Genomic DNA, 55,078 nt, shown 5'->3' on the forward strand with positions numbered 1-55,078 from the left:
CAGGCCCGCACCTTCCAGGTCGCGGGCCATCACTACGCGCTGGTGGCGGTGACCGGGCTGACCCCCGGCACGACGACCGCGTACGAGGTGTTCCTGGACGGCACGCGCGTGTGGCCGCTGCCGGACTCCCGTTTCCCGCCCTCCGTGATCCGCACCGGCGTCCTCGACGACGGCGTCCGCGTCACCTTCGGCTCCTGCCGCTGGGCCGCGCCGCCGGCCGGCGGTCACGACCCCGTCGGACCCGACGCCCTGGACTCGCTCGCCACCCGCATGGCGGCCGACCCGGACGGCGAACGCCCGGACGTGCTCCTGCTGTTGGGCGACCAGGTGTACGCCGACGAGACCTCGGACGCGACCAAGCGATGGCTGGCGGCCCGGCGCGGCCTGAGCGACGCCCCGGGCAGCGAGGTCGCGGACTACGAGGAGTACACGCACCTCTACTACGAGTCCTGGCTCGACCCCGAGGTGCGCTGGCTGCTGTCCACCGTGCCCAGCTGCATGATCTTCGACGACCACGACGTGATCGACGACTGGAACACCTCCGCCGCCTGGCTTGAGGACATGCGGGCCACCGACTGGTGGCGGGAGCGGATCCTGAGCGGCCTGATGTCGTACTGGGTCCACCAGCACCTGGGCAACCTCTCCCCCGACGAGCTGGCCGCCGACCCCCTCTACGCGGCCGTCCGCGCCGTCCCGGACGCCACCGACGACCTGCGCGCCTTCGCCTCCAAGGCCGACGCCGACGCGACCTCGGTGCGCTGGAGCTACCGGCGCGACTTCGGCCGGGTCCGGCTGCTGATGGTGGACAGCCGCGCGGCCCGCGTCCTGGACGAGGAGTCCCGCTCGATGCTCGACCCGGGCGAGGCCCAGTGGCTGCGCGAACAAGCCCTGGCGGACCGGGAGTCGTACGACCATCTCCTGATCGGCACCTCACTGCCCTGGCTGCTGCCGCATCTGGTGCACGACGCCGAGCAGTGGGACGCGGCCCTGTGCCGGGGGGAGCGCGGGGCGCGCTGGGCGCGGTTCGGGGAGAACCTGCGGCGCACGGCGGACCTGGAGCACTGGGCGGCCTTCCCGACGTCCTTCACGGCTCTGGCCGACCTGATCGCCGAGGTCGGTTCCGGGCCCACCGCGCCGGCGAGCGTGCTCGTCCTCTCCGGAGACGTGCATCACGCGTACGTGGCCGAGGCGACCTGGGCCGAGGGCGCGCCGGACGCGCGAGTGCTGCAGCTGACCTGCTCGCCGGTCCACAACTCCGTACCGGCGTACATGCGCGTCGGCTTCCGCTTCGGCTGGAGCGCGGTGGCGCGTGCGCTGGGCCGGCGGTTCCTGCACCACGGCCGGTGCGCGCCGTTGCCGGTCAAGTGGCGCAGGAAGGGCGGGCCTTGGTTCGGCAACCAGCTCATGACACTGACGCTGCGCGGGCGTTCGGCGGGGCTGCGGCTGGAGCAGGCGCGAGTGCGGGCGGGAGCGGAGGCGGGGACGGTCGGCGATCTGAAGACGGTGACGGAGTCCGTCCTGACCTCCGAATGACCCCGCCCCCACCCTCATATGCGGGGCAATTGGGACAGGTGGGGCCCGCGTTGGCTTACGTGACTGCCGAGGGCATGATGATGCGGACCGTCTGCTTCCACCAGGCGGTTTGCTGCCAAGCGCCCCACACGCCCGGGAGTCCCCGTTTTGTCTGCACCGACCGCGGCACCGCCCTCCGTCTCCCTCGCCGTGGTCGGCGCCGGACCGCGCGGCACCAGCGTCCTGGAACGCCTCTGCGCCTCGGTGCCCGAACTCCTCCCGCCGGGCGTCCGGTTGACCGTGCACGTCGTCGACCCCGCCGCGCCGGGCGCGGGCAGCGTGTGGCGCACCGGGCAGTCGCCCGAGCTGCTGATGAACACCGTGGCCTGTCAGGTCACCCTCTTCACCGACGACAGCGTGGACTGCTCGGGGCCCGTGCGGCCCGGTCCGAGCCTGTACGAGTGGGCGGACGGGGAGCTGGGCGCGGACGAGTACCCGACCCGCGCGCACTACGGGCGCTACCTGGAGTGGGTCTTCGCGAAGACCGTGCGCGAGGCCCCGGCGGCGGTCCGCGTCGTCCCGCACCGGGCGCGCGCGGTACGCCTCGACGACTCCTCCGACGGCCGCCAGCTGCTGACCCTGGACAACGGCGGACTGCTCACCGGCCTGACCGCGGTCGTCCTGGCCCAGGGCCACCTGCCGACGGTCCCCGACAGCACACAGCAACGCCTCGCGGCCTACGCGGAGCGGCACGGCCTGCGCCATGTCCCGCCCGCCAATCCGGCCGACGTCGACCTGTCCGCCGTACCGCCCGGCGAGCCGGTGCTGTTGCGCGGCCTGGGCCTCAACTTCTTCGACCACACAGCCCTGTTGACCACCGGCCGCGGCGGCCGCTTCGTCTCCGCCCGTCGCGGTCTGCGCTACGTCCCCTCCGGCCGCGAACCCCGCCTGTACGCCGGCTCCCGACGCGGTGTCCCCTACCAGGCGCGCGGCGACAACGCGAAGGGCCCCTACGGCCGCCACACCCCGCGCGTCCTGACCCCGGACGTGATCGCCGGCTTCCGCAAGCGCGCGGAGAACGGCGAGGCGCCCGACTTCCTCGCCGAGATATGGCCGTTGGTGGCGAAGGAGGTCGAGACGGTCTACTACACGGCTCTGCTGCGACGCCCACGGCGCCCGGACTTCGCGGCACGCTTCCTGTCCGTACCGCACGGCGACCCCCAAGAGGCGGACGTACTCGACGAGTTCGGGATACCCGCCGCCCGGCGCTGGAGCTGGGACCGGGTCTCACGGCCGTACCGGGAAAGGGAGTTCGCGCATCCCGGACAGTGGCGGGAGTGGCTCCTCGCCCACCTGCGCGAGGACGCGGCGCAGGCGGCGCTGGGCACAGTGGACGGCCCGCTCAAGGCGGCCCTCGACGTCCTGCGCGACCTGCGCAACGAACTGCGGCAGGTCGTGGACCACGGCGGCCTGACCGGCACCTCCCGGCGCGACCACCTGGACCGCTGGTACACCCCGCTCAACGCCTTCCTCTCCATCGGCCCGCCCCGCCGCCGCATCGAGGAACTGGCCGCGCTGGTGGAGGCGGGCGTGGTGCAGGTCCTCGGCCCCCGCCTGGAGGTCACCGAGGCGGACGGCGCCTGGCTGGCCCGCTCCCCCGAAGTACCGGGCTCCGCGACCCGCGTGACCACCCTCATAGAGGCCCGCCTCCCGGAACCGGACCTGCGCCGCACCGCCGACCCCCTCCTCGCCCGGCTCCTGAAGACGGGCCGCTGCCGACCGCACACCGTCGACGGCTACGAGACCGGCGGCCTGGACGTCACGGAGCGGCCGTACCGCCTGATGGACCGTCAAGGACACGCCCACACACGGCGGTTCGCCTTCGGCGTGCCGACGGAGGGCGTGCACTGGGTGACGGCGGCGGGCGCCCGCCCCGGGGTGGACTCGGTGTCGCTCTCGGACGCGGACGCCGTGGCGAGAGCGGTACTGCGGGTGGCGGCGGACGAGGCGGGGGCCGGTGGGAGAGCCGCCGGGTCGGAGGCGGATCCGCGGCCGACGAACGCCGAACTCGCCCGCGTCGACTAGCCGGCCGCTCGCCGCCCCCCGCTCACGGGCTCACCCGGCGACCCAGCCGAACGGCACCGTGAAGCAGCCCACGCGGGCGCCGTGCGTGCCCGGCATGTCATGGATGACGACCGAGGACGCCTCGCCGCGCCGGAAACCCCAGTCGTGGCGGGCGCTGGCCTCACCCGAGCCGTCCTTGCCGGCGGTGAAGTCGAGCCAGACCTCGTTGTCCGCGTTCACATGGGCCGCGTCGGTGCCCACCTCGTGCTGGTAGTGCCCGCCCGCGGCGGCCGGGTCGGCGGTACAGGGCTTCCGGTGCACATGGACGGCGTACGCGTGCCCGGGCGCCAGCCCCTCGACCCGCAGCCGCACGGTCGTCGCACCGTTCTCCGCGGTCCGCTGGCCCACCTCGATCCACGCACCGGCCGGCACCAGCTTCGTGTCGTAGGTCATCGCCGCCGAGGGGACGAAGGCGGTGGGCGGCGCAAAGCGTGCGTCCGTGTGCATCGAGTAGCCGTGGGCACCGCCGGTGCCGGCCGCGAGCACGGCCGCCGCGACGGCGCCCGCGCATATACCTGCCACCATGATCTGTACCGTTCCTCACGTCGTACGGCCGCTGCGGCCGAAGGTCGCCCCCACTCCGTGCTACGGGACACCGGCGGCCCGCGCCCGCCGGGGGACGGCAGCCGGGTGAACGTCGTGTGCCGATCCCACGCGCCCCCGATGAATCTCCTGTCACACCCCAGGCGTACGCTGTATGGCTGTTGATGGCCGCCCCTGCCGCTCCCCCGCGACAATGCGGCACGGTCTGGCCACGGGGGAGTTCACGGGGAGTCGCGGTGCTGGAGAGTGTGGGGACGCTGACGGGCAGTCCATGGATCTACGCCATGGTCGCGCTGTCGGTCCTGCTGGACGTGTTCCTGCCGGTGCTGCCGAGCGGCGTGCTGGTGATCACGGCCGCGACCGCGGCTGCCGCGGGCTCGGCGACCGGGCAGGTGCCGAGCCAGGTCCCGACCCAGGTGCCCGACATCCTGGCGCTCATCTTCTGCGCGGCCACCGCCTCCGTCCTCGGCGACCTGGTGGCGTATCGGCTGGCCTGGCGGGGCGGCGAACGCCTGGACCGCGCCATCGCCCGCTCCCGCCGGCTGACCCTGGCGCAGGAACGTCTCGGCGTCGCGCTGGCCCGCGGCGGCGGCGCCCTGGTCATCCTCGCCCGCTTCGCCCCGGCCGGCCGCTCGGTCGTCTCCCTCGGCGCGGGCGCCGCCCACCGCCGGGTCCGCGAGTTCCTGCCCTGGTCGGCCCTGGCGGGCCTGGCCTGGGCGGCGTACAGCGTCGCCCTCGGCTACTACGGCGGCCGCTGGCTCGGTACGACATGGCTGGGCACCGGGGTGTCCGTGCTGGCGTTGTTCGCGGCGGGCGCGGGGGCGGCGTACGTGATGCGCCGCCCGGAGAAGGCGGCCGTCGTGGACAGCCCCTCGGCCCCCTGAGCCCGCTGAGCCCCTAGGCGCCGGCCTTCTGTCCCTGGCCCCGCACCTGCAGCCCCGCGAGCAGTTCCGCCGTGGCCTCGGCGACCGCGTCGACGGCCCGGTCGAAGACCTCCTGGTTGTGCGCGGCCGGGGCCCGGAAGCCGGACACCTTGCGTACGTACTGCAGGGCCGCGGCCCTTATCTCTTCCTCCGTCGCCTCCTCGGGCAACGCGGGCGGACGGAGTGTCTTGATGCTTCGGCACATGCGACCAGTCTCCACCGGTCTCCCCCGATCCGGCGAGGCCTGGGATGATCCCGTTCGAGGCGGCCACCATCACGGGGCCGACCGGCGAAGGGACGTACGACATCATGGCGAACGACGAACTCACGGTGGCGGTGCTCGGCCCCGGCGGTATCGGCGGCCTGCTGGCGGGGCTGCTGGCCCGCGCCGGACACCGGGTGATCTGCCTGGCCGGTGACACGACGGCCCAGACGCTGCGGACGGACGGGATCCGGGTCCGCAGCGGCCTGTACGGCGACTTCACGGCCCGCGTCGAGGCGGACGCGGTGCTGCGGGAACCCGTCGACGTCTGCCTGGTGGCGGTCAAGCACACAGCCCTGGACGCGGCCCTGGAGCGCGTACCGCCCGCCGCCCTGGGCGACGCGCTCCTCGTACCGTTCCTGAACGGCGTCGAACACCCGGCGGCCCTGCGCGCCCGCTACCGCCGCGAGCTGGTCGCCCCGGCCGTCATCCGCGCCGAGTCCACCCGGCCGGCGCCGGGCCTGATCGAGCTGGGCAGCCCGTTCGCGGAGATCGACCTGACCGGCGACCCGGTCCCCCGCGAGCGGCTCGACACCCTCGCGCGGACCCTCAACACAGCCGGTCCCACCACCCGCGTCCTCGACGACGAGACGGCGACGCTGTGGGCGAAGATGTCGTTCCTGGCCCCCTTCGCCCTGCTCACCACCCGCTACGCCCTCCCCCTGGGCGAGGTCCGCACCCGCCACCGCGCCGAACTGACCGCCCTGGTGGAGGAGACGGCCGCGGTCAGCCGAGCCTGCGGCGGCCCGTCGGACCCGGCCCAGTCCCTGGCCCGCTACGACGCCTTCCCACCCGGCACCAAGTCCTCGATGCAACGCGACGCGGAGGCCGGCCGCCCGCTCGAACTGGACGCCATCGGCGGCGCGTTGCTGCGCGCGGCGCAGCGGCACGGGGTGGGTGTGCCGGTCGCCGCGCGGCTGGTGCGGGAGTTGGGGGAAGCGGCGGCCTGAGAGGGAGTGGCCGGGGGCGACGGGGCAGCGAGGGATGTCGGGCGTCGGGCGTGTCGAATGCGCCGGTCCCCGATCGACGCGAGGGTGAAGGCAGTACTTCCATGACGCACAGGAGTCAGGAGCACCCGCCGTGACCGTCACCGCAGACATGGCCATCTCCCTCGACGGCTACATCGCCGGCACCGACGTGACCCTCGACAACCCCGGGGGCCACGGCGCCGAGCCGCTCTTCGACTGGATCCACAACCTGGCGAGCTGGCGGGAGCGCCAGGGCATGACGGGAGGGGAGGACAACCAGGACTCCGAGCTGATGCGCGAGTGGTTCGACGCCACGGGGGCGGTGGTGATGGGCCGGATGATGTACGACACCGGCGAGGAGTTCTGGGGCGACAACCCGCCCTTCCGAACTCCGGTCTTCGTCCTCACCCACCGCCCCCGGCCGACCCTGGTCAAGGAGGGCGGCACCACCTTCACCTTCGTCACCGAGGGCGTCCACAGCGCTCTCGACCGGGCGAAGGCAGCCGCCGGCGACCGGAACGTCGACATCGCGGGCGGTGCGAGCACGGTGCGGCAGTACCTCGCGGAGGGGCTCATCGACGAGCTCCAACTGCACGTGGTGCCCGCCCTGTTGGGAGACGGACTGCGGCTGTTCGAAGGGCTGGGCAGCGGGGCGCGACCGCGTCCCGTCGAGCCGGTCAGGGTCGTCCAGACGCCCCTCGCCGTCCATCTGAAGTATCGTCTCCCGAACGTACGAGAGACTTCTGCCCGGTGACGGAGTCGGCGTGGGGTGTGTGTCCCCGCTTCGCGCCACCACTGGACGGTTCCAGGCGATGACCACGGGTCGGTGAATGGGCACCGACGACCCAGGGTGGTCCGCCCCGCCGGGCAGCGAAGAGGAATCGCCGTGTCGTCGGCGCCCTATCCCCGTCTGCTGCGCACCCCCGGCGCCGCGGCCTTCTTCCTGACCGCGACCGTCGGCCGCGTCGGCATCGCGATGACCGGCCTCGGCATCGTCTGGCTGGTGCACGGCCGCACCGGCTCCTACACCTCGGCCGGTCTGGTGAGCGGCGGTTTCGCCGTCGCCGAGGCCCTGGTCGGGCCGCAACTCGCCCGCCTGATCGACCACTTCGGCCAGACCCGGGTACTGCCACCCCTCCTGCTCGCCCACGCCCTGGCGGTGGCCACGCTGCTGACCCTGGTCGCCGGTGACGGCCCGCCCGGACTCATGACGGTCGGCGGAGTGCTGGTCGGCGCCACCATCCCTCAGCTCGGCGCGCTGTCCGCGGCCCGCTGGGTGGCCCTGCTCCGCGAGCGGCGACCCGCCGAACTGCCCAGCGCCTTCTCCCTGGAGTCCCTCGGCAACGCCGTGGGCTACCTCGCCGGCCCGACCCTGGTCAGCGTCCTCGGCGCGAACGGGCATCCGGCGCTGGGCACCGTACTGGCAGCCGCCTTGGTGGTGACCGGCGGAGGCGCCCTCGCCGCCCAACACCGCACCGCGCCAAGGCCGTTGACATCACCGACCGGGGCATCGACATCGGCGCCGGTTCCCGGAGCCGCCGGACGCTCCCGCACAAGAGGCTCGCTCCTCCGCCCCGGATTCGCGGCGCTGATCGGCCTCAACCTCGCGATCGGCGTGTACTTCGGTGCCGTACAGGTCTCGGTGACGGCCTTCGCGGTCGAGCACCACGCGGCGACCGCGGCGGCACCGATCTTCGCGGCATCGAACTGCGGCGGCCTGCTGGCCGGTTGGCTGTACGGGACGCGTCGATGGCGCACGCCCCCGCAGACACAACTCGTCGTAGCGACATCCGGGTTGGCGCTGGCCTGCCTGCTCCTCCTCACGGCCGGCTCACCCCTGGCGCTGGGCTCCGTGATCGTCCTCACCGGCGCCACGATCCCGCCCGTCCTGGTGCTCCTCTCGGTCCTGGCCGAGTCCACCGTCCACCGAGCCGTCCTCACCCAGGCCTTCACCTGGCTGAACTCCGCGGGCGCGGCGGGCTCGGCGGGCGCGGCGGCACTCTCCGGCCGGGCGGTGGACGCCTTCGGCGCACGGGGCGGCTTCGCGCTCGCGGCGGCGGGGGCCGCGGGGATGGCGGTCCTGGCGGTGGGGTGTTGGGGGCGAGGCGTCTGGGGCGACTGACTCGGGGTGGGCGTAGCCACGGCCGTGTCCCGAAGAGCCCGGCGAACGCGGCCCGGACCACCGTGCCGCCACTCCGCCCGGCGAGCAGCGCCCCGGCGGAGGGCCACTCACTCTGCCCGACCGGGCGATTCACTCGTGCGGGACCCGGCGGGGGAAGCGTCCGAGGACGAAGTGGGTGGGGACGAGCACGATCCAGAACCACATGGCCGCGTTCGTGTTGACGTAGGCCAGGGGGATGGAGAGGCCGAAGATCAGCACGCTGGAACCGAGTTGGGCGGCGAGGCGGCGACGGGCCACGGCGTCGGGCGCGGTGGGCGTGGGGTGCACCTGGCGCTGCGTGAGGAGCAGCAGGGTGGTGTGCACCGCGTGGATCGCGGCCATGGCACCGGCGTAGAGGGCGACGGCGTCGGGCTGGGAGGCGTACTCGGCCAGGAGCCCGGTGGGGAAGGGCAACAGGGCGACCAGGCCCAGGCCGAGCAGGATCAGCTCGGTGATCACGAACGAATCGACGGGCAGCGTGGCGAGAATGCGGCGCTGGTCACGCCAGAACCCGGAGAGGAGGGTGAAGCTGAGGGCGAAGGCGCCGAGGCTGGGGAGTTCGTCGCTCAGGGCCCGGTGGAACGCGGCGTCGTTCAGGCCCGCGGGCACCGCGAGGTCGATGACGAGAAGGGTCATCGCGATGGCGTATATGCCGTCGGACAAAGCGATCAGGCGGGCCACGCCCGGGGCGTCCTCGTGTGTGCGCTGCTGCGGCTGCGGCTTCAGCTCCGTCATGGCGATGACAGTAGGGCGTCCGCCTTGGCCGTATCGCACCGGCCAAGGCGTGGTCGGCTCACATCGTCACGCCGTTACCGCCGGCCGTACGTCAACAGGTACGGCCCGTGTAGTGGGCGCCCTGGATCTTGCCGGCGGAACCCAACCAGCTCCTGCCGGGGCCGACACACCGTTCGTAGTCCGGTGCCAGGGCGGTCCTGACGTGGATGACGACGTTCGAGCCGTCGGAGGTGCAGTGGTTGTAGAAGGCGTCACTTGAGGTCTTGTAGAAGCCGCACGGGTCGGCGGCGGCCGGGCCGGCGGTGGCGGTCACCGCGCCCAGGGAGGCGAGCGCGAAGGCGGTGGCACCGAGGGCGCTGGTCACCATACGTCGGATAGGCAAGCGGAACTCCTTGATGTGCGGGCCGGCGACACGAACGGGCTTGTGCCTGCCGGTCAGTTGGCTGAATGCCCGAGTATCGCGACGCAACCGGGCGGGATTGCGGGGCCGCCGCGTGGTTCACCTGACGAATCGTTAACCCACTACGCCGAACGGATGGTCCGATGTCCGACCTCAACCACCAGGCCGCCTACTGGGACGCGGTCGCGGAGACGAAGCGATTCACGCATCCGCTCCACACTCCGTGGCTGGAGGGCCTCGACCGTGACGCGGTGATCCTCGACTACGGCTGCGGATACGGCCGGACCATGAGCACCCTCGAACAGCACGGCTTCGGCAACCTCTTCGGCGTCGACACCTCACCGGGGATGATCGCCCGCGCCCGCCGTCTGCATCCGGCGATGCGCTTCGAGGTGCTGACCACCGCGCCGACCCTGCCGTGCCCGGACGCGAGCATCGACCTGGTCGTCCTCTTCGCGGTGCTGACCTGCATCCCCGACGATCAGGCACAGCGACGGCTGATCGGCGAGCTGTGCCGCGTCCTCAAACCGGGGGGCCGGCTCTACCTCAGCGATCTGCTCCTCCAGCACGACCAGCGCCATCGCGACCGCTACACCGAGTTCGGCGCACGCCACGGCGGCAGCACCTACGGAGTCTTCCGCACCGCCGACGGCGCCGTCTGCCGCCACCACCACGACGACTGGTTCACCGACCTGCTCACCGACTTCACGCCCGTCGACACCCGCCCCGTCACGGTCGCCACGATGAACGGGCATGAGGCGGCCGGGGTGCAGATCCTGGCCGGCGCACCCACCTCCGCAGTCCCCCGCAAGGTCGAACGACCCGGTCCTACCAGCTGAGTTCGAGGCTCCCGCCCACCGACAGGGCGTGCCAGCGGTCCGCGTACGTGTCGAAGCGGGCCACGATGCGGTCGACGACCGGAGGGACGTGGTCGGCACGCACGTACGCCGGGAGCGTCTTCGTGTGGCCGCGGCGGATCTCCCAGACGGGGACCGCGATGGCCGCCAGTTCCTCCGAGCGTGCCATGTCCGCGCTGGCCTGCGGGGTCGGTGTCGTCGGCTTGGACTTGCGGCGGCGGGCCGCCTTGTTGCGCTCGGCGGGATCCGCGGGCCAGAACAGGCCGTTGTCGCCGGCGGCCAGGCGCCCGTACACCCCGAGCCTGATCCCCGCCTCCGCCTCGACGAGGAAGTGCACCAGGTCGTGCGGCAGGTACGGGTGTCCGCCGGGCCCGTTGCGCGGGGCCAGCGCCGCGCCGGTCTCGCGGTGCACCGCGATGTCGTAACTCGTGCCGGGGCCTTTGGTGAAGACGACGCGCATGCCGCTCACGCTAGGCGTGGGGACGCGCACCCGCATCCCGTTTTCCGCTCCGGGGACGCGCTGCCCAGGGCGTCACGGAGGGCCGCTGCGCGGACTGAAGTGCCTGCACGAGTACGGGCATCGGCCTGCCACCCGTGGGACGCGGAGGCTGAGCACGGGACTACGGGACCAGCGCGATCCTGCCGAACACCTCACCGGCGTCCATCTTCCGGTGCGCCTCCACCGCCTGGTCCAACGGCAGCACCTCGTGGACGACCGCCTCCAGTTCACCGCGGCCGGCGGCGGCGAACTGCTCGCTCCGCTCGGCCCGCAGGGCGGCCTCGTCCACCGTGTCGAGGCTGAAGGTGGCAAAGGTCAGCGACCTCTGGAAGGAGGCCATGAGCTTCGTACCGAAGTCCGCCGGCGGCTGCCCTCCGACCACGCCGACGGCGATGAGGCGGCCGTTTCGATGGAGCCGGTCGAAGAACGTGGGCAGGTCGGCGCCGGCGACGATGTCGATGATGACGTCGTAGCCGGCGGGCGCGTCCGCGCCGCCGTTGCCAGAGCGGTCCAGGACGTGGGTCGCCCCGAGCGCGCGCAGGCGTTCACCCCACTCGGCCGACGACGTCGTGACCGCCACCGCCGAGGCTCCACCGCGCGCCGCCAGCTGCACGGTCATGAGCCCGAGGCTGCCGGACCCGCCGCGCACCAGGACGGTCTCCCCCGGCGCGAAATGGGCGTGCGCGAGGGCGAAGTGCGCGACGGACCCGGCGCTGCCGAGGGCCACCGCGTCGACGGCGGACAGGTCGGCGGGGAGCGGAACGACCCGCTCCACCGAGGCGGCGACCTGTTCGGCGTAGCCGCCGCCCGCGCCGGAGGATCCCCACACCCGGCGGCCGATCCACGCCCCGTCGACACCGTCACCGACCGCGGTGACGGTCCCCGCCACCTCGCCGCCGGGGACGAACCCCTCCGTGAAGCCGTAGGAGGCCAGCGCACCACTCCGGATCAGGGTGTCCACGCCCCCGACGCCGGCCGCCGCCACGGAGATGAGGACCTCACCGGCGGCAGGCAGCGGCGCCGGAAGATCCACCACGGCCAGACCTTCCGGTGCTCCGAACGCCTTGATCTCGATGGCCTTCAACGTCGTCTCCGTTCAGTTCGGTTCAGTTCAGGGGTTGTACGAGACGGCCGCGGCGGCTGCGGGCACGGCCACGGTCACGCCTTCGGACCGTAACGGACGCCCCCGTCCGTTTGGCTAAAGTGAGAGCGTGACCGACGATTTGCCTCACCCCCTCCGCTCCGACGCGCAGGTCAACCGCGAACGCATCCTCGAAGCGGCCCGAGCGCTGTTCCGCGCCGAGGGCCTGAACGTGCCGATGCGGGAGATCGCCCGGCACGCCGAGGTCGGGCCCGCCACCCTGTACCGGCACTTCGCGACCAAGCAGGCGCTCGTGACCGCCGCCTTCGCGGACCAACTGCGCGCCTGCCGTGACATCGTCGACGCGGCCTGCGCCGATCCCGATCCGTGGCGTGGGTTCCGTACGGTCGTCGAGAAGGTCTGTGAACTGCACGCGCGTGACCGGGGGTTCACCGAGGCGTTCATGTCGACGCTCCCGGGAGCGGACGTGGCGGCGGTGACGGAGAGCAGTGCGTACCAGTTCAAAGCGGTCGACGCGCTGGCTCGACGAGCCAAGGACGCGGGGCGTCTGCGGCCCGACTTCACGCTCGACGACCTCGTCCTGATGCTCATGGCCAACAAAGGGATCCACGCCCCGTCGCCCACCCTCCAGGCCAACGCCTCCCGCCGCTTCGCGGGGTTCGTGATCCAGGCGTTCGAGGCCTGCCCGCACCGGACCGCACTGCCACCGGCGGTGACGTTCGAGCGATACGAGTCGCTCGGAGGTCCGCCCGGGCGTTAATCGCCTTTCCCGGCCGCCTGGTTGAGGTCTAGGGTCCGGGTCGTGGTCCGGCGAGCGACCCACGAGGAGTGAAGAGACATGCCCGGTCGTCCGAGCGCGCGTTGACGTCGTAGGCCGTGATCGGCCCGTCATCGCGTGCTGCCCTCGGTTCTGCGGCACAGCGAGCCTTCACCCCTGTCTGCGCGCAACCCGAGGACTCCCGTGCCGTCCGCTTCCTCCCCCTTCCCCTCCCCCTCGCCCTCCCCCGCCACGTCGAGCCTGTGGCGGGACCGCGACTTCCGCAGCCTCTGGTTCGGCCAAACGGCCTCCCAACTCGGCGAACACACAAGCCTGTTGGTGCTGCCGCTCTTCGCCGTCCTGACGCTCCACGCCGGCGCCGGCGAGTTGGGCGCCCTCCGTGCGGTGGGGCAGGCGCCGGTCCTGTTGCTGTCGCTCTTCGTCGGCGCGTGGGTGGACAGTTGGCGCACGCGCACGGTGATGGTGCTGTCGGACGCCGGCCGCGCCTTGGCACTGGCCGCCGCCGCGCTGGCCGGTCTCCTCGGTCTGCTCGGCCTGCCCGCGCTGTTCGCGGTCACCTTCACCGTCGGCGCGCTGTCCGTGTTCTTCGATGTGGCCTACCAGGCGTCCCTGGTAAGGCTGGTGACACATGATCAGCTGGTACGCGGCAACAGCGCCCTCGAAGGCAGCAGATCCGCGGCCCAGATAGGCGGCCCCGCGCTCGGCGGTACGTTGGTGACCCTGCTGTCGGCACCGGTCGCGGCCGCCTCCAGCGCCTTGTTCTTCGCGCTGTCGTTCCTCTCGATACGACGGATCCGGCACCGCGAACCGATCCCGGAGCGCACGCGACGTCCCCCGCGCATGGCGCGCAGGATCCACGAAGGTCTCCGCTTCGTGACCAGCGACACCTCACTGCGGACGGTCTGCCTCGCCTCGGCCGCCTTCCAGTTCTTCTTCGCGGCCACGATGACCGTCTACCTGCTCTACCTCCCGCGTGAGCTGCACCTCTCGGGCACGGCGGTCGGACTGGCGCTCGCGGCGACGGGACCGGGCGCCCTGCTGGGCTCGGTACTGGCCGCGCGCCTGCCGCGCCGGTTCGGCCACGGCCCGGTGCTCGTGTCCGCGGCGGCGCTCGGCGACGGCGCGTTCCTGTGCGTACCCGCGTTGCACGGCTCCTGCGCGCTGACGGTTCCGGCGCTCCTCGCGATCGGCTTCGTGTTCGGGACCGGCGGCCAGTTGGTGAACGTCACGGTCATGGCCGTACGACAGTCGGTCACTCCGGACGGGATGCAGGCGCGCGCGGCTGCCACGATCACGTTCGCCGGCATGGGAACGACCCCGCTCGGCTCCCTCCTGGGCGGCTTCCTCGCACAGGAATGGACCTTGCGGGCCGGCCTCCTGACGACGGCGGCGGGGATGCTGCTCTCTCCTGTGCTGATGGCGCTGTCCCCACTGGCACGCCTGGGCCGGACGCTTCCGACCCACGCGGAACGCCCCGCCGCCCCACACGCCCCCTGACCGCCGCTCCCCTCTTCTGGACTTGCCAGTCCATTTTTTCCGAAGCACAGTGGCACCCGCGTCCTGGCCGCCCACCACCCAGGACCCGGCTCGGACCCCCGGTGGGGAATCAAGCAACGGAGTGGAACATGTCGATGCGGCTCGCGGGCAAAACCGCCCTGGTGACCGGAGCGACCAGCAACATCGGGCGGGCGATCGCGGAGGCCTTCGCCGCCCAAGGAGCGCACGTCGCCGTGTCCGGCCGCAGCGCCGAGCGGGGCGAGGAGGTCGTCGCCGGCATCCGTGCCCGCGGCGGCCGTGCCGACTTCGTGCGGGCCGACCTGGACGGCAGCGCGGCGGCCTCGCAGGCGCTGGCCCAGGAGGCGACACGGGTTCTCGGCGGCCGTATCGACGTCCTGGTCAACAACGCCGGCATCTACCCCGGCGACAGCACGCCGGCCACCGACGAGAAGACCTTCGACCAGGTCTACGCCGTGAACGTGAAGGCCCCGTTCTTCCTGACCGCGGCCGTCGCCCCCGCCATGGTGGAGGCCGGCGGCGGGGCGATCATCAACCTGGGCTCCTGGATCGCCCGCCTGGGCATTCCGGTCGCCGCGCTCTACAGCTCCACCAAGGGAGCCGTGGAGACGCTGACCCGCGCCTGGGCGGCGGAGTTCGGACCACGGGGGGTACGGGTGAACGCGATCTCGCCGGGCGTGGTGCAGACGCCCGTACCGGGAGAGGTCCACCCCGCCGAGAACATGATGAAGGGCACGCCCGCGGGCGCCATGGGCTCCCCGGACGCCATCGCGAACGCCGCCGTGTACCTGGCCGGCGACGAGTCCTCCTTCGTGCACGGCATCGTGCTCGACGTCGACGGCGGTCGTACGACGGCTGCGGTCATCGCGGCCTGAGATACGACTGGAGTGCGTGATCCGGGGGCCGGGTCACGCCATGACACTGCCGACGTGCCGCAGGTCCGCGATCCCCTGATCGAGCGCGGCACGCAGGTGGGTGGACTCCCCCGTCGACAGCAGGATCGACACGCCCCCTTGGATCGCCGCGAGCAGCGCCGCGGCCCGCATGTCGACATCGACGTCGGCGGGGACCAGGCCACGCGCCTGCAACGCCCGGATGCCCCTGGCCAGACTCTCCTGCCACTGGCGCGTCAGCTCGATCACGATCACCCGCATCCCCGGAGTCGAACGCCCGACCTGATGAAACAGCGACCCGAGCGGACAATGATCCCCCTGCGCCTCATAGCGCTCGACCACGACGTCCCGCCACCGCCCCCAGGCCTCCCACGAGTCGAGACAGCCCAGATAGGGCTGCTGATCCGCCAGCACCTGATCCGCCTCGAACTGGGCCACCGCGACGAGGAGTTCGTCCTTCCCCGCCGGAAAGTAGTGGAACAGCTGACTCTTGCTGGTCCGGGTCCGCGCCATGACGTCGTCCAGCGTCGCCGAGGCAACACCCTTCTCGCGTAGTACGGCCGCGGCTCCCTCGACGATCCGGCTCCGGGTCGCCTTTCCCTTCGCCGTCAGCTCACGACGCATGCCGCACCTCCTGGAAACTGGACTGGACGGTCCACCGTATTGTCCTGGCGACGCGTGCGGCAACCCGCGCCGCCCAACGGCCGCGCCACCCTTCAGCCTCTCTGCCCACCAGGCGTGAACGGCCCGGTCGCGGGAGCTACGCATGTGTCGATGACGGTCCGCTCGCCGGCCGCCGAGCCCCGCAAGCAGAGACGTCCACCCGTCCGGCGCAGGTCGAGGAAGAACCGGGTGGTCGCTCCGGACCGCTTGAGGTCATGGATGCGTTCGTCGACATAGCCGAGGCCGTTGAGGACCTTCCTGACCTCGGCGGGGGTGGGGTCCGCCAGATTCCGGAGCGCCTGGGCGACGCGCTCTTCGTGGCGGGCGCTCGCACACCAGTCGCGAGCGTTCAACTCCACTTCCGGTCCGGCCGTGGGGGCGACGGGCTCGACGTCCGCTGCCACCGAACCGGACGGCGGCGTCGACGCAGGGCCGGTCGGCGGCGCCTCGGGAGGGGCGCTCGGAGGACACGACCGTGCGACTCGGTCCAGCATCGCCGTGAAGGCCGCGTCGGTCCGGCCTCCTGCGCCGACGGCGACCGCGGACTTGCTCCGCTCTCCGCCGGCGCCGGCCTTCTCGGTGCCGCAGGCGGCGAGCGACAGGACGGCAGCGGCTGTCATCACGAGGGGCAGTCGCCGCCCCCGCGAGGAGCGGGCGAACAGGCCGGCCGAGGCAGGGATTCGTCTCATGCGAGCAGTCTTCGATCAAGCCGCCCGGTGCACGTGAGTACGCGTACTCAGGCGGGTGGGACCAGTTGCTCAACCTCTCCGAAGTCGACTCCGGTCAGGTCGCGGCTCGCGGCCCACAGCCGCGCCGCGACGGAAGTGTCGGCGAGGTGGTTCCACACAGGTTCGCGGTGGGGCTTGCCGCGCAGGCCGAAGGCGCGCGGTCCCCACAGCTGTCCTCCGCGCACGGTCGGGTCGAGCACCGCGCGGACCGCGGGCCATGCGCCGGCGTGCTTGCCCTGGACGAGGAGGGCGGCCGGCGCCCCGCCGAGCCGCGCACCGGGGGTCCGCACATGCACCGGCGGCCGTGACGGGGTCAGGGAGTCCAGCGCGCCCCCGGGATGGACCACCACGCTCGCCACCGTGCTGTCGACGGCACGCAGGCGGCGGTCGAGTTCGAGGCCGAAGTACATCTGCGCCAGCTTGGAACGTCCGTAGGCGCGCTTCGCCCGATAGTCCCTCCGGGACTGGAGGTCGTCGAGGTCGAGTCGCTCGGACTTCGCCGCGAAGCTGCCCGTGGTCACGATGCGGGCCGCCGGTGCGGCCGACAACAGCGGCATCAGCCAGTGGGTCAGCGCGAAGTGCCCGAGGTGATTCGTGCCGAACATGAGCTCGTGGCCGTCCCTGGTCTCCCTGCGCGGCGGGTCGTCGAGCGCGACGCCGGCGTTGTGAACCACCGCGTCGAGACACTCGACATCCAGCGATTCCACCGTTGTTCCGAGCGAGGCGAGGTCGGCGAGGTCCAGCCGTACGGCCCGCACTCGCGCGCCGGGGACACGCGAGCGGATCGAGGCCGCGGCGACTTCGGCCTTCGAGGGATCACGGCTGCCCAGTACGACCGTGGCTCCGGTCGCGGACAACTGCTCCGCGACGAAGTACCCGATGCCGGCGTTGCCCCCGGTGACCAGGAAGACGCTGCCATCGGCACGCGGCAGCCGTTGAACGTCCCAGGGCGGGACGGAGGATACGGACGACATTGCGGCGGGGCTCCCTTGCTGTCGAAGGCGGCTGCGGCTGTAGCCGCGACTGCGGCCGCCCTGTGGGCCGGCTGGACGCCCACGGTTCCAGCGGCCCCCGACACATCGCCGACGGATCACCGAGAGCCCCACCCGCCGGCCGACATCCCGCCGACGCGGCACACCCGCGTTGCCTGAGCCTCTCCTGCCACTGACGCATCAGCTCGGCTCTATGTCTCCGGCCACCCACTGCGACTGAGCGGTCTTGACCTTGACGCGGGGTCAACCCTCCATCCTCCCCGTACGAGCCTCCTGGCTGTCGCCCGGAAGAGCTCCGCAAAGGAGGCAGATGACCATGACGACCCAATCGATCGCCGCTCCGGTGATACGCGTGCAGGGTCTGGAGAAGTCGTACGGGAAGCTCGACGTGCTGCGCGGTGTGGACTTCGAGGTGGCGCGAGGCGCCGTCTTCGCCCTGCTCGGCTCCAACGGTTCGGGCAAGACCACGACCGTACGGATCCTCGCCACGCTCCTGAAGGCCGACGCGGGGAGGGTCAGCGTCAACGGCTTCGACATCGCCGCCCAACCGGCGAATGCGCGGGCGTCCATCAGCCTCACCGGTCAGTTCGCGGCCGTCGACGAGATCCTCAGCGGTCGGGAGAACCTCGTACTGGTCGCCAGGCTGCGCCATCTCAAGGACCCGGGCGCGATCGCGGACGACCTGCTGAGGCGCTTCTCGCTGGCCGAGGCGGACGCACGCCGAGTGTCGACGTATTCGGGTGGGATGCGCCGCCGGCTGGACATCGCGATGAGCCTCATCGGGAATTCACCGGTGATCTTCCTGGACGAGCCGACGGCCGGGCTCGACCCCGAAGCGCGCGTCGAGGTGTGGCAAACGATCAGGGAACTCGCCCGCCACGGAACGACGGTGCTGCTCACCACCCAGTACCTGGACGAGGCCGAGCAGTTGGCCGACCGGATCGCGATCCTCCACCAGGGCCGGATCATCGTGAACGGCACTCTCACCGAACTCAAGCGGCTACACCCGCCGACCATGGTCGAGTACGTCGAGAAGCAGCCGACCCTGGAGGAGATCTTCCTCGCGATCATCGGCGGCGACGACAAGAGCGCCACCACCGGCACGACGACCAGGGAGCGACGATGACCGCGTCCTTCTTCGGCGACACCGCCGTCCTCACGGGGCGGACCCTGCGCCATGTCACACGCAGCCTGGACACGGTCATCACCACCGTCATCACGCCGGTCGCCATGATGCTGATGTTCGTCTACGTCTTCGGCGGCGCGATCGACACGGAATCGGCTTCGTACGTGAACTACATGCTGCCCGGCATCCTGCTCATCACCATCGCCTCGGGTGTCTCCTACACCGCGTACCGGCTCTTCACCGACCTGCAGAGCGGGATCTTCGAGCGATTCCAGTCCTTGCCGATCGCGCGGTCCGGTGTGCTGTGGGCACATGTCGTCACCTCCCTGGTCGCCAACCTGATCTCGCTCGTGATCGTCGTGGGCGTCGCCCTGCTCATGGGCTTCCGTACGGGAGCCGGAGTGCCGGCCTGGCTCGCGGTCGCCGGCATCCTGTTCCTGTTCACCCTGGCGTTGACCTGGATCGCCGTAATCCCCGGGCTCTCCGCGGCGTCGGTCGAGGGCGCGGGCGCGTTCGCCTACCCGCTCATCTTCCTGCCCTTCATCAGCTCGGCGTTCGTGCCCACGCAGACCATGCCCGGTCCGGTGCGCCGGTTCGCCGAGCATCAGCCGGCAACGTCGATCGTCGACACGATCCGGGACCTGTTCGCCCAGAGGCCGGTCGGCGACGACATCTGGGCCGCCCTCGCGTGGTGCGTCGGCATCCTCGTGGTGGCATACGTCCTCGCGATGGCCGCCTACCGCCGGAAGATCGCCTGAGGCAGGCTGAGACCCATGCTCACCATCAGCCGGCTCGCGGCGCACGCCGGGGTGACGGTACGGGCGGTACGTCAGTACCACCGGATCGGACTGCTGCCGGAGCCCGAACGCGACCGATCCGGGTACCGGAGCTACGACGCCACCGCGGTCGTACGACTGATCAGGATCCGCACCCTGGCAGAGGCCGGCGTACCGCTGGCCCGGGTGCAGGAGCTCCTCGACGCCGGTCCTGTCGACTTCGCCGACCGCGTCCAGGAGATCGACACGACTCTGCGGGCCGAGATCCGCCGACTGCAGGCCACCCGCGAACGACTCGCCCGGCTCGCCGCCGGAGAGCACCTGGCGCTCCCGCAGAGCGTCGTGGACTACCTCGACCGGCTGCGTGGACTCGGCGTCGAGGAGCGGTACATCGAGATGGAGCGCGACGCCTGGATCATGGTCGCCGCCCAGGTACCGCACCTGATCGAGGCCGTGATCGCCAGGAAGCACGAGCAGTTGGACGACCCTGACATGGCGAAGCTCTACAGCCTTCTCAACGGGGAGTTCGACCGACCGATCGACGATCCACGACCGGTGGACGACCAGCGGCCGATCGACGATCCACGGCCGATCGACGATCCACGGCTGATCGAGATCGCCGACATCGTGGAGCGCCTGATGATGCGCGCCGTGGAGGCCGGCGAGGTGAGTGCCGACGGCTTCGACGACCACTTCGTCGACCTCCTGGACTCGACCATGGTCGAGTCCTCACCGGGCGCCGAGCGCCTCATGGCGATCCTGGAGGAGCGCGGCTGGAGAGGCTGGACCCGCATCGAACGAGTGCCTGCCGACCGGCTCGACACTGAGCCGCCCCCACCGTGATTGGAGTCGCGAGGGCGCCAACTGGGCTGCTGGGAAGCGAAGATGCCACCACGCCACCGCCCCGGAGACCGTCCTCAGCATCCGGCACCTGCCACGGCGGACTCCTCGTCGCGACCGGCCAGTTGGACGCCTTTCTCCTGCTCGGGGCCGACCCCTGGGACATCGCCGCTCTGATCCCCATCGTTCAAGAAGCCGGAGGCACATTCAGCGCTGTCATGGCGTCGGACGCCTGAAAGCAGACCGTTGTGCGACTTCTGAGCGCGCCGACCGGACCGTCTCGGATGACCCACACCCAGGATCCCCACGCGACCTGTTTCGGGAGGTTGCGGTGACTCTCCCGCGCCCCGGACTGCCGCACCCGTCGTTGCGCGACTCAACGACAGCGCGCAGTAGGAACGGGCCCTCTCGGTGCGGTGGGACGAGCAACGTTCGGACGCGTACTCCGGGTTCGGACCGCACCCGTTCGCATGAACCCCGCGAAGGAACTCGCATCCCAAATTCGAACAGGCGTACCATTGCGCCGTGGCTACGACCTACGACTTTCCGAGTGACCTCCTCGCCGGTCAGGAGGAGCTGCATCAGGTCCGGGCCGAGCTGTCGGCCCTGCTCAAGCGGCTGCCCTGGTCGGTCGTACCCCTCGACGGGTTCAGCGACGAGGCAGGCTGGCGCAAGGTGGAGCGCCCCGCCTCCCCCGGCTGGACGCCCGACGAACAGGCCGAGGTGGAGAAGCTCCGCCAACGCGAGCACGAACTGGCCGTCTTCGTCACCACCCACCGCTTCTGGGTGGAGGTCACGCAAGGGGAACGGGTCCAGGCACGGATGCGGCTGAAGCACGCGCACGGGGACGAACGCGACGACACCTGACGCGTCCCGAACGCGGAAGGCCCCGGCCGATACGGCCGGGGCCTTCCGATGTCATTCCGACGTGGGCGCGGACGGTTTCGAACCGCCGACATCCTGCTTGTAAGGCAGGCGCTCTACCACTGAGCTACGCACCCGGGACAGGCCGACAGCCTACATTGCCCAAGGCGCTGCCCCGCAATCCGGTTTCACGGGCCGGGCAGGACTCGTAGCCATCTCTCAGGACCGAGCGGGAGCACGTCCTGTTGCCAGGTCGCGTGCTCGGCCGCGTGCCCCGTGCGGTGCGAGGCACGCTGGTCACCCGCTTTCGCTCCGCCTCCGGGCGGCACGGATCGTGTCCGTGGTCCGGGAGCGCGGGGGCGGGGTCCCTCACGCCTCCGGGCCTCCGGTCCGGTCTGGACGGTCCGATGCCCCGCACGATCACTCCGGTCGTGCGGGGGCGGTGCCGTCCGACGCCGGATCGGATGCCCCAGGGCGCGCCTTCCGATCGCCACGGCTGCCGCGTCGTGGCGAGTGGTCCTACGGGTGGGGGTGGTCAGTGGCCGCTGCCAGTGCTGGGCGCCCCACCGGGAGGTGTACGCCGGATCCACCGCGACGATCGCAATGTTCTGCTCGGCGGCCATCGACACCAGCCGGGCCTTGAGCCTGGCGGTGGGAAAGCGGGAGACGAGGCGGCGGAAGGCCTTGTTGCGGCCGTACCTCTCGCGGCTCGCGCCGTCGCCGAAATCGAGGTCTTCGACGGCGATCGCCCGGGCCCCGGCCCGTCGAGTGTGGTGCAGCAGACGGGTCAGCGCGTGTCGGATCTGGGCATCCCGATGCCGTGTGTTCCCTGACAGGTCGAAGCCGAAGCGCCGGGGTTCGCCGACCGGGTTGCCGTGCGTGTCCAGGTGCCAGGCGGCGAGGTGGTCGTCGTTCATGTCCACTGCTACGACGCCATGGGCCAAGGCCGCCGGAAGAGGCAGCAGTTGGGCCGCGGTGCGCTGCCAGGAAGCGGTCACGTACCAGCGGTCGCGTACGACGTCGAAGTGGATGCGGTAGGCCACCGCCCGGTTCGCGGCGATCCGGTCACGCCACTCCTCGGCCCGGTGGGAGAACGTCACGGACGCCGCCGACACATACCGTCCGTGCCGGGCATTGGCCAGGTGAGCCAGGGCGGCGGGGAGCCTGATCGAGAGCTCGCCGCCGTCGGTGACCCGGATGGTCTCGTTGCCGCAGGGTTTGCCGGACTCCCCGTCCGCGGCCAGGAACATCCGGGCGGCCTGCCACCGTTCCCGCCATGCTTCCCGGCCCAGCCCGGTCTCCTCCACATGGTGGCGCAGGTGGGCGAGCTTCTTGCCGCCGCGGACGATGTGCACCCGCCCGGCCACCAGGTCCGCTTCGAGCCCGGCCAGCCGCTCCCTCAAGGAGTGCAGACGGCGGGCCTTGGCATGCCACTCGGATCGACTCCCGTAGCCACGTACCAGACCGGCCCGCCTGTCCGCGCGGGCCCGCAGCGGCCGGGCCAGCCTCTCCTCGGTCTGCGCGATCTGTCTCCGCAGCCACGCCAGCTGGGCGCTCTGACCACGCCTGGCCAAGGCCCACTGGTCATGCGTGGCCTTGGTGATACTGCCCGCCCATCGTGCCGACGAGGACTCGGTCAGCTCCCGCTTCCGCCGCGCCCACGAGCCGGCGTCGTGGGTCGTGCCCTGCCGGGACCGCACCGCGAGATCCCGTGACGCCAGTGCGCCGAGGAAGCGACCCACCTCGGTCAGCACCGCCTCGTCCACCGACGAGACCCGCAGCCGCGCCCTGATCGCCACCGCGGCAGGACCGGGCACCACGAACGCGGGCGCCACCTTCCGCAGCCCGCTCACGCACACCCCCGCCGACGCCGAAAATCCGTTCGTCGTTTCCAACGACCATCACACGAGTAGGTCACCCCGGGGGTTATCCCCACCCCAGATCCGGGAGCCGCCCGGATCCCCCCGCGGCCCCCCGCTCCGTACGGTCGTAGAGCCTGCACAACCGCCTCAGGGGGAGATCATCATGGACCGCACGCCCACCGCCCGTAGCCGCACCGCCCGTACCCGTGCCGCCCGTACCGTCGTCGCCGTCGGAGCCGTCGCGCTGCTTGTCGGTGGTGTCGCCGCCTGTGGGGCGTCCGCCGGGGACGACAAGGATCCTGATCACCGGACGTTCGCGTTGGAGGGGAAGACGCTCACCGTGGATTCCGACGACTCGGCGTTGGAGATCGTCTCGGCGGATTCGAACGCGGCGGGGAAGGTCGAAGTGACCCGGTGGTTCCAGGGGAGCGTCGCCATCGGGTCGGACCCGAAGGTGACCTGGTCCATGAAGGGTGACCGGCTGGTGCTCAGGATGAAGTGCAGCGGCGTCGTCGCCGACTGCTCGGCCAAGCACCGGATCGAGGTGCCGCGCGGGGTCGCCGTGAAGGTGGAGGACGGGGACGGGAGCGTGCGGGCCCGTGGGTTCAAGGACGCGCTGAACATCCGTACGGGTGATGGGTCCGTGCATGTCACCGACTCCAGCGGGCAGCTCCAGGTGCGTACCGGCGACGGATCCGTGCACGCCGACGTCACCTCGCGGCAGGTGCGTACGCAGACCGGTGACGGCTCCGTGCACCTCGAACTGGGCGCCGTACCGGACCTGGTGGAGTCCCGTTCCGGCGACGGCTCCGTGACCATCGCCCTGCCGCGTGCCTCGTACCGGGTCACGACCCAGACCGGCGACGGGGGCGTGGACGTCTCGGTGCCCCGCGACAGCGGCAGCCCGCATGTCGTGACCGCTCGTACCGGTGATGGAAAAGTCACTCTGAAGACCGCGAACTAACCGGCCCGTGTGTTCGTCCTTAACCGGTGGGAGAATGAAACGAGACACCGGTAACGGGTAAGGACGGATGACAGCTCGGGAGAGGCACGTGACGGCGACACCTGGGAAGCCGTGCTCGCCGTCGGTGCGGGACACCGTCACCCTCCTCGCGCTGCCGCTGGTCGTCGCCCTCGCACTGCCCGTCGCGTTCGCCGGTGGCGGGACCCGGCGCTGGTTCGGCGGGCGGGCCGAGAGTCAGCGGGCCGAGGCGCAGGCCGCGAAGGACGCGGCGGCGGCCGCGTTCTACGAGCTGGACACCGCCCAGCGGGATCTGCGGATCTCGATAGAGACCATCACGGCCGTGGACGACTCGCCGGCCGCCCGGCGCGTGGTCGCCGACTTCGAGGCGCTGGGCCGTCGCATCGACGAGGCCAGTCAGCGGTACATCGAGGCGGTGGACGCGCACGATCTGGACCGGGACGAGCTGGAGGCCTCGGTCGCGGCCCACGCGCGCACCGAACTGACCAAGGCCAAGGACGAGCTGGCGAACGTCAAGCGCGAGCTGGACCGCTTCGGCGACAGCCTCGGCCCGCTGATCGGCAAGGCCGAGACCCAGCTGGCCCGCCTCGCCCCGGCGGTCGAACGGGCCCGGCAGGGTCTGCTCGCCGCGTCGAACGCCCTGGACGCGGTACGGGAGTCGGGACTGCGCGCGGACGATCTCGCGGCCCGGCTCGCCGCCCTCGCCCCCGAGCTGACCAAGCTCAACCAGGGCGCTGGGCAGCACGGCGTGCCGGAGACCCTGGAGCGGGCCGAGCGGGTGGCGCGGGAGGCCGAGGCGGTCCGGGTGGAGGCCGAGCGGCTGCCGGAGAAGGCCGCCGAGATCGACCACCGGCTGGTCTCGCTGCGCACGCGCGCGCAGGCGCTCACCACTCGTGCCGGGCAGGTCGATCCGGTGCTGAGCGAGCTGCGCCGCCGTTTCACCGCGGCCTGCTGGCAGGACCTCCAGCACGTGCCCGACCAGGCCGGGGAGAACGTACGGCAGGCGGAGGCGAAGCTGAAGGAGGCGCAGGCCGCGCGGGACGCCCAGCGCTGGCCGGACGCGACCGCGCTGCTGTCGACGGTCCGCGCGCTGCTGAACACGACGGACGAGTCGGTCTCGGCGGCCGGTGACCGGCTGCGCCGGCTCAACGCCGTGCAGAAGGATCCGCAGCAGGAGATCGACCGCACGCGTTTCGCCATCCGGGACGCCCAGCGGCTGGCCATGACCGGCCGCAGCACCCCCGACCCCCGCCAGGCCCGCCCGCTGGACGAGGCCGTGGCCCGCCTGGACCGGGCGATCAACGGTCTGGAGGGCCGCCACCCCGACTACTGGCACTTCCTGACGGAGACGGAAGCGGTCCGGCAGTCGGTGGCACGCGTGGTCGCGCAGATCCGGGAGGAGCGCGGCGGCGTCCACTGAAGGGTGGGGGCGTCCGCTGAAGGGTGTGGGGGCGTCCACTGACGGTGGTACGGCCGTCGTACGACGGTTTCCCCTGTCTGTACGTCGATCCCGTGCCGCCGGTTAACCTGTGCCCATGCCTCGCTACGAGTACCGCTGCCGTACCTGCGGCGACACGTTCGAACTGAACCGCCCGATGGCCGAGTCCGGCGCGCCCGCCGACTGTCCGGCCGGCCACGACGACACGGTGAAGCTGCTGTCGACGGTGGCCGTGGGGGGCGGCAGCAAGTCCGCCCCCGCGCCCCAGGCGGGCGGCGGGGGCGGCGGCGGTTGCTGCGGCGGGGGCTGCTGCTCCTGACCTGCGCTCAGCGGGCCGCGCCGGACGCCTTCAGGAACTCCCGGAGGATCCGTTCGCCGGCCAGCACGCCCCGTTCGGGCAGCGCGGTGATGCCCGGGGCCGCGAACTCCGTCTCGGCCAACTCCCCGTGCCCCGGCCGCCATCCGCGGTCCGCGGCCAGCAGCAGGTCGGCGTCGAGGAGCGAGTCCCCGGCGGCCAGGGTCAGTTCGGCTCCGGTGCGGCGGGCGACCTCGTGCATGGCGGCGCTCTTGGTGAGCGGCTTGGGGACGGCGTAGATCTTGCGGCCCTGCAAGGAGACCGTCCAGCCACGGTTCTCGGCCCAGGCGGCGAGCTCCTTCACCCACTCCTCGGGCAGCAGCTCGCGCTCGACTACGAGGTAGGCGAACAGGTCCTCGGCGTTGCGCTGCTTGCGCAGCCACAGGGGGTCGGCGGAGGACGCGAGGTAGTCCTCGATCTCTGCCAGCGGGGCGCACTCGTCGGCCAGCCGCTCCGTCACGCGCGCGTGCCAGTCCGGGTCGGAGGCTCCGTCGACGAGCAGGTGGCCGCCGTTGGCGCAGATCGCGAACTTCGGTTCGGGTCCTGGCAGGTTGATGCGCTGGTACTGCTTGCGGGTCCGGGTCGTCGTGGGTACGAAGACCGCCGCGTCGCCGAGTTCGGTGAGCAGCCCGGCCGCCGTCTCCGTCATGAAGGACAGCGGTCTGCTCTCGTGCACCTCGACGCAGAGCAGCCGGGGTGCCCGCGCGTCGGGCATGGTCAGCGCGAGGGCCGCCGCGGAGTAGATGAGCGTACGGTCGAGGTCGCTCGCCACCAGTACCGGCATCAGACCGCCACCGCCTTGCCGTCGGCGCCGGTCGCGCCGCGGGTGAAGCGGGGGTGGATCAACCCCACGCAGGTGTACGGGAGTTCGTCGACCTCCTCGACCGGTACGCCGCGTTGTTCGGCCAGCAGGCGTACGTGGTCGAGGTCGGCGCCGGCGCCTGCTCGGGCCAGGATCTTCCAGGGCACTCGGCGCAGCAGCACGCGGGTGGTCTCGCCGACGCCGGGCTTGACGAGGTTCACGTCGTGGATGCCGTACTCCTCGCTGATCCGCTCGACTGCCGCCCAGCCCTCCCAGGTTGGCGTGCGGTCGCCGGAGAGCAGCTCCTTGGCCTGGGCGTCGACCGCGTCCGTGACCTCGGGGAAGCGGGCCGCGACGGCGTCCAGGAAGTCCACCGAGACGTCCGCGCCGGCAAGTTCGCGGTAGAACTTGGCGCCGTGGAAGTCGTGCGGGCCGACCAGGTCGGAGCGCAGGACCGTGCGTGAAATGAGGCCCGATACGGTCGAGTTGAGGCAGGCGGAGGGGATGAGGAAGTCCGCGCGGGTGCCGTAGGTGCGTACGCACGAGCCCGGGTCGGCCAGTACCGCGATCTCCGGGTCGAAGCCGGTGACTCCCTCGGCGGCCTCGAACTCCCTTACCGCCTGGGTGAGTTCGCGGGTGATGGCGCCCTTGCCGGTCCAGCCGTCGACGAACACGACGTCGGCCGGGTCGTGGTGGGCGGCCAGCCAGCGCAGCGCGTTGACGTCGATGCCGCGGCCGCGCACGATCGAGACGGCGTAGTGCGGCAGTTCGACGCCGTGCCGGAACTGGGCCCAGCGGCGCATCAGGACGCCGACGGGGGTGCCGGCGCGGGCCAGCGAGACGAGGACCGGGCGGGGCGAGCGCTCGGCGAGCACGATCTCGGTGACGGCGCCGACCGCTTGCGCGATCCGGGTGGCGGACGTCTCGAGCGCCGCCTGGAAGAGCTCCTGGTACTGCTCGCTGGGCTGGTACTCCACGGGCAGCGACTCCGCGTAGTGCGCGCCGCCGCTCTGGATGGCCTCCTCGCGCTCCTCGGTCGGTGCCTCCAGGGTGACGTCCGAGAGGTCCTGGAGCAGCCAGCCGACCTCGTCGGGCGGGTACGAGGAGAACGCGGGGCCGCGGAGGGGCTCGGGCAGCATCGGGGGCCTTTCGGGGACGTACAGGGGCTCGGGTACGTAGGAGGGGACGACCGCGAGCAGGATCTGCGGGGCGTGTGCCGCGAGCTGGGCCAACAGGCCGTCCGGCGCGTGCAGTTCGGGGGTGTCCGCGGTGGAGTCGACGACGGCGACGACGGCGTCGAAGCCGGGGGCGCTGCCGCTGGCGGCAACGTTGTAGGCGTAGCGCTCACCGGGGCCGTCGGGCGGGGTGTCGTGGGCCGGGAAGACTATGCGGTTGCGTATCGCGTAGCCGGGGTCGTCGACGGCGAGGACGGGTGAGCGGGTGGTGGTGGAGTAGCGGACCTCGGCGTCGGCGACCTGTTCGAGTTCGCGGGCGAGTCTGAGGGGGGCGTACATCAGCTCTTCGAAGCCGAGTATCAGGACGCGGCGGGCTTCGGCCGGCAGCGATTCCGCGAGGCGGGCGGCCATGGCGGGGAGGGCGTTCTCGAGGCGGGCTCGGTGGGCGGGGGTGAAGCCGTGCCTTCCACCGTCGGGGAGGCCTCGCGGCCAGCAGAGGTCGACGCGGTCGATGCGGCCGGGGGTGGTGCCGGTAGTGGTCGGGTGCGGGCCGGTGGGGGCCGGTCGCGCAGTTCCCCGCGCCCCTGGGGGGTTGCGGGTCGGGTCGGCCTCGACGGTCAGGTCGGCTCCGGCGCTCAGATCGCCTTCGCCGTCAACGCCCCTGTCTTTTAGGGGCGCGGGGAACTGCGCGACCAGCCCAGACGGCGCGTCAGACGACCGACTACCTGCCGTCTCATACCGCGCCACCAACTCCTGCCCCTTCTCCAACACCCCCTCCGGGAGCCGCACGGTTCCAGAAGCAGCCGCGACCAGATCAACCCTCGCGCCTATCTCCCGCGCGAAATCCTCCAGCCGCCCCGAATCCGCCGCCGACCTCATGTCGACCAACGCCACTACGACATACCGCCCCCGGGGATAGCGATCATGCAGGTCCCGGATGGTGTTGAGTACCGTGTTCCCCGTGGAGAACTCGTCGTCCACCAGCACCAACGGCCCGTCGCCGACGAGGAGTTGGGGATCTTCCGGCAGCAGGAGGTGCGAGGTCGCGTGGGAGTGGGCCTCCTCGAAGCCGCCCGCCGTGGCGACCCCCGCGACCGCGCGGCGCGTGGAGTGGAGGTAGGGGGCGAGGCCGATGCCGTCGGCGACGGAGTGGCCGAGGCCCGTCGCCGTCTCCGCGTAACCGAGGACGACGGCGGCGCGGGACTCCTCGGTGCCCAGGAGCTCCCGTACCCGGCGGCCGAGGGCGAATCCGTAGCCGTAGACGACGGACGGTGCCTGCGGTACGTGCTTGCCGAGCACGTTGGAGACCAGGAGATGCGCGCGCTTGGGGTTGCGGCGCAGGGCGAGGCCCAGCAGGTCGGTCAGTTTGGTGTCGCCCACGAGTTCGAGCCCGAGTCGCTCGGCGACCCAGGTCCCGGACCAGACCCCGTTGTTCACTGCGTTGATGACGATTCCCTAGTTAGTGAGACTCAGCCGGGGATGCCCGCGGCGAGCAGGTCCACGAAGCTGACGTCCTCGTGCGCGACGCCGAAGACCTCGGCCCGCAGCATGGTGCGCTCGGCCCAGGCGCGGTGCGGCTTCACCTCGTTCATCTTGTTCGTGTAGGCCGACCGAAGCACTCCGCCGCCGTCCCGGCCGGGTCGGACGATGTCCGCGGCGTCGCTGAACTCCTCGTGGCTGACCACGGACAGCGCGTGGACGGGCAGGACGTGGGAGGGGTGGATGCAGGTCTTGCCCATCAGGCCGTTGGCCTGGTCCAGGGAGATCTCCCGCAGCAGCCCGTCCATGGCGTGTTCGATCAGTTTGATCCGCAGCTCGACCGCCTGTCCCTCCAGGAAGGGGCTGGTGCGCAGCATCGGCTTGAACATGCGCTCGGGGACGCGGAAGTACTCCCACACCGGTCCGGTCACCGTGAATCCGGTGCCGTCGGCCCGGCCCAGCATGTTCACCACGTCCGAGATCACGGAGGCGATGACATGGACGTCGTACGCCGTCATGTCGGGGGCGCGGCGCAGGCCGTAGGAGGAGCAGAAGTCGGTGACGCCGAGGCGCAGGGCGAGGACGCGGTCGCGGTACTTGTCGACGGCGCGGAAGATGCCCTCCAGGGTCTCCACGCGGGACTCGCGGTACAGCAGCTCGGGCGATTCGAGGACGGGCATGGCGAACAGCCGGCGTCCGCTGAAGGTCTCGGCGCTCGCCAGGGCCTCCAGGAACGGGATGCCGCGCTCCTCGGTGAACTTCGGGAAGACGAATCCGGACAGCAGCCGGACGGTCACGCCGAGGCGCTGGACGAGGTCGGGGATCTGCTCGGGCGTGCGCACTCTGATGAACAGCAGCGGGACGCCCACGCCCGCGTCCGCGCGTGCGTCGAGGTCGGCGAACTGCCGGACGAGGTTCTCCTCGCCGGCGGCGACGTCCGCGTCATCGATCGAGTCCTCCAGGCACAGCACCATCGAGACCACGCCGAGTGCCGCCTGCTTGACGATGTCGTCGGCGAGCCGCGGTCTGGTGGCAGGGCTGTAGAGCGTGGCGCCCAGGGCCGCGGAGAGCAGCCGGGCCGGGGAGTCGGCGGTGAACTCGCACGGCTCCTGATGGAAGAGACGCTGTCGCACCTCAGGGGCGATGTGCCCGAAATGACGCATAAAACTCCCCCGTGGCGCAAGGTGGGCCTGTGGATTCTGGGAACAGGTGGCCGGTAATAGTACGTATGGACCCATGTCAAGGGTTCCCGTCGGTCATGAATTTCTGGTAACGCCAACGGGCACAACGGTGGTGGGCAGTGGGCCCCCGCATTGTCGTGACCAGGACCGAGAGGGCAGGATGACCGCATGACGCACGCGATGCTGAAGGGATCGAACGTCCCGCTGGAAGCCACCACGGTGCGCGCCGTGCTGCGCTGGACGCCCGGGCAGGGGGTTCCGGACGTCGACGCCTCCGCGCTGCTCCTCGGCCCCGACGGTCGTGTGCGCTCCGACGAGGACTTCGTCTTCTACAACCAGCCCCGGCACCCTTCCGGGAAGGTCTGGTGGCTCGGCAAGAAGCGTGCCGCCGAGGGTCCCACCGACACGATCCAGACAGATCTGGCCGGTGTCGAGCCCGCCATCAGCCAGATTCTGGTGGTCGCTTCGGCGGAGGACGTCACCTTCGACCGGGTACAGGGGCTACGCATCCTGCTGTACGACGCGTCCGTCGCGGACGGCGAGCCGCTGCTCCACTTCGACATCAAGCCGGAGACCGGCAAGGAGACGGCGCTGATCTGCGGCGAGCTCTACCGCCGCGGGGAGGGCTGGAAGTTCCGCGCCCTGGGCGAGGGCTACTCGAACGGTCTGCGAGGGCTCGCGACCGTCTACGGCATCACGGTGGACGAGTCGGAGACCGCCCCGGAGCCCTCCCAGCAGGCCCCGGAGGTGTCGTCCCCGCTCCAGCCGGACGTCCCCGCCCAACCGCTGCCTCCGGAGCAGCCGGCCACGGTCCCGGCCCAGCCGGACTACGGCTATCCGCAGCAGCCGCCGGCCACCCAGCCCGCGTACGGCTACCCGCAGCCCACCAGCCAGCCGGCGTACGGCGGCTACGGCTATCCGCCTCCGGTGACAACGGCACCCGCCCCGGACGTCCGGCTGCCTCCTCAGGGGCCGCAGTTCATCCGGCCCTGAGGGGCGCCTGAGGGGCCGGAGCGGCACGGGTGAGGGCGCGCCCGGCCGGTGAGGCCGTCAGCGCTCCGCCTTCGCCTTGTAGCCCCGGCCCCACTGCAGTCCCCATCCGTACAGCCGGTCCAGTTCGGCCTGGAAGCCGTAGACGAACTTCACCTCGCGGCGCACGACCAGTTCGCCCTTGATGTTCTCGATCATCACGACCGCGCAGGAGCGGGCCTGGGGGTGGCGTTCGTCGAGGTGGATCTCGATGCGGGGGCCGTTGCTCGGGTAGAGCGTGACGCTCGCGTGGGTGCGGTCGAACGCCGGGGTCTGGTCGTAGATGTAGACGAAGACCAGCAGGCGCTTGATCTCGTCCCGGTGGTCGAGGTTGATGTACATCGTCTCGCCGGACGCCGAGCCGAACCGGTCGTCGCCGCTGAGCTTGACGTACGGCGGTCCGTTGGTGTCCCCGAGGTAGCCGCCGAGGGGTTGTACGACGCCCTTGGAGCCGTCCATCAGTTCGTAGAGGCAGCCGAGGTCGAGGTCGACGTTGACCATGCTCTGGCTGTGGCCCATGACCTCCGGCGGCTTCAGGGCCTTGAAGGGGTGCCGCAGCAGGGACTCGCGGGGCGAGCCGCCTATGTCGGAGGTCCGCATCCGCCAGTTCAGGTTGACGCGCAGGTGTCCGGTGGCCGCTCCCTGCTTGGTGAGGGAGACCTGATGGTGCCGTTTGGTCAGCTCGATGGCGTTCGTGGCCGCGCTGCCGGAGTCGAACTCGCCCTTCCGGCCACCCAGGATTCCGTCGAAGAAGCCCATTCCCGCCCGCCCCCAAGTCCACCGTGTTCACGGCGCTCACGTGGAAAAACCGGCGGGGCGGCCGGAGGCTTCCGGCCGCCCCGCTGAGAGCGTTCCCGCCCTCTGAGGGGTGTCACACCCCGGACGGGACCTCAGTCTTCTCGTCCGTGCCCGTCGCTTTTCCCTCTGCCGCTGCCAGGGCTCGGTTGCGGCGGACGGAGGACCAGAAGGACCAGCCGATCAGGACCACGCCGACGAGACCGGTGATGACCTCGTTGATCTGGTACTGGATGGTGACCATGAGGATCACGGCCAGCGCGCCGATCGCGTAGTGCGCGCCGTGCTCCAGGTAGACGTAGTCGTCCAGCGTGCCCTGGCGGACCAGGTAGACGGTGAGCGATCGGACGTACATCGCGCCGATGCCCAGGCCCAGCGCCATCAGGACGATGTCGTTCGTGATGGCGAACGCGCCGATCACGCCGTCGAAGGAGAAGGACGCGTCCAGGACTTCGAGGTAGAGGAACATGAAGAAGGCGGCCTGTCCGGCCAGGACGACCGGCGGGCGCTTCTTGCCGGTGCGTTCCGCCTCTTCCTCCTCCTCGTGCTCGCGTTCCTCCGCTTCTTCGAGGCGGTCCTCGAAGAAGCCGGAGAGCCCGCCGACGACCATGTACGTGATCAGGCCGGCGATGCCGGAGATCAGCACCGTCTGTGCCTTGTCGGCGTGGCCGCCGCCGTGCTGGTGGGCGTGCGTGGCGAAGGTGAACGCGGTGATCAGCAGGACGATCAGGGCGATGCAGACCGACAGCATGTCGACCTTGCCGAGCTTGGCGAGCGGGCGCTCGATCCAGCGCAGCCACTGGATGTCCCGGTCTTCGAAGATGAAGTCGAGGAAGATCATCAGCAGGAACATGCCACCGAACGCGGCGATCGCCGGGTGCGCGTCGGTGACCAGTTCCTGGTAGTGGTCCTTGTTGTTGAGTGCGAGGTCGACCGCGTCGATCGGGCCGATCTTCGCGGTGACGGCGACGATCACGACCGGGAAGACCAGCCGCATGCCGAAGACCGCGATGAGGACACCGACCGTGAGGAAGATCTTCTGCCAGAAGGCGGACATCTTCTTCAGGATTCCGGCGTTGACCACCGCGTTGTCGAACGACAGCGAGATCTCGAGAATGGAGAGGATCGCGACAATGCCGAAGGCCTCCCACCCCCCGTAGAAGACCGCCGCGACCAGGCCGATCGCGGTAATCGCGAACGACCAGCCGAAGGTTTTCAGAAGCACTGGCTACCCAATCCTGTATGTACGGGTCTCCCCCGCGCCGTACTCGGCTTTACTCACTGTTGACCACGAAGTCTAGGGCTTCGCTCACCGGCCGGAACAGTAGGGGCGTCCGGCCGAGGAAGGCGCAGGTCGGAGGGGGCGCCGGCAGGGATCGGGCCGTGGCCCGGCGGACCTTACGAAACGTTGACCCCGAAGTCGAGGGCGATGCCGCGCAGCCCTGACGCGTACCCCTGGCCCACGGCGCGGAACTTCCACTCGCCCTGGTAGCGGTAGAGCTCGCCGAAGATCATGGCCGTCTCGGTGGACGCGTCCTCGCTGAGGTCGTAGCGGGCGAGTTCCTGGCCGTCCGCCTGGTTGACGACGCGGATGAAGGCGTTGCTGACCTGGCCGAAGGTCTGGCCGCGGTTGTCGGCGTCGTGGATGGAGACCGGGAAGATGATCTTGTCGCAGGTGGCCGGCACCTTCGGGAGGTCGACGATGATCGACTCGTCGTCGCCCTCGCCCTCACCGGTGAGGTTGTCGCCGGTGTGCTCGACGGAGCCGTCCGGGCTCTTGAGCTGGTTGTAGAAGATGAACCACTCGTCCCCCATCACCCGCCCGCCGGTGCACAGCAGCGCACTGGCGTCCAGGTCGAAGTCGGCTCCGGTGGTGGAACGTGCGTCCCAGCCGAGCCCGACCAGAACCTGAGTGAGGTTGGGTGCGGCCTTGGACAGGGAGACATTGCCCCCCTTGGCGAGCGTGACGCCCATAGTGCTGGTCCTCCCCGAGGTGATGCTTCTTTGGTTGTCCTGCGCCTCCGGCGCCGCACCCAAACGGTGCGGCGCCGGACGATTGCCCTGAGGGCGTCACAGCTGCCGAGGCGGCGTCCGTCAGACGTTGACGCCGAAGTCCTGGGCGATACCGCGCAGGCCCGAGGCGTAGCCCTGGCCGATGGCGCGGAACTTCCACTCCGCGCCGTTGCGGTACAGCTCGCCGAAGACCATGGCCGTCTCCGTTGAGGCGTCCTCGGAGAGGTCGTAGCGGGCGATCTCGGCGCCGCCGGCCTGGTTCACCACGCGGATGAACGCGTTGCGGACCTGGCCGAAGGACTGCTGGCGGTTCTCGGCGTCGTAGATGGAGACCGGGAAGGTGATCTTGTCGACGTCGGCCGGGACCGCCGCAAGGTTTACCTTGATCGCCTCGTCGTCGCCCTCGCCCTCACCGGTGGTGTTGTCACCGGTGTGCTCGACGGAGCCGTCCGGGCTCTTGAGGTTGTTGAAGAAGACGAAGTTCGCGTCGCTGGCGACCTTGCCCGCGCTGTTCAGGAGCAGGGCGCTGGCGTCGAGGTCGAAGTCCGTGCCGGTCGTGGTGCGGACGTCCCACCCCAGACCGACGATGACCGCGGTCAGGCCCGGGGCCTCCTTGGTCAGTGAAACGTTGCCGCCCTTGCTGAGGCTGACTCCCACGAGTCCTCCATGTGGTTAGTAGGGGCGGGGAGCCCCGACGTGCGTTGCTATCGGATCAACGTCTCGATCCTAGTGACGGGTTCCCGTACCACGCAGGCCCTGGAACCGAACAATCACAGGGTGTCGAGCGCCTTGACGTACGAGTTCAGGTCGCGGGCGTCCGGGAGGGCGTTGACGACGGTCCAGCGGACCACGCCCTCCTTGTCGATGACGAAGGTGCCGCGCACCGCGCAGCCCTTGTCCTCGGCGAAGACGTCGTAGGCGCGGGAGACCTCGCCGTGCGGCCAGAAGTCGCTGAGCAGCGGGTACTCCAGACCCTCCTGCTCGGCGAAGACGCGCAGGGTGTGGATGGAGTCGTTGGAGACCGCGAGCACCTGGGTGTCGCGGTCGGTGAACTTCGGCAGGTTGTCGCGCACCTCGCACAGCTCGCCGGTGCACACGCCGGTGAAGGCGAAGGGGTAGAAGAGCAGGACGACGTTCTTCGCGCCACGGAAATCGGAGAGCCTCACGGTGGCGCCGTGGTTGTCCTTGAGCTCGAAGTCAGGGGCCTTGTCGCCGACCTGGATCGCCATTGTCGCGGTTGTCCCTTCGATGAGGCCGTTCGGGTGGCCTCCCACCCTACGCAGCGATCACCGGGAACCGGCGGACGGGCCGGGCGAACCGGCCCGTCCGGGGTCAATGGGTCACTTCTTGGACTTGGCTGCCTTCGGCGTCACCAGCCGGCTGCCGCTCCAGTCCTTCCCCACGCTGACGCTCTTGGAGGCCGACAGCCCCGCCGTCGTCGCGGCTTCGGAGATGTCGCTGGGCTCGACGTATCCGTCACGGCCGGTCTTCGGCGTGAGGAGCAGGATCGAGCCGCCTTCCTCGATGTACGTGGTGGCGTCCACCAGCACATCGGTCAGGTCGCCGTCCTCGTCGCGGAACCAGAGCACCACGGCATCGGCGACGTCGTCATAGTCCTCGTCCACAAGGTCGCTGCCGATGACTTCCTCAATGGCCTCGCGGAGCTCCTGGTCTACGTCGTCGTCGTAGCCGATCTCCTGGACCACCTGCTCGGGCTGGAACCCCAGCCTCACGGCAGGGCTCGTCTCCGCGTGGTCCGCGGTCGCGCTCACGGGTTGCCTCCTGATCATGTCTTGATGAGTGTCTCAGCGTCGCGCAGGCGCGAAGCATTGGCCGTAGTCCACACGGGCGGGGCGGATCGCGCAAGTACCCGGCCGTTCAGACCGCCGAAACGGTGACGTTCCTGGCCGTGTCACCCCAACTCCAGGCACGTCGACACGGCCGTAAGTGACCCACACCACACCGTTCTGCCCCCTTTGTGGCATTGAGAACCAGCCGGAGCGCACGTAGGTCTCGGTTACCTCTCAGTAGAGATGACGTTTGCTTTCCCGAGGTACACGATGGGGAACGGTGCAGACAGACCGAAAAGCAGCTCACAGCAGCCCTCTGACAGGTAAGGAACAGCGTGGCTTCCGGATCCGATCGCAACCCGATCATCATTGGCGGCCTTCCGAGTCAGGTTCCTGACTTCGACCCCGAGGAAACGCAGGAGTGGCTCGACTCCCTCGACGCCGCCGTCGACGAGCGCGGCCGCGAGCGGGCCCGCTACCTGATGCTCCGGCTGATCGAGCGGGCGCGCGAGCGGCGCGTGGCCGTGCCCGAGATGCGCAGCACGGACTACGTGAACACCATCGCGACCAAGGACGAGCCGTTCTTCCCCGGCAACGAGGAGATCGAGCGCAAGGTCCTCAACGCGACCCGCTGGAACGCGGCGGTGATGGTCTCGCGCGCGCAGCGGCCCGGTATCGGGGTCGGTGGCCACATCGCCACCTTCGCCTCCTCCGCGTCCCTCTACGACGTGGGCTTCAACCACTTCTTCCGCGGCAAGGACGAGGGCGACGGCGGCGACCAGGTCTTCTTCCAGGGCCACGCCTCCCCCGGCATCTACGCGCGCGCGTTCCTGCTCGACCGCCTCAGCGAGCAGAACATGGACGGCTTCCGCCAGGAGAAGTCCAAGGCGCCCAACGGACTGTCCTCGTATCCGCACCCGCGGCTGATGCCGGACTTCTGGGAGTTCCCGACCGTCTCGATGGGCCTCGGTCCGATCGGCGCGATCTACCAGGCGCGGATGAACCGCTACATGCACGCGCGCGGGATCGCCGACACCTCCAAGTCGCACGTGTGGGCCTTCCTCGGCGACGGCGAGATGGACGAGCCGGAGTCGCTCGGCCAGTTGACCATCGCGGCCCGCGAGAACCTGGACAACCTGACCTTCGTCGTCAACTGCAACCTCCAGCGCCTGGACGGCCCGGTGCGCGGCAACGGCAAGGTGATCCAGGAGCTGGAGTCGGTCTTCCGGGGTGCCGGCTGGAACGTCATCAAGCTGGTCTGGGACCGCTCCTGGGACCCGCTGCTGGCCCAGGACCGCGACGGCGTGCTGGTCAACCGGATGAACACGACTCCGGACGGCCAGTACCAGACGTACGCGACCGAGCCCGGCTCCTACATCCGCGAGCACTTCTTCGGCGACGACCAGCGGCTGCGCGCGATGGTCGAGGGCATGACCGACGACCAGATCCTGCACCTGGGGCGCGGCGGGCACGACCACAAGAAGATCTACGCGGCGTTCAAGGCGGCCACCGAGCACCGGGGCCAGCCGACGGTCATCCTCGCTAAGACCATCAAGGGCTGGACGCTGGGCCCCAACTTCGAGGGCCGCAACGCCACGCACCAGATGAAGAAGCTGACGGTCGCCGACCTCAAGGGCTTCCGCGACCGGCTGCACCTGCCGATCTCCGACAAGGAGCTGGAGTCCGGCCCGCCGCCGTACTACCACCCGGGTCGTGACTCGGAGGAGATCCAGTACATGCACGACCGGCGCAAGTCGCTGGGCGGGTACGTCCCCACGCGCGTCGTGCGGGCCAAGCCGCTCGCGCTGCCGGACGACAAGGTGTACGCGAGTGTGAAGAAGGGCTCGGGCCACCAGTCCATCGCGACGACCATGGCCTTCGTCCGGCTCCTCAAGGACCTCATGCGGGACAAGGAACTCGGCAAGCGCTTCGTACTGATCGCGCCGGACGAGTACCGCACCTTCGGCATGGACTCCTTCTTCCCGAGCGCGAAGATCTACAACCCGCTCGGCCAGCAGTACGAGTCGGTCGACCGTGATCTGCTGCTCGCCTACAAGGAGTCGCCGACCGGTCAGATGCTGCACGACGGCATCTCGGAGGCCGGCTGCACGGCGTCCCTGATCGCGGCGGGCTCGGCGTACGCCACGCACGGCGAGCCGCTCATCCCGGTCTACGTCTTCTACTCGATGTTCGGTTTCCAGCGCACCGGTGACCAGTTCTGGCAGATGGCCGACCAGTTGGCGCGCGGTTTCGTCCTGGGCGCGACCGCCGGACGGACGACGCTGACCGGTGAGGGGCTGCAGCACGCGGACGGCCACTCGCAGCTGCTCGCCTCGACCAACCCGGGCTGTGTCGCGTACGACCCGGCGTACTCGTACGAGATCGCGCACATCGTGCAGGACGGGCTGCGGCGGATGTACGGGCCGACCGCGGACGGGAAGCCGGGCGAGGACGTCTTCTACTACCTGACCGTCTACAACGAGCCCATCCTGCACCCGGCCGAGCCGGAGAACGTGGACGTCGAGGGCATCGTCAAGGGCATCCACCGCGTCGGCGAAGGGACTTCGGGCTCGATCCCGGCGCAGATCCTCGCCTCCGGTGTGGCGGTGCCGTGGGCGGTCGAGGCGCAGCGGATCCTCGCGGAGGACTGGAACGTGCGGGCCGATGTCTGGTCGGCGACCTCCTGGAACGAGCTGCGGCGCGAGGCGATCGACGTCGAGCGGCACAATCTGCTGCATCCCGAGGAGGAGCAGCGGGTTCCTTATGTGACGCGGAAGTTGGGCAACGCGCAGGGTCCGTTCGTGGCCGTGTCCGACTGGATGCGGTCGGTTCCGGACCAGATCGCGCGCTGGGTGCCGGGGACCTACCAGTCGCTGGGCGCGGACGGGTTCGGATTCGCGGACACCCGCGGCGCGGCTCGGCGGTTCTTCCACATCGACGCGCAGTCGATCGTGGTGGCCGTGCTGACGGAGCTGGCAAGGGAAGGGAAGGTCGACCGGTCGGCGCTGAAGCAGGCCATCGACCGGTACCAGTTGCTGGATGTCACGGCTGCGGATCCTGGAGCTGCCGGCGGCGACGCCTAGCCGGAACGACCGAGGGGTGGTGAGGCCGATGGCCTCACCACCCTTTGGTGTTTCTTTACGATGCGGGCATGAAGGAACTATCGGCGCAAGCCCGTTGGGAGCAGCGCACCCAACGGCCCCTGCTGGCGCTCGCGGTGGGGTTCGCCATCGCCTACGCCGTGCCGATCGTGGACAAGACCGCCGGGCATTCGCTGACGACGGTGTGCACGGCGGTCGAGTGGGTGGTGTGGGGCGCGTTCGCCGGGGACTACCTGGTGCGGCTGGCGATGAGCCGGCAGCGCACGCAGTTCGTCCGGACGCACTGGCTGGACCTGTGTGCCGTACTGCTGCCGCTGCTCCAGCCGTTGCGGCTGCTGCGCATGGTGTCCACGCTGATGCTGGTGGGGCGGCGGGCGCGGATGGCCTCGCAGATCCAGCTGACGACGTATGTCGTGGGCGCCGTCGTCGGGCTGCTGATGTTCGGGTCGCTGGCCGTGCTGTCGGTCGAGCGGGACTCGCCGAACGGGAACATCCGGACGTTGGGTGACGCCCTGTGGTGGTCGTTCACGACGATGACGACCGTGGGGTACGGGGACCACGCGCCGACCACCGGGCTCGGGCGGATGGTCGCCGTCGGGCTGATGCTGTCCGGGATCGCGCTGCTCGGTGTGGTGACCGCGAACATCGCCACGTGGTTCCTCGCGCGGTTCGAGAAGGACGACGTGGAGGAGCGGCGGCAGACCGAGGCCATCGAGGCGCTCACCGAGGAGGTACGGGCGCTGCGCGCCGAGGTCGCGGCGTTGCGCGAGCCGTCCGCGCCGTTGCGGGAGCCGTCGGCCAAGACATGACCGGAGTTGATGGCGGGTCCGGTCTAGAGGAACAGCCAGTAGATCGCCAGGAGCGTGTCGAGCGCGCCCAGGACCACGGCCACCAGGGCCGGGACCGGACGGGTCCTGGACCAGGACCAGGTGCGGCCCATGGCGAACCAACCGCAGACGACCGCGACCGGGCCGAGGATCAGGCCCAGTACGAAGAATCCCGCGATCGCGCAGACGACTCCGACGATTCCCAGCGTCGCGCGGTCCGGCCCGGTCCGTGACCTCATGCGGCCACGCGAGCGGGGGTACTTGCGCGTTTTGCTGCCGAAGCCCGCCATCATCAACTCCCTCGGCCCCGGAGTCCGTTCGGGGCTCAGAAGTGCGGGTACCCCCGATCCGGCCGCTCATCGCCCCGGGCCTGCGGCGCGCTGTCCCCCTCCGGCAGCGCGCCGCGGTCCCGAGTCACCCCCTGCGGAGGGCTTGACCCACTGTGACCTGCGGCGCGTGCCGAACAGAAGGAATCTTTAGCGTCTTCACCCTGATAGGCGAAGTCCGTTGAAAACCCGTCAGGGACTCGTGGAACCCGGCGGGGAAGCCCGACAGACCGTCCGCCGGACCCCGTCCCGTCAGATGTGGCCCACGCCCGCGCCCGCCTCCGCGTTCGCACCGCGTTTGGTGAGGAAGGCGACGAAGACCGCCACGACCGCCACCCCGCACGCGACGAGGGAGGCGAGGCTCATGCCGGAGATGAAGGTGTCGTGCGCGACGTCGGCGATCTTCGCGGCGATCGCCTCGGGCGTGCCCTTGGCGACGGGTGCCACGCCTACCTGGACGGCCTCGGAGGCCTGGTCAAGCTGGCTCGGGGTGAGCTCGGGGAGCCCGGCGCCCTTCCAGTTGGCCGCCAGGTCGCTGTCCACCTTGGACGCCATCACACCGCCGAGGACCGCGGTGCCGAGGCTGCCGCCGATCTGCATCGCGGCCTGCTGGAGACCGCCGGCGACACCGGAGAGCTCCATCGGCGCGTTGCCGACGATGACCTCGGTGGCGCCGACCATGACCGGCGCGAGGCCGAGGCCGAGCAGGGCGAACCAGATGGACATCACGGCGCTGCCGGTGTCCGTCTCCAGCGTCGACATGCCGTACATGGCGATCGCGACGGATGCCATGCCGCCGGCCAGCGGGATGCGCGGGCCGAGCTTGGTGATCAGGGCGCCCGCGAGCGGGGAGCCGACGATCATCATGCCGGTGAGGGGAAGGAGGTGCAGGCCCGCGTCGATGGGGCTCATCCCGTGCACGTTCTGCAGGTAGAACGTCACGAAGAACAGGCCGCCCATGAAGGCGATGGCCATCAGGACCATCAGCACCACACCCGCGGACAGCGCGACCGAGCGGAACAGGCCCAGCGGGATCAGCGGCTCCTTGACCTTCGTCTCCCAGAAGGCGAAGAGCGCGAAGCCGAGGACCGCCGCGGCCAGGAACGCCCAGGTCTTGCCGTCGCCCCAGCCCCACGCCGGGGCCTTGATGAGGGCCCAGACCAGGCAGAACATCGCGCCGGACAGCAGGCCGATGCCCAGGAGGTCGAAGGAGCGCGGCGCGTTCTCGGCGCGGTGGTCCAGCAGGATCACCAGGCCCAGGATCAGGGCGATGATGCCGACGGGCACGTTGATGAAGAACACCGACTGCCAGTTGACGTGCTCGACCAGGACACCGCCGAGGATCGGGCCGCCCGCGGTGGAGGCGCCGATGACCATGCCCCAGATGCCGATCGCCATGTTCAGCTTCTCGGCCGGGAAGGTGGCGCGCAGCAGGCCGAGCGCGGCCGGCATCAGCAGCGCGCCGAACAGACCCTGCAGCACGCGGAAGGTGACGACCGCGGCGATGCTGCTGGACAGGCCGATGGCGCCGGACGCGGCGGCGAAGCCGGTGACGCCGATCAGGAAGGTCTGGCGGTGCCCGAAGCGGTCGCCGAGCTTGCCGGCGGTGATCAGGGAGACCGCGAGGGCCAGGAAGTAGCCGTTGGTGATCCACTGGACGTCGGCGAAGCTCGCGCCCAGGTCCTTCTGGATGGCCGGGTTGGCGATGGCCACGATGGTGCCGTCCAGGGCCACCATCATGACCCCGACGGCGACCGTGATGAGGGTGAACCAGGGGTGGCCGCGCAGCCCGGCGCCCGGCGCCTTGTCCGACGGGACCGTTGGTGCCTTGTCCCCCGACCCCGCCGTCTCGATGGTGGTCTGACTAGTCATACCGCGAGGCTAATGACAGCCGCTGACAATTGACAAACCAATTCACAAGTCGGTAACTGACGCATATGGAAACACTGCGCGAACGCAAGAAACAGCGCACCCGGGACGAGCTGCTGCGCGCCGCCGTCGAGTTGTTCACCTCCCGCGGTTACGAGCGGACCACCGTCGACGACATCGCGGCCGCCGTCGACGTCTCCCAGCGCACCTTCTTCCGCTACTTCGCCGGCAAGGACGAGGCCGCCCTCGCGCTGCACGACCTGGTCACCGACCGCTTCATCGAGGCGGTGCGCGAGCGGCCCGCCCACGAGGCGCCGCTGGAAGCGCTGCGCCGGGCGGTGCTCGGGAACTGGGACGCCCTCAACGAGATCGTCGAGTCGGTCGTCCCGCTGGAGAGCTTCCTGCGCATGTACCGGGTGATCGAGTCGACGCCGGTGCTGCTGGCGGCGCATCTGCGGCACAGCGAGGAGACCGAGGAGACCATCGCGCGCGTGCTCGCCGAGCGCGAAGGCCTGGACGTGGACGCCGATCCGCGACCGCGGCTGGCCGTCGCCGTCTTCGGCGGGGTGATGCGGGTGGTGGAGCGGCAGTGGACCCGGCGCGAGGACCTCGGTCTGGCGGCGATGCGCGAGCTGACGAACACCTACCTCGAACAGGTGGGACCCGCACTCACGGACAGCTGGCGAACACACTGAGGAACCTTCGGAACCTTTGAGGTCAACGCCACGGTTATCGAAACGTGATCTCGGTCACTCGGCTCACGCGAGACCGTCCCGTTCTCCTAGTGTGTCCTCCCAGTGACTTCCTTCGACACCTCCCCGCAACTGAACGTCTGGCGCGCACTGCTCGCGCTGGCCGTCGTTTTCGTGATGCTGGCGACCACGGGCTGGACGGCCCTGCGCAGCCACCACGACAGGACCCCGCTCCAGGCCTCGCGCTCCTCCTGGGAGCACGGCCACCTGCACGGACACCGGCTGCCGGACCCGGACGCGGCCCCCGCCGCGCTCTCCCGGTTCTTCGCCTCGCTCACCGTGCAGCAGCGCACCGACCTGGCGCGCCGCTACCCCCTCGCGGTCGGCAACATGAACGGCGCCCCCGTCGCCCTGCGCTACCGCGCCAACCGCCTCGCGCTCGCCAAGCAGCGCAGGGTGGAGGCCAAGCGCATGCACGACAGCCGGCTCTCGCCCTCCGGGCAGCACGAGGCCGGCCGCCGGATGCACCGCTACGAGGCGCTCATGCACCCGGGCCGGCACATCCTCGCCTTCGACCCCGAGGGTGCCGGCCGGATCGCCGAGGTCTTCGGCAACCTCCAGCACGCCGAGCGCGTCTCGGTCGTCGTCCCCGGCGTCGACACCGACCTGCTCACCTTCCAGAAGACCAACAAGCCGTACTCGGCACCGGTCGGCATGGCCAAGTCGCTCTACAACGCGGAGCAGGCGGCCGACCCCTCGACGCGTACGGCCGTGATCGCCTGGGCCGACTACACCGCGCCCGCCGGACTCGGCATCGACTCGGCGACCGCGATGCGCGCCAAGGACGGCGCGGTCCGGCTGAACGCCCTGGTCCGCGCCCTGCCCGGCAAGGCGCCGATCTCACTGTTCTGCCACAGCTACGGCTCCGTGGTGTGCGGGGTCGCCGCGCACACGCTGCCGCGCCGGGTGGCCGACATAGCGGTGGCCGGCAGCCCCGGCATGCGCACCGAGAAGGCCTCCCATCTGCACACCTCCGCACAGGTGTGGTCGATGCGGGACGCCACCGACTGGATCCAGGACGTGCCCTATCTGGAGCTCGGCGGGCTCGGCCACGGCGCCGACCCGGTCTCCTCGGCCTTCGGGGCGCGGGTGCTGTCGGCACAGGGCGCGAAGGGCCACGGCGGCTATTTCGAGCCGGACACCGAGAGCCTGCTCAACTTCGCCGAGATCGGCGTCGGCGCGTACGGCTCTGTGCGGTGCGCGCGTGACAACGACGCCTGCCACGCCGGTTTGTCCGGCGCGGCGCCGACCGGACGCGCGTAGAGGCGCAGGAACTGCGGTCTGCGCGAGATGGCGACGAAGAAGCGCTCCGCGCATACGATGAGCCGCATGGGTGACGTACTGGCCGGATTTCACGCTGCCTGGGAGTTCGAGTCCGACTCCGTGCTCATCCGCTACGAGCGCGGAATTCGGACACCCAAGCTGTTTCAGGCGCTGGGGGAACGGCGTGTCCCGCTCGACGCGATCGCCGGGGTGACGCTGACTCCCGGCAAGCGCGGCACCGTGGTCCTGCGGATCGCTCCGCGGGTCGGGGCGGATCCACTGATGGAGGCGGCGGCGGGGCAGCTGAAGGAAGCGTGTGATCCCTACCGGCTGGTGCTGTCCGCCGAGCGCGAGACGCTCGCCGAGTACTACGCGGACGAGTTGCGGGCGCGGCTGAGCGGGGACGGTGAGCCCGCGGAGCGGTTCCTGGTGGAGGCTCCCGAAGCGCCCCGGGCGTTCAAGGCGTACGACGCGAAGGCGTCCTTCGACGGGAAGACCGTGCACTTCCGGTGGTTCTGGACCGGGGCGTCGTCGGCGAAGTGGAAGGCCGGGGACCAGAGTTTCCCGGTGACGGAGCTGAGTGGTGTCGAGTGGCGCTCGCCCGAGGTGTTCGAAGGGCATCTGCGGTTGCTGCGACGGGATGTGGGCGCGCAGCCGGCGCAGGCGGATCAGGATCCGGCGGCCGTGGTGTTCGGGCTGGGGTACGGGCCCGTGCACGAGTCGTTGCCGTTCGCTGCGGCGGTGTTGGCGGCGGTTCGGGATCGGGGGCCGGTGGCGGCGGTGTCGGCCGGTGCGCCGAGGCGCGATCCGGCCGACATCGCCGAGAGGATCCGTCACCTGGGAGAGCTGCATCAAGCAGGGCTCGTCACGGACGAGGAGTTCTCCGTGAAGAAGGCGGAGTTGCTGGCTGAGTTGTGAGGTGCTTCGTCGGGTGCGGGTTCGTGGGGGCTGGTCGCGCAGTTCCCCGCGCCCCTACCCGGCATTCACTCGCGGCCCGCTGAAGAGAACCGCATGTCCGCGTAGCGGTCTCCCGCCACCTTCGACGCGATCGGCTCCAGGGCCGCCAGTTCCTCGTCCGTCAGGACGATGGCCGTCGCGCCCGCGTTCTCCTCCACCCTGCTCGGCTTGCGCGTGCCCGGGATCGGGACGACCGGCAGGTTGTGGACCGTTGCCTGTTGCTGGGCCCAGGCCAGGGCGATCTGGCCGAGGGAGGCTTCGTGGGCCGCGGCGACGGTGCGGATGGGGTCCAGGAGGGCCGCGTTGGCCGCCGCGTTCTCGCCCGTGTAGCGGGGCTGCTGGCGGCGGAAGTCGTCGGAGGTGAGTTCCTTGTCGGCGTTGGTGAAGGAGCCGGTGAGGAAGCCCCGTCCGAGCGGGGAGTAGGGGACGAGGGCCACGCCCAGTTCGCGCGCGGCCGGGACCACGTTGGGCTCGATGTCCCGGCTGAACAGGGACCACTCGGACTGCACGGCCGCGATCGGGTGGATCGCGTGGGCCGCGCGGAGTTCCGCCGCCGTGACCTCGCTCAGGCCCAGGTGCTTGACCTTGCCCTGGCGGACCAGTTCGGCCATGGCGCCGACGGACTCCTCGATCGGTACGTTCACATCGCGCCGGTGCATGTAATAGAGGTCGATCTCGTCGACGTCCAGGCGCTTGAGGCTCGCCTCGACGGCCTGGCGGATGTACGGCGGGTCGTTGCGGATGACCCGGCGCGTGGGCTCGCCCGGCGGGATCGACAGGGCGAACTTGGTCGCGATGACGACCTGGTCGCGGTTGGCCTTGAAGAAGGGGGACAGGAAGCGCTCGTTCTCGCCCTGGCCGTACGCGTCCGCCGTGTCGTACAGCGTGATCCCCAGTTCGAGGGCGCGCTCCAGGGTGGCGCGGGACTCCTGCGCGTCCGAGGGGCCGTAGGCGAAGCTCATGCCCATGCAGCCCAGGCCCTGGACGCCGACCTCCGGACCGGTGGCGCCGAGTCGTACGGTCGGGATCCTGCCGTTCGTCATCGCACTTTCTCCGCCTCGTAGGCGCGGGCGCCGTCGGCGTCCGCGTAGAAACTGATCTTCCGGTCGAGCACCGCGAGCGTGTCCTGGAGCTCGGCGATCCGGGCCACGACGTCCCGGCGGGTCGCTTCGAGGAGCTCGAAACGGTCGCCGAAGGTGTGGTCGCCCTCGCGCACGAGTTCGGCGTACCGGACCATGTCGGCGACCGGCATGCCGGTGAGCCGCAGCTTGCCGACGAGGTCGAGCCAGTCGAGGTCGCGGTTGGTGTAGCGGCGCTGGCCGGTGTGGGAGCGGTCGACGTGCGGCATGAGCCCGATGCGCTCGTACCAGCGCAGGGTGTGCGCGGTCAGGCCGGTGAACGCGACGACCTCGCTGATCGTGTAGCTGTCCTCGCCCTCGGGGCGCCGGTGCGGGTGGGGCGGGGCGCCGCAGAGGTCGGTCCTGGTGGGGGTGGTCTCCATCACCGTCATGCGCTCAACGCTATGGCCTTGGAGTGCACTCCAAGCAAGCGGAACAGGTAATAAATCGGCAGGACGGGGTTGCCGGGCGGTCGCTAGCGTACGGGCATGAGTCTCGTACGTCGTGCGGTGCCGGAGGACGCGCCGGAAGTGCTGCGTCTGCGCCAGGTGATGATCGACGCCCTGCCGGGGTCGGACGGGTCCACGCAATGGCATGCCGAATCGCTGCCGACCCTGCGGGAGAAGCTGGGCGAGCGGGACGGGGACTTCGCCGCGTTCGTCGTGGACCATCCCGAGCGGCCCGAGGGGCTGGCCGCGCTGGTCGTGGGGACCGTCGACTACCGGATCGGGAAGTCCGGCGATCCGCGCGGGGTGGTCGGCTACGTCTTCAGCGTGGCGACCGATCCGGACGCGCGGCGGCGCGGGTACGCGCGCGCGTGCATGGAGGAGCTGCTGTCCTGGTTCCGCGAGCGGGGTGCCGCCCGGGTCCACCTGACCGCGTCGCCGCAGGCCGAGCCGCTGTACGTCTCCCTCGGCTTCCGGCCCAAGCCGGACCCCTTGCTGGAGCTGCACCTGTGAGCGCATAGGCTCGACGGCATGTCGCTGAAGAGCCTCGCGCTGATCGAGAACTGGGCGGTTCCCACCGCCGCGGCCGGCGCCGTGCGCGTGGACGGCACGCTCCTGGGCACGCACGGCCCGGCGGACCACCGTTTCCCGCTGGCCTCGGTCACCAAGCCGCTCGCGGCGTACGCCGCCCTCGTCGCGTACGAGGAGGGGGCGATCGACCTCGACGAACCGGCCGGGCCGCCCGGGGCGACGGTGCGGCACCTGCTCGCGCACACCTCGGGCCTGGCCTTCGACGAACACCGCGTGACGGCGCCGCCCGGTGAGCGGCGGCTGTACTCCAACGCCGGTTTCGAGCAGCTCGGCGAGCACATCGCCACGGCGACGGAGATCCCCTTCGCCGACTATCTGCACCAGGCGGTCCTCGAACCGCTGGGCATGAACGCCACCTCCCTCGACGGCTCTCCCGCCAAGGACGGTGTCTCGACGGTCCAGGACCTGCTCCGGTTCGCCGCCGAGGTCCAGGCCCCGCGTCTGCTCGACCCGCGCACGGTCGCCGAGGCGATGACGGTCCAGTACCCGGGCACCAAGGGCGTCCTACCGGGCTACGGCCACCAGAACCCCAACGACTGGGGCCTCGGCTTCGAGATCCGCGACTCCAAGTCCCCGCACTGGACGGGCGGTTCGTCCTCGCCGCGCACCTTCGGCCACTTCGGCCAGTCGGGTACGTTCCTGTGGCTCGACCCGGACGCGGGCGCGGCCTGCGTGGCCCTGACGGACCGGGCGTTCGGACCGTGGGCGGTCGAGGCGTGGCCGGCGTTCACGGATGCGGTGCTCGCCGAACTCCCTTAGTCCGGGCCCTAGTTCCGGCCCTGGCCCGCCATCTCCCACACCAGCAGCTCCACGGGCGTCACCCCCACCGCCTCGACCCCCTTGGCGTCGGTGATGCGGGCCGCGTCACCGGCCCCCAACTCCTCGCCGTCCAGCCCGACTTCACCGCGCACGACATGCACGTAGACAAAGGCCCCGTCCGGCACCGCCGTCCGCTCCCCCGCCCTCAACCGCCGCACATGCAGCATCGCGCCCGCCTCCGGGACGGCGTACGGCGTGGAGTCGGCGATGCCGTGGACGATCTCGTAGGCGGGTTCGCCACCGGGCTCCAGCGGGGCGAGCCACATCTGGACGAAGACAAGAGGCACCGGCCCGGCATTGCGCTCGACATGCCGTACCCCCGCCCCGGAACTGAGCCGCTGCACGTCCCCGGCCCTGACGACGGTCTCGTGGCCCGCCGAGTCCCGATGGGTCAGCTCCCCGTCGGCCACCCACGTCACGATCTCGGTGTGGCTGTGCGGGTGCTCGTCGAACCCGGCACCCGGAGCGAGCCGCTCCTCGTTGCAGGCGATCACCGCCCCGAACCGAAGGTTGTCGGGCTCGTAGTGCGGCCCGAAGGAGAAGGCGTGCCAGGACTCGATGCCGGCCGCCGGCTCCCCACCTGGATAGCGCTCAGCAGCGCGCCGCACATCCATCACGCCCCCACGGTAGCCCCGACTTCCCACGCCCCCGTCCCGATAAGGCAGTCTTGTCCCCGTGCCCGAACCCGAAGCCAGCAAGCCCGGCGCCCCGGTGCCCGTCCATTCGCACTCCGCGACCCTGAGGCGCCTCGAGAAGTCGTCCGGAAGTCTCGCCGCGCAGGCCATCGCGCGGATGGACGAGACGCTGCCGTGGTACCGGGCGATGCCCCCGGAGAACCGTTCCTGGATCGGGCTGGTCGCCCAGGCGGGTATCGCCGCGTTCACCGAGTGGTTCCGGCGGCCCGACGCCCCGCAGGCGATCTCGACGGACGTGTTCGGCACCGCGCCGCGTGAGCTGACCCGGGCGATCACGCTGCGGCAGACGGTCGAGATGGTGCGGACCACCATCGAGGTCATGGAGTCCGCGATCGACGAGGTCGCGGCCCCCGGCGACGAGAACGTGCTGCGCGAGGCGCTGCTGGTGTACGCCCGCGAGATCGCCTTCGCCACCGCCCAGGTGTACGCCCAGGCCGCCGAGGCACGCGGTGCCTGGGACGCGCGCCTGGAGTCCCTCGTGGTCAACGCGGTGCTCAGCGGGGAGGCCGACGAGGGCGCCGTCAGCCGGGCCGCCGCCCTCGGGTGGAACGCGCCCGAACATGTCTGCGTGGTCCTGGGGACCGCGCCCGACGGGGACTCCGAGCTGACGGTCGAGGCCATCCGGCGGGCCGCCCGCCACGCCAAGCTCCAGGTGCTCACCGGCGTGCTCGGCGACCGGCTCGTGGTGATCGCCGGCGGCAGCGACAACCCGATCGCCGTCGCCAAGTCGCTGATCGGGCCTTTCGCCGCCGGTCCCGTGGTGGCCGGACCCGTCGTGCCCGACCTGCTCGCCGGAACCCGGTCCGCGCAGGCCGCGGCCGCCGGGCTCAAGGCGTGTTCGGCCTGGCAGGACGCCCCGCGGCCGGTCCTCGCGGACGATCTGCTGCCGGAGCGCGCGATGGCCGGTGATCCCGGCGCGCGCGAGCAGTTGGTGGAGGAGATCTACAGACCGCTGGAGGAGGCCGGGTCGGCCCTCCTGGAAACCCTCTCGGTCTATCTCGAACAGGCGAGCAGTCTCGAAGGCGCCGCCCGGATGCTCTTCGTGCACCCGAACACCGTGCGCTACCGGCTTCGACGTGTGACTGACGTCACCGGCTGGTCGCCGTCGGATGTACGGTCGGCGTTCACGTTGCGCATCGCGCTGATCCTGGGGCGTCTGGCCGATGGAGATCCCCAGACCTAGCCTTTTGTCGGGGCTCCACAAAAGCGCCTCGTGTTCTTCGTCCCTGTCCCCACGGGCGGTCGTGGCCGTCCACAAGAGAGAGTGTGAGAGTGCTCGTACTCGTCGCTCCCGGCCAGGGCGCTCAGACGCCCGGCTTCCTGACTCCCTGGCTCGACCTCCCCGGTGCCGCCGACCGCGTCGCCGCGTGGTCGGACGCCATCGGCCTGGACCTCGCCCACTACGGCACACAGGCCGACGCGGACGCGATCCGTGACACCGCCGTCGCCCAGCCGCTGCTGGTCGCCGCCGGGCTCCTGTCCGCCACCGCCCTCGGCGACGTCACCCCGGGCGCGGTCGCGGGCCACTCCGTCGGCGAGATCACCGCGGCCGCCTTCGCGGGCGTCCTGGACGACTCCGCCGCCCTCACCCTCGTCCGCAAGCGGGGTCTGGCCATGGCCGACGCCGCCGCGATCACCGAGACCGGCATGTCGGCGCTGCTCGGCGGCGACCCCGAGGTCTCCGTCGCGCACCTGGAGAAGCTGGGCCTGACCCCGGCGAACGTGAACGGCGCGGGCCAGATCGTCGCGGCCGGCACGCTGGAGCAGCTCGCCGCGCTCGCCGAGGACAAGCCCGAGGGCGTCCGCAAGGTCGTCCCGCTCAAGGTCGCCGGCGCCTTCCACACCCACCACATGGCCCCGGCCGTCGACGCGCTGGCCAAGGCCGCGGCCGACCTCGCGCCGGGCGACCCGAAGCTCCCGTACGTCTCCAACAAGGACGGGCGTACGGTCGCCACCGGCGCGGAGATCCTGCAGCGGCTGGTCGGCCAGGTCGCCAACCCGGTCCGCTGGGACCTGTGCATGGAGACCTTCAAGGAGCTCGGCGTCACGGCCCTGATCGAGGTGTGCCCCGGCGGCACCCTGACCGGCCTCGCCAAGCGCGCGCTGCCCGGCGTGAAGACGCTGGCCCTCAAGACCCCCGACGACCTCGACGCGGCTCGCGAGCTCATCGCCGAGACGCTCACATCTGCCGCTGACGCGGCGGGTGCCTGACAAGGAGCCCGAGAGCATGTCGAAGATCAAGCCCAGCAAGGGCGCCCCGTACGCGCGCATCCTGGGCGTCGGCGGCTACCGCCCGACCCGGGTCGTGCCGAACGAGGTGATCCTCGAGACGATCGACTCCTCCGACGAGTGGATCCGGTCGCGCTCGGGCATCGAGACCCGGCACTGGGCGAACGCCGAGGAGACGGTCGCCGCGATGTCCATCGAGGCGTCCGGCAAGGCGATCGCGGACGCGGGCATCTCCGCCGAGCAGATCGGCGGCGTGATCGTCTCGACCGTCTCGCACTTCAAGCAGACGCCGGCCGTGGCAACCGAGATCGCCGACAAGCTCGGCACGAACAAGGCCGCCGCGTTCGACATCTCGGCGGGCTGCGCCGGCTTCGGCTACGGCCTGACCCTCGCCAAGGGCATGGTCGTCGAGGGCAGCGCGGAGTACGTCCTCGTCATCGGCGTGGAGCGGCTGTCCGACCTGACCGACCTGGAGGACCGCGCGACGGCCTTCCTGTTCGGCGACGGCGCGGGCGCGGTCGTGGTCGGCCCCGCCACGGAACCGCACATCGGTCCGACCGTGTGGGGCTCCGAGGGTGACAAGTCGGACACCATCAAGCAGACCGTGCCGTGGACCGAGTACGACAGCACGGGCAAGTTCCCTGCGATCACGCAGGAGGGCCAGGCGGTGTTCCGCTGGGCCGTGTTCGAGATGGCGAAGGTCGCCCAGCAGGCGCTGGACGCGGCCGGAATCACCGCGAACGACCTGGACGTCTTCATTCCCCACCAGGCCAACGAGCGGATCATCGACTCGATGGTGAAGACACTGAAACTGCCGGAGCACGTCACGGTCGCGCGTGACGTACGCACCACCGGCAACACCTCGGCCGCCTCGATTCCGCTCGCGATGGAGCGGCTTCTGGCGACCGGTGAGGCGAAGAGCGGCGACACCGCGCTCGTCATCGGCTTCGGGGCGGGTCTCGTGTACGCCGCGACGGTCGTTACCCTCCCCTAGGCACTGCGTGCCGGATCATCACCAACGATCCGGTACGGCACCACCGCCAAACCCTCTGGATCACAAAGAAGGAGCGCCTGACATGGCCGCCACTCAGGAAGAGATCGTCGCCGGTCTCGCCGACATCGTGAACGAGATCGCCGGCATCCCGGTTGAGGACGTCCAGCTGGACAAGTCCTTCACCGACGACCTGGACGTCGACTCGCTGTCCATGGTCGAGGTCGTCGTCGCCGCCGAAGAGCGCTTCGACGTCAAGATCCCCGACGAGGACGTCAAGAACCTCAAGACGGTCGGCGACGCGACCGACTACATCCTCAAGCACCAGGGCTGAGCCACCGCTCAGGCCTGACTGCATGGCCCCGCCACCCGGCGGTGGCGCCGCTGAATCCTCGTAATCGTTGGAGAAAGAATTCCCGTGAGCCCGACCAATCGCACCGTGGTCGTCACCGGTATCGGCGCAACCACACCGCTGGGTGGCGACGCAGCCTCGACCTGGGAGGGACTGGTCGCCGGACGTTCCGGCGTCAAGCCCCTGGAGCAGGAGTGGGCCGCCGAGCAGGCGGTCCGTATCGCCGCGCCGGCCGCCGTGGACCCTTCCGAGGTCATCCCGCGTCCGCAGGCCCGCCGTCTGGACCGCTCGGCGCAGTTCGCGCTGATCGCGGCCAAGGAGGCGTGGGCCGACGCCGGTTTCACCGACAAGGCAGGTGACGATGCCGCGGTCGACCCCGACCGCCTGGGCACCGTCATCGCCTCCGGGATCGGCGGTGTGACGACCCTGCTCGACCAGTACGACGTGCTGAAGGAGAAGGGCGTCCGCCGCGTCTCCCCGCACACCGTTCCCATGCTGATGCCGAACGGCCCGTCCGCCAACGTGGGGCTGCTCGTGGGCGCCCGCGCGGGCGTGCACACGCCGGTCTCCGCCTGCGCCTCGGGCGCCGAGGCCATCGGCTACGCCATCGAGATGATCCGCACCGGCCGCGCCGACGTCGTCGTTGCGGGTGGCACGGAGGCGGCCATCCACCCCCTGCCCATCGCCGCGTTCGGCAACATGATGGCGATGTCCAAGAACAACGACGACCCGCAGGGCGCCTCGCGTCCCTACGACACCGGCCGGGACGGCTTCGTCCTCGGCGAGGGCGCCGGCGTGATCGTCCTTGAGTCCGCCGAGCACGCCGCCAAGCGCGGCGCCCGGGTGTACGCCGAGGCGGTCGGGCAGGGCATCTCCGCCGACGGCCACGACATCGTGCAGCCCGAGCCGGAGGGGCGCGGCATCTCGCACGCCCTGCAGAACCTGCTCGACAACACCGACCTGGACCCGGCGGAGATCGTGCACGTGAACGCGCACGCGACCTCGACGCCAGCCGGTGACGTGGCGGAACTGAAGGCGCTGCGCAAGGTGTTCGGCGACGACGCGGACCACATGGCGGTCTCCGCGACCAAGTCGATGACCGGTCACCTGCTCGGCGGCGCCGGCGGTGTCGAGACGGTCGCGACCGTCCTCGCGCTGTACAACCGGCTCGCCCCGCCGACCATCAACGTCGACAACCTCGACCCGGAGGCGGAGGCCAACGCGGACGTCGTCCGCGGCGAGGCCCGCAAGCTGCCGGTCGAGGGCCGTATCGCCGCGCTGAACGACTCGTTCGGGTTCGGCGGGCACAACGTGGTGCTGGCGTTCCGTACGGTCTGAGCTTCGCTGTGAACGGCGTGTGGCCCGCTCCCCGGGTTGGGGGCGGGCCACACGCCGTCTTTCGTCCAACGGCCGGTGGGGGCTGGTCGCGCAGTTCCCCGCGCCCCTGGTCGGCTCACACGACCTGATGCAACCAGCGCACCGGCGCGCCCTCACCGGCATACCTGAACGGCTCCAACTCGTCGTCCCACGGCTTGCCGAGCAGCTTGGCGATCTCCGCTTCCAGGTCCGTCTCGCCCTGTTGGGAGCGGATCAGGGCCGCGCGCAGGCGGTCCTCCGGGATGAGGATGTCGCCGTGGATGCCGGTGACGGCGTGGAAGATGCCGAGTTCGGGGGTGCAGCTGTAGCGCTCGCCCTCGGCTGTGGCGCACGGCTCGGCGGTGACCTCGAAGCGCAGCAGGTGCCAGCCGCGCAGCGCGGAGGCGAGTTTGGACGCGGTGCCGGGCTGGCCCTGCCAGGAGAACTCCGAGCGCCAGGTGCCGGGCGCGGCCGGTTGCCGGATCCAGTCGAGATTGACGCGGGTGCCGAGCACGCCGGCTACGGCCCATTCGACGTGTGGGCACAGCGCGCGCGGCGCGGAGTGCACGTACAGAACTCCACGTGTCGTCACCGGGACCTCCGGGCTGAGCGGGACATCTTGCTGACTGGCGGGCGGTTGTGGCGGGCGGGCCACGTTGATGGCGAGGCTACCGTGCGGCGGCGCAAGGAGTGTGACGTACCGTCCGTCCTGATGCCCACAAACACCTGCCATTCACCCGGCAGGACGCCTGTACGGCGTGAACCGTTGCACGCCGGGTGGTTCGGGAACTCTCGCGCGTTGTTATGGACGGAGACCGGTGGATGTCCGCCGGTGTGCGCCGAGTGAGGGGATCATCGCCGATGCGGAAGCCCAGCCACCGCTCCCGGACCGTGCTGGCGGCCGTGACGGCGACCGTCCTGGGGGTCGCGGGCTGTGACGCGGCCGGTGGCAACTCCCCGGCGCCGGACGGCACGAAGGCGAAGCAGGCGAAGCCGTCCCCACCGGCCTGGGACGTGAGTCCGGGCTCCGTCGCCGCCGTGGGCGACTCCATCACGCGCGGCTTCGACGCCTGTTCGGTGCTGTCGGACTGCCCGGAGGTGTCGTGGGCCACGGGCGACAGTGAGCAGGTGGACAGTCTCGCCGTACGGCTGCTGGGGCGGGCGAAGGCGGCCGAGCACAGTTGGAACTACGCGGTCACCGGCGCCCGGATGGCCGACCTGTCG

57 protein-coding genes and 1 tRNA gene (2 of these 58 cut by a window edge) are annotated in these 55,078 nt (G+C 70.7%); 32 read left to right on the forward strand and 26 right to left on the reverse strand.

What is annotated here, in order from left to right; translation table 11 throughout:
* Together ACIQI8_RS13105 and ACIQI8_RS13110 are read left to right on the forward strand one after the other, a co-directional pair.
* A protein-coding gene (locus ACIQI8_RS13105) for an alkaline phosphatase D family protein (RefSeq protein ID WP_402348380.1) crosses the window boundary here: on the forward strand, window positions 1–1,533 show its 3' portion. Its footprint begins 120 nt before the window's first position; the window shows 1,533 of its 1,653 coding nt (coding positions 121–1,653); the start codon falls outside the window, past its left edge; its stop codon occupies window positions 1,531–1,533.
* A gap of 147 nt (window positions 1,534–1,680) precedes the next feature.
* A complete protein-coding gene (locus ACIQI8_RS13110) occupies window positions 1,681–3,597 on the forward strand; it encodes an FAD/NAD(P)-binding protein (RefSeq protein WP_402348383.1) in 1,917 nt (638 codons plus the stop codon).
* Window positions 3,598–3,627: 30 nt separating this feature from the next.
* Here the strand turns inward: ACIQI8_RS13110 and ACIQI8_RS13115 are convergent, their stop codons facing one another.
* Window positions 3,628–4,161, reverse strand: a complete 534-nt coding sequence (locus ACIQI8_RS13115) for a superoxide dismutase family protein (protein ID WP_402348386.1) — start codon at window positions 4,159–4,161, stop codon at window positions 3,628–3,630.
* A gap of 254 nt (window positions 4,162–4,415) precedes the next feature.
* On the opposite strand from ACIQI8_RS13115, the gene ACIQI8_RS13120 reads away from it, so the two are divergent.
* Entirely contained in the window at window positions 4,416–5,063 is a 648-nt protein-coding gene (locus ACIQI8_RS13120; protein WP_402348389.1) for a DedA family protein, read from the forward strand.
* Between the two features lie 13 nt (window positions 5,064–5,076).
* Here the strand turns inward: ACIQI8_RS13120 and ACIQI8_RS13125 are convergent, their stop codons facing one another.
* Window positions 5,077–5,307, reverse strand: coding sequence for a DUF2277 domain-containing protein (locus ACIQI8_RS13125; RefSeq protein WP_402348392.1), 231 nt, complete (start codon window positions 5,305–5,307; stop codon window positions 5,077–5,079).
* A 104-nt stretch (window positions 5,308–5,411) separates the two neighbouring features.
* Between ACIQI8_RS13125 and ACIQI8_RS13130 the strand changes: the two genes are divergently transcribed.
* The 3 genes from ACIQI8_RS13130 to ACIQI8_RS13140 all read left to right on the forward strand — a co-directional run bounded on the left by ACIQI8_RS13130 (window position 5,412) and on the right by ACIQI8_RS13140 (window position 8,454).
* Window positions 5,412–6,314, forward strand: coding sequence for a ketopantoate reductase family protein (locus ACIQI8_RS13130; RefSeq protein ID WP_402350412.1), 903 nt, complete (start codon window positions 5,412–5,414; stop codon window positions 6,312–6,314).
* A gap of 130 nt (window positions 6,315–6,444) precedes the next feature.
* Window positions 6,445–7,086, forward strand: coding sequence for a dihydrofolate reductase family protein (locus tag ACIQI8_RS13135; protein ID WP_402348395.1), 642 nt, complete (start codon window positions 6,445–6,447; stop codon window positions 7,084–7,086).
* Between the two features lie 132 nt (window positions 7,087–7,218).
* On the forward strand, window positions 7,219–8,454 hold the full coding sequence (locus tag ACIQI8_RS13140) for an MFS transporter (RefSeq protein WP_402348398.1): 1,236 nt from the start codon (window positions 7,219–7,221) through the stop codon (window positions 8,452–8,454).
* Window positions 8,455–8,583: 129 nt separating this feature from the next.
* Here ACIQI8_RS13140 and ACIQI8_RS13145 read toward each other — a convergent pair whose 3' ends face one another.
* The gene (locus ACIQI8_RS13145; RefSeq protein WP_402348401.1) at window positions 8,584–9,228 is read right to left on the reverse strand and encodes a TMEM175 family protein; all 645 of its coding nucleotides are present in this window, start codon (window positions 9,226–9,228) and stop codon (window positions 8,584–8,586) included.
* Between the two features lie 91 nt (window positions 9,229–9,319).
* Window positions 9,320–9,595: a DUF6355 family natural product biosynthesis protein gene (locus ACIQI8_RS13150; RefSeq protein WP_402350415.1), complete on the reverse strand. Its 276-nt coding sequence runs from the start codon at window positions 9,593–9,595 to the stop codon at window positions 9,320–9,322.
* A gap of 176 nt (window positions 9,596–9,771) precedes the next feature.
* Here ACIQI8_RS13150 and ACIQI8_RS13155 point away from each other — a divergent pair, with 176 nt between their 5' ends.
* Window positions 9,772–10,467: a class I SAM-dependent methyltransferase gene (locus tag ACIQI8_RS13155; RefSeq protein ID WP_402348404.1), complete on the forward strand. Its 696-nt coding sequence runs from the start codon at window positions 9,772–9,774 to the stop codon at window positions 10,465–10,467.
* Here the strand turns inward: ACIQI8_RS13155 and ACIQI8_RS13160 are convergent.
* Entirely contained in the window at window positions 10,457–10,945 is a 489-nt protein-coding gene (locus tag ACIQI8_RS13160; RefSeq protein ID WP_402348406.1) for a hypothetical protein, read from the reverse strand. The genes ACIQI8_RS13155 and ACIQI8_RS13160 overlap by 11 nt on opposite strands.
* Before the next feature lie 160 nt (window positions 10,946–11,105).
* Entirely contained in the window at window positions 11,106–12,068 is a 963-nt protein-coding gene (locus ACIQI8_RS13165) for a zinc-binding dehydrogenase (protein WP_402348409.1), read from the reverse strand.
* A 127-nt stretch (window positions 12,069–12,195) separates the two neighbouring features.
* On the opposite strand from ACIQI8_RS13165, the gene ACIQI8_RS13170 reads away from it, so the two are divergent.
* From ACIQI8_RS13170 to ACIQI8_RS13180, 3 genes are all read left to right on the forward strand, one after another.
* Window positions 12,196–12,846, forward strand: a complete 651-nt coding sequence (locus ACIQI8_RS13170) for a TetR/AcrR family transcriptional regulator (protein WP_402348412.1) — start codon at window positions 12,196–12,198, stop codon at window positions 12,844–12,846.
* 201 nt (window positions 12,847–13,047) lie between these two features.
* On the forward strand, window positions 13,048–14,361 hold the full coding sequence (locus tag ACIQI8_RS13175; RefSeq protein ID WP_402348415.1) for an MFS transporter: 1,314 nt from the start codon (window positions 13,048–13,050) through the stop codon (window positions 14,359–14,361).
* Between the two features lie 128 nt (window positions 14,362–14,489).
* Complete coding sequence (locus ACIQI8_RS13180; protein ID WP_402348417.1) at window positions 14,490–15,254, forward strand: SDR family NAD(P)-dependent oxidoreductase; 765 nt, start codon at window positions 14,490–14,492, stop codon at window positions 15,252–15,254.
* Between the two features lie 33 nt (window positions 15,255–15,287).
* On the opposite strand, the gene ACIQI8_RS13185 is transcribed toward ACIQI8_RS13180, so the two are convergent.
* The 3 genes from ACIQI8_RS13185 to ACIQI8_RS13195 all read right to left on the reverse strand — a co-directional run bounded on the left by ACIQI8_RS13185 (window position 15,288) and on the right by ACIQI8_RS13195 (window position 17,637).
* Window positions 15,288–15,896, reverse strand: a complete 609-nt coding sequence (locus ACIQI8_RS13185; RefSeq protein WP_402348420.1) for a TetR/AcrR family transcriptional regulator — start codon at window positions 15,894–15,896, stop codon at window positions 15,288–15,290.
* A gap of 92 nt (window positions 15,897–15,988) precedes the next feature.
* A complete protein-coding gene (locus tag ACIQI8_RS13190; protein ID WP_402348423.1) occupies window positions 15,989–16,624 on the reverse strand; it encodes a hypothetical protein in 636 nt (211 codons plus the stop codon).
* A 47-nt stretch (window positions 16,625–16,671) separates the two neighbouring features.
* The gene (locus ACIQI8_RS13195) at window positions 16,672–17,637 is read right to left on the reverse strand and encodes an SDR family NAD(P)-dependent oxidoreductase (RefSeq protein ID WP_402348426.1); all 966 of its coding nucleotides are present in this window, start codon (window positions 17,635–17,637) and stop codon (window positions 16,672–16,674) included.
* Window positions 17,638–17,971: 334 nt separating this feature from the next.
* Here ACIQI8_RS13195 and ACIQI8_RS13200 point away from each other — a divergent pair, with 334 nt between their 5' ends.
* The 5 genes from ACIQI8_RS13200 (at window position 17,972) to ACIQI8_RS13220 (ending at window position 21,264) form a co-directional block, all read left to right on the forward strand.
* Window positions 17,972–18,781, forward strand: coding sequence for an ABC transporter ATP-binding protein (locus tag ACIQI8_RS13200; protein WP_402348429.1), 810 nt, complete (start codon window positions 17,972–17,974; stop codon window positions 18,779–18,781).
* Window positions 18,778–19,539 carry an ABC transporter permease gene (locus ACIQI8_RS13205; protein WP_402348432.1) on the forward strand — a complete coding sequence of 254 codons (762 nt, stop codon included), beginning with the start codon at window positions 18,778–18,780 and terminating at the stop codon, window positions 19,537–19,539. The genes ACIQI8_RS13200 and ACIQI8_RS13205 overlap by 4 nt, the downstream gene beginning before the upstream one ends.
* 15 nt (window positions 19,540–19,554) lie before the next feature.
* Entirely contained in the window at window positions 19,555–20,400 is an 846-nt protein-coding gene (locus ACIQI8_RS13210; RefSeq protein ID WP_402348435.1) for a MerR family transcriptional regulator, read from the forward strand.
* A complete protein-coding gene (locus ACIQI8_RS13215; RefSeq protein ID WP_402348438.1) occupies window positions 20,397–20,633 on the forward strand; it encodes an inositol monophosphatase family protein in 237 nt (78 codons plus the stop codon). The genes ACIQI8_RS13210 and ACIQI8_RS13215 overlap by 4 nt, the downstream gene beginning before the upstream one ends.
* A gap of 289 nt (window positions 20,634–20,922) precedes the next feature.
* A complete protein-coding gene (locus ACIQI8_RS13220) occupies window positions 20,923–21,264 on the forward strand; it encodes a hypothetical protein (protein WP_402348441.1) in 342 nt (113 codons plus the stop codon).
* Between the two features lie 62 nt (window positions 21,265–21,326).
* Here ACIQI8_RS13220 and ACIQI8_RS13225 read toward each other — a convergent pair.
* A tRNA-Val gene (locus ACIQI8_RS13225) sits at window positions 21,327–21,398 on the reverse strand.
* A gap of 51 nt (window positions 21,399–21,449) precedes the next feature.
* The gene (locus tag ACIQI8_RS13230; protein WP_402348444.1) at window positions 21,450–23,114 is read right to left on the reverse strand and encodes an IS200/IS605 family accessory protein TnpB-related protein; all 1,665 of its coding nucleotides are present in this window, start codon (window positions 23,112–23,114) and stop codon (window positions 21,450–21,452) included.
* A gap of 172 nt (window positions 23,115–23,286) precedes the next feature.
* Here ACIQI8_RS13230 and ACIQI8_RS13235 point away from each other — a divergent pair, with 172 nt between their 5' ends.
* From ACIQI8_RS13235 to ACIQI8_RS13245, 3 genes are all read left to right on the forward strand, one after another.
* Window positions 23,287–24,087, forward strand: coding sequence for a DUF4097 family beta strand repeat-containing protein (locus tag ACIQI8_RS13235; protein ID WP_402348447.1), 801 nt, complete (start codon window positions 23,287–23,289; stop codon window positions 24,085–24,087).
* A 67-nt stretch (window positions 24,088–24,154) separates the two neighbouring features.
* Complete coding sequence (locus tag ACIQI8_RS13240; RefSeq protein WP_402348449.1) at window positions 24,155–25,525, forward strand: hypothetical protein; 1,371 nt, start codon at window positions 24,155–24,157, stop codon at window positions 25,523–25,525.
* Between the two features lie 115 nt (window positions 25,526–25,640).
* Window positions 25,641–25,862, forward strand: coding sequence for a zinc ribbon domain-containing protein (locus tag ACIQI8_RS13245; RefSeq protein ID WP_402348452.1), 222 nt, complete (start codon window positions 25,641–25,643; stop codon window positions 25,860–25,862).
* Window positions 25,863–25,869: 7 nt separating this feature from the next.
* Here the strand turns inward: ACIQI8_RS13245 and ACIQI8_RS13250 are convergent, their stop codons facing one another.
* The 3 genes from ACIQI8_RS13250 to ACIQI8_RS13260 are packed head-to-tail and all read right to left on the reverse strand — an operon-like array spanning window position 25,870 to window position 30,517.
* Window positions 25,870–26,682, reverse strand: coding sequence for an HAD family hydrolase (locus ACIQI8_RS13250; protein ID WP_402348455.1), 813 nt, complete (start codon window positions 26,680–26,682; stop codon window positions 25,870–25,872).
* Window positions 26,682–29,312, reverse strand: coding sequence for a phosphoribosyltransferase (locus ACIQI8_RS13255; RefSeq protein ID WP_402348457.1), 2,631 nt, complete (start codon window positions 29,310–29,312; stop codon window positions 26,682–26,684). Before ACIQI8_RS13255 ends, ACIQI8_RS13250 begins: the two co-directional genes overlap by 1 nt.
* Before the next feature lie 32 nt (window positions 29,313–29,344).
* The gene (locus tag ACIQI8_RS13260; protein WP_402348460.1) at window positions 29,345–30,517 is read right to left on the reverse strand and encodes an HpcH/HpaI aldolase/citrate lyase family protein; all 1,173 of its coding nucleotides are present in this window, start codon (window positions 30,515–30,517) and stop codon (window positions 29,345–29,347) included.
* A gap of 186 nt (window positions 30,518–30,703) precedes the next feature.
* On the opposite strand from ACIQI8_RS13260, the gene ACIQI8_RS13265 reads away from it, so the two are divergent.
* Entirely contained in the window at window positions 30,704–31,528 is an 825-nt protein-coding gene (locus tag ACIQI8_RS13265; RefSeq protein WP_402348463.1) for a TerD family protein, read from the forward strand.
* A gap of 57 nt (window positions 31,529–31,585) precedes the next feature.
* On the opposite strand, the gene ACIQI8_RS13270 is transcribed toward ACIQI8_RS13265, so the two are convergent.
* The 6 genes from ACIQI8_RS13270 to ACIQI8_RS13295 all read right to left on the reverse strand — a co-directional run bounded on the left by ACIQI8_RS13270 (window position 31,586) and on the right by ACIQI8_RS13295 (window position 36,144).
* The gene (locus ACIQI8_RS13270; protein WP_402348466.1) at window positions 31,586–32,323 is read right to left on the reverse strand and encodes a Tellurium resistance; all 738 of its coding nucleotides are present in this window, start codon (window positions 32,321–32,323) and stop codon (window positions 31,586–31,588) included.
* 112 nt (window positions 32,324–32,435) lie between these two features.
* The gene (locus tag ACIQI8_RS13275; protein WP_402348469.1) at window positions 32,436–33,584 is read right to left on the reverse strand and encodes a DUF475 domain-containing protein; all 1,149 of its coding nucleotides are present in this window, start codon (window positions 33,582–33,584) and stop codon (window positions 32,436–32,438) included.
* Window positions 33,585–33,757: 173 nt separating this feature from the next.
* Window positions 33,758–34,333 (reverse strand): TerD family protein, encoded by a 576-nt coding sequence (locus ACIQI8_RS13280; RefSeq protein ID WP_123999588.1) that lies wholly within the window; start codon window positions 34,331–34,333, stop codon window positions 33,758–33,760.
* Window positions 34,334–34,453: 120 nt separating this feature from the next.
* A complete protein-coding gene (locus ACIQI8_RS13285; protein ID WP_019060360.1) occupies window positions 34,454–35,029 on the reverse strand; it encodes a TerD family protein in 576 nt (191 codons plus the stop codon).
* 113 nt (window positions 35,030–35,142) lie between these two features.
* The gene (locus ACIQI8_RS13290; protein ID WP_402348474.1) at window positions 35,143–35,601 is read right to left on the reverse strand and encodes a peroxiredoxin; all 459 of its coding nucleotides are present in this window, start codon (window positions 35,599–35,601) and stop codon (window positions 35,143–35,145) included.
* 111 nt (window positions 35,602–35,712) lie between these two features.
* Window positions 35,713–36,144: a DUF3052 domain-containing protein gene (locus tag ACIQI8_RS13295; protein ID WP_123999590.1), complete on the reverse strand. Its 432-nt coding sequence runs from the start codon at window positions 36,142–36,144 to the stop codon at window positions 35,713–35,715.
* A 353-nt stretch (window positions 36,145–36,497) separates the two neighbouring features.
* Between ACIQI8_RS13295 and aceE the strand changes: the two genes are divergently transcribed.
* Window positions 36,498–39,245, forward strand: a complete 2,748-nt coding sequence (gene aceE, locus ACIQI8_RS13300; protein ID WP_402348477.1) for a pyruvate dehydrogenase (acetyl-transferring), homodimeric type — start codon at window positions 36,498–36,500, stop codon at window positions 39,243–39,245.
* Window positions 39,246–39,313: 68 nt separating this feature from the next.
* Entirely contained in the window at window positions 39,314–40,072 is a 759-nt protein-coding gene (locus tag ACIQI8_RS13305) for a potassium channel family protein (protein WP_402348480.1), read from the forward strand.
* Between the two features lie 23 nt (window positions 40,073–40,095).
* On the opposite strand, the gene ACIQI8_RS13310 is transcribed toward ACIQI8_RS13305, so the two are convergent.
* Together ACIQI8_RS13310 and ACIQI8_RS13315 are read right to left on the reverse strand one after the other, a co-directional pair.
* Window positions 40,096–40,383 carry a small hydrophobic protein gene (locus tag ACIQI8_RS13310; RefSeq protein WP_402348483.1) on the reverse strand — a complete coding sequence of 96 codons (288 nt, stop codon included), beginning with the start codon at window positions 40,381–40,383 and terminating at the stop codon, window positions 40,096–40,098.
* 285 nt (window positions 40,384–40,668) lie between these two features.
* On the reverse strand, window positions 40,669–42,156 hold the full coding sequence (locus tag ACIQI8_RS13315; RefSeq protein WP_402350418.1) for an MFS transporter: 1,488 nt from the start codon (window positions 42,154–42,156) through the stop codon (window positions 40,669–40,671).
* Between the two features lie 197 nt (window positions 42,157–42,353).
* Between ACIQI8_RS13315 and ACIQI8_RS13320 the strand changes: the two genes are divergently transcribed.
* From ACIQI8_RS13320 to ACIQI8_RS13330, 3 genes are all read left to right on the forward strand, one after another.
* Window positions 42,354–42,980, forward strand: a complete 627-nt coding sequence (locus tag ACIQI8_RS13320; protein ID WP_402348486.1) for a TetR family transcriptional regulator — start codon at window positions 42,354–42,356, stop codon at window positions 42,978–42,980.
* Between the two features lie 102 nt (window positions 42,981–43,082).
* A complete protein-coding gene (locus ACIQI8_RS13325; protein WP_402348489.1) occupies window positions 43,083–44,300 on the forward strand; it encodes an alpha/beta hydrolase in 1,218 nt (405 codons plus the stop codon).
* A gap of 57 nt (window positions 44,301–44,357) precedes the next feature.
* A complete protein-coding gene (locus tag ACIQI8_RS13330; RefSeq protein WP_402350421.1) occupies window positions 44,358–45,218 on the forward strand; it encodes a DUF4429 domain-containing protein in 861 nt (286 codons plus the stop codon).
* 65 nt (window positions 45,219–45,283) lie between these two features.
* On the opposite strand, the gene ACIQI8_RS13335 is transcribed toward ACIQI8_RS13330, so the two are convergent.
* Together ACIQI8_RS13335 and ACIQI8_RS13340 are read right to left on the reverse strand one after the other, a co-directional pair.
* The gene (locus tag ACIQI8_RS13335) at window positions 45,284–46,300 is read right to left on the reverse strand and encodes an aldo/keto reductase (RefSeq protein ID WP_402348492.1); all 1,017 of its coding nucleotides are present in this window, start codon (window positions 46,298–46,300) and stop codon (window positions 45,284–45,286) included.
* Entirely contained in the window at window positions 46,297–46,767 is a 471-nt protein-coding gene (locus ACIQI8_RS13340; RefSeq protein WP_402348495.1) for a MerR family transcriptional regulator, read from the reverse strand. The genes ACIQI8_RS13335 and ACIQI8_RS13340 overlap by 4 nt, the downstream gene beginning before the upstream one ends.
* Window positions 46,768–46,863: 96 nt before the next feature.
* Between ACIQI8_RS13340 and ACIQI8_RS13345 the strand changes: the two genes are divergently transcribed.
* Together ACIQI8_RS13345 and ACIQI8_RS13350 are read left to right on the forward strand one after the other, a co-directional pair.
* Window positions 46,864–47,334, forward strand: a complete 471-nt coding sequence (locus tag ACIQI8_RS13345) for a GNAT family N-acetyltransferase (RefSeq protein WP_402348498.1) — start codon at window positions 46,864–46,866, stop codon at window positions 47,332–47,334.
* Between the two features lie 18 nt (window positions 47,335–47,352).
* Complete coding sequence (locus ACIQI8_RS13350) at window positions 47,353–48,171, forward strand: serine hydrolase domain-containing protein (protein ID WP_402348501.1); 819 nt, start codon at window positions 47,353–47,355, stop codon at window positions 48,169–48,171.
* A gap of 8 nt (window positions 48,172–48,179) precedes the next feature.
* On the opposite strand, the gene ACIQI8_RS13355 is transcribed toward ACIQI8_RS13350, so the two are convergent.
* A complete protein-coding gene (locus tag ACIQI8_RS13355) occupies window positions 48,180–48,845 on the reverse strand; it encodes a pirin family protein (RefSeq protein ID WP_402350424.1) in 666 nt (221 codons plus the stop codon).
* Between the two features lie 61 nt (window positions 48,846–48,906).
* Between ACIQI8_RS13355 and fasR the strand changes: the two genes are divergently transcribed.
* The 5 genes from fasR (at window position 48,907) to ACIQI8_RS13380 (ending at window position 53,836) form a co-directional block, all read left to right on the forward strand.
* On the forward strand, window positions 48,907–50,109 hold the full coding sequence (gene fasR, locus ACIQI8_RS13360) for a fatty acid biosynthesis transcriptional regulator FasR (RefSeq protein WP_402348504.1): 1,203 nt from the start codon (window positions 48,907–48,909) through the stop codon (window positions 50,107–50,109).
* A gap of 89 nt (window positions 50,110–50,198) precedes the next feature.
* Window positions 50,199–51,137 (forward strand): ACP S-malonyltransferase, encoded by a 939-nt coding sequence (locus ACIQI8_RS13365; protein WP_402348507.1) that lies wholly within the window; start codon window positions 50,199–50,201, stop codon window positions 51,135–51,137.
* Between the two features lie 16 nt (window positions 51,138–51,153).
* Entirely contained in the window at window positions 51,154–52,149 is a 996-nt protein-coding gene (locus ACIQI8_RS13370) for a ketoacyl-ACP synthase III (protein ID WP_402348509.1), read from the forward strand.
* A gap of 82 nt (window positions 52,150–52,231) precedes the next feature.
* Complete coding sequence (locus ACIQI8_RS13375) at window positions 52,232–52,480, forward strand: acyl carrier protein (protein WP_004001566.1); 249 nt, start codon at window positions 52,232–52,234, stop codon at window positions 52,478–52,480.
* A gap of 84 nt (window positions 52,481–52,564) precedes the next feature.
* Complete coding sequence (locus ACIQI8_RS13380; protein ID WP_402348512.1) at window positions 52,565–53,836, forward strand: beta-ketoacyl-[acyl-carrier-protein] synthase family protein; 1,272 nt, start codon at window positions 52,565–52,567, stop codon at window positions 53,834–53,836.
* A gap of 115 nt (window positions 53,837–53,951) precedes the next feature.
* On the opposite strand, the gene ACIQI8_RS13385 is transcribed toward ACIQI8_RS13380, so the two are convergent.
* Window positions 53,952–54,446, reverse strand: coding sequence for a DUF3145 domain-containing protein (locus ACIQI8_RS13385; RefSeq protein ID WP_280876407.1), 495 nt, complete (start codon window positions 54,444–54,446; stop codon window positions 53,952–53,954).
* A gap of 269 nt (window positions 54,447–54,715) precedes the next feature.
* On the opposite strand from ACIQI8_RS13385, the gene ACIQI8_RS13390 reads away from it, so the two are divergent.
* A protein-coding gene (locus ACIQI8_RS13390) for an SGNH/GDSL hydrolase family protein (RefSeq protein WP_402348515.1) crosses the window boundary here: on the forward strand, window positions 54,716–55,078 show its 5' end (the start). Its footprint extends 528 nt past the window's final position; the window shows 363 of its 891 coding nt (coding positions 1–363); the start codon lies at window positions 54,716–54,718; its stop codon lies beyond the right edge, outside the window.

Source organism: Streptomyces sp. NPDC092369 (assembly GCF_044755245.1).
Lineage (GTDB): Bacteria > Actinomycetota > Actinomycetes > Streptomycetales > Streptomycetaceae > Streptomyces.

Excerpts from the sequence above, each read along its gene's own strand:
- ACIQI8_RS13350 (WP_402348501.1), top strand. The coding sequence starts at position 47,353 with ATGTCGCTGAAGAGCCTCGCGCTGATCGAGAACTGGGCGGTTCCCACC.
- ACIQI8_RS13160 (WP_402348406.1), bottom strand. The coding sequence starts at position 10,945 with ATGCGCGTCGTCTTCACCAAAGGCCCCGGCACGAGTTACGACATCGCG.
- ACIQI8_RS13250 (WP_402348455.1), bottom strand. The coding sequence starts at position 26,682 with ATGCCGGTACTGGTGGCGAGCGACCTCGACCGTACGCTCATCTACTCC.
- ACIQI8_RS13195 (WP_402348426.1), bottom strand. The coding sequence starts at position 17,637 with ATGTCGTCCGTATCCTCCGTCCCGCCCTGGGACGTTCAACGGCTGCCG.
- ACIQI8_RS13210 (WP_402348435.1), top strand. The coding sequence starts at position 19,555 with ATGCTCACCATCAGCCGGCTCGCGGCGCACGCCGGGGTGACGGTACGG.
- ACIQI8_RS13335 (WP_402348492.1), bottom strand. The coding sequence starts at position 46,300 with ATGACGAACGGCAGGATCCCGACCGTACGACTCGGCGCCACCGGTCCG.
- ACIQI8_RS13370 (WP_402348509.1), top strand. The coding sequence starts at position 51,154 with ATGTCGAAGATCAAGCCCAGCAAGGGCGCCCCGTACGCGCGCATCCTG.
- ACIQI8_RS13315 (WP_402350418.1), bottom strand. The coding sequence starts at position 42,156 with ATGATGGTGGCCCTGGACGGCACCATCGTGGCCATCGCCAACCCGGCC.
- ACIQI8_RS13345 (WP_402348498.1), top strand. The coding sequence starts at position 46,864 with ATGAGTCTCGTACGTCGTGCGGTGCCGGAGGACGCGCCGGAAGTGCTG.
- ACIQI8_RS13245 (WP_402348452.1), top strand. The coding sequence starts at position 25,641 with ATGCCTCGCTACGAGTACCGCTGCCGTACCTGCGGCGACACGTTCGAA.
- ACIQI8_RS13375 (WP_004001566.1), top strand. The coding sequence starts at position 52,232 with ATGGCCGCCACTCAGGAAGAGATCGTCGCCGGTCTCGCCGACATCGTG.
- ACIQI8_RS13115 (WP_402348386.1), bottom strand. The coding sequence starts at position 4,161 with ATGGTGGCAGGTATATGCGCGGGCGCCGTCGCGGCGGCCGTGCTCGCG.
- ACIQI8_RS13205 (WP_402348432.1), top strand. The coding sequence starts at position 18,778 with ATGACCGCGTCCTTCTTCGGCGACACCGCCGTCCTCACGGGGCGGACC.
- ACIQI8_RS13150 (WP_402350415.1), bottom strand. The coding sequence starts at position 9,595 with ATGGTGACCAGCGCCCTCGGTGCCACCGCCTTCGCGCTCGCCTCCCTG.
- ACIQI8_RS13280 (WP_123999588.1), bottom strand. The coding sequence starts at position 34,333 with ATGGGCGTCACGCTCGCCAAGGGGGGCAATGTCTCCCTGTCCAAGGCC.
- ACIQI8_RS13240 (WP_402348449.1), top strand. The coding sequence starts at position 24,155 with ATGACAGCTCGGGAGAGGCACGTGACGGCGACACCTGGGAAGCCGTGC.
- ACIQI8_RS13130 (WP_402350412.1), top strand. The coding sequence starts at position 5,412 with ATGGCGAACGACGAACTCACGGTGGCGGTGCTCGGCCCCGGCGGTATC.
- ACIQI8_RS13330 (WP_402350421.1), top strand. The coding sequence starts at position 44,358 with ATGAGCCGCATGGGTGACGTACTGGCCGGATTTCACGCTGCCTGGGAG.
- ACIQI8_RS13290 (WP_402348474.1), bottom strand. The coding sequence starts at position 35,601 with ATGGCGATCCAGGTCGGCGACAAGGCCCCTGACTTCGAGCTCAAGGAC.
- ACIQI8_RS13190 (WP_402348423.1), bottom strand. The coding sequence starts at position 16,624 with ATGAGACGAATCCCTGCCTCGGCCGGCCTGTTCGCCCGCTCCTCGCGG.
- ACIQI8_RS13305 (WP_402348480.1), top strand. The coding sequence starts at position 39,314 with ATGAAGGAACTATCGGCGCAAGCCCGTTGGGAGCAGCGCACCCAACGG.
- ACIQI8_RS13145 (WP_402348401.1), bottom strand. The coding sequence starts at position 9,228 with ATGACGGAGCTGAAGCCGCAGCCGCAGCAGCGCACACACGAGGACGCC.
- ACIQI8_RS13340 (WP_402348495.1), bottom strand. The coding sequence starts at position 46,767 with ATGACGGTGATGGAGACCACCCCCACCAGGACCGACCTCTGCGGCGCC.
- ACIQI8_RS13185 (WP_402348420.1), bottom strand. The coding sequence starts at position 15,896 with ATGCGTCGTGAGCTGACGGCGAAGGGAAAGGCGACCCGGAGCCGGATC.
- ACIQI8_RS13265 (WP_402348463.1), top strand. The coding sequence starts at position 30,704 with ATGACGCACGCGATGCTGAAGGGATCGAACGTCCCGCTGGAAGCCACC.
- ACIQI8_RS13235 (WP_402348447.1), top strand. The coding sequence starts at position 23,287 with ATGGACCGCACGCCCACCGCCCGTAGCCGCACCGCCCGTACCCGTGCC.
- ACIQI8_RS13260 (WP_402348460.1), bottom strand. The coding sequence starts at position 30,517 with ATGCGTCATTTCGGGCACATCGCCCCTGAGGTGCGACAGCGTCTCTTC.
- ACIQI8_RS13270 (WP_402348466.1), bottom strand. The coding sequence starts at position 32,323 with ATGGGCTTCTTCGACGGAATCCTGGGTGGCCGGAAGGGCGAGTTCGAC.
- ACIQI8_RS13155 (WP_402348404.1), top strand. The coding sequence starts at position 9,772 with ATGTCCGACCTCAACCACCAGGCCGCCTACTGGGACGCGGTCGCGGAG.
- ACIQI8_RS13180 (WP_402348417.1), top strand. The coding sequence starts at position 14,490 with ATGTCGATGCGGCTCGCGGGCAAAACCGCCCTGGTGACCGGAGCGACC.
- ACIQI8_RS13355 (WP_402350424.1), bottom strand. The coding sequence starts at position 48,845 with ATGGATGTGCGGCGCGCTGCTGAGCGCTATCCAGGTGGGGAGCCGGCG.
- ACIQI8_RS13200 (WP_402348429.1), top strand. The coding sequence starts at position 17,972 with ATGACGACCCAATCGATCGCCGCTCCGGTGATACGCGTGCAGGGTCTG.
- ACIQI8_RS13320 (WP_402348486.1), top strand. The coding sequence starts at position 42,354 with ATGGAAACACTGCGCGAACGCAAGAAACAGCGCACCCGGGACGAGCTG.
- ACIQI8_RS13125 (WP_402348392.1), bottom strand. The coding sequence starts at position 5,307 with ATGTGCCGAAGCATCAAGACACTCCGTCCGCCCGCGTTGCCCGAGGAG.
- ACIQI8_RS13310 (WP_402348483.1), bottom strand. The coding sequence starts at position 40,383 with ATGATGGCGGGCTTCGGCAGCAAAACGCGCAAGTACCCCCGCTCGCGT.